Source organism: Arenicella chitinivorans (genome assembly GCF_014651515.1).
GTDB lineage: Bacteria > Pseudomonadota > Gammaproteobacteria > Arenicellales > Arenicellaceae > Arenicella > Arenicella chitinivorans.
In genome coordinates this window covers 749,726-807,396 of sequence record NZ_BMXA01000001.1, presented here as the reverse complement: position 1 = coordinate 807,396, position 57,671 = coordinate 749,726, and the positions used below count along the sequence as shown (strand labels likewise).

The following is a 57,671-nucleotide window of genomic DNA, read 5'->3' as shown; positions in this document are numbered from 1 at the left end:
GTTTCCACCAAACTAATTGCACGATTTTTGTTAGCGAGAATTTCCTCATCACTGGGTGCGGGAACTTGAGCATGTGACGGTGTGTATCCACAAGCAAAAATCGTCAACAAACCAAGTGTGGCCGCAAAAGTGTGTATTTTATTCATGGATGGTAAGTCTTTATTATCATTTAGTTATCACAAGTTTAAGGATGGGCCTAACCACAGTGCAATAAGCAATATAGACTAAGCTCCATTCGCACTACTTGTACTCCCGGTGCTTACTGAGTAATGTAACATTGCTATTGGCTTTCAACACATCACGCAACATCGTCAGAATTCTGTTTTCAAACACCGCCACATCACAATCAGATTGCACCGCAGTAAATGCATTGTCTTGAATCGTGCGCCAAAGCGCTGACTCGGAATGCAATCTGACACAATTCTCGGCAAATCTGCACGGATCACCAACCTCAGAACTCAGGGTCTCGCGCTCATTTTGCCACCCTAGTTGCGACGTCAACAAATCCGTTACCACCGTAGGTAAACCATTGGCCGCCGCTTCCTGGACCTTCAACGGTATACCGGCGGCATAGCGTGTTGGCGCAATGAATACGGCTGCTGCGTCGTAAAATTGATACAAGTCATCGACCACACCATGAAACACAATGTTGGGATCTTCGACGCACTCCAAAACATCGGCTTGATTCGAGCCGACGACATGCAGCGTAATATTCGGAAGCTGCTTTTTCACTAATGGCCATACCAAATCGTAAAACCACAATAGCGAGTCCACATTGGGCGATTCACTCCGATCAAGATTACCGACAAAAAGCAGGCCGCTTCGAACTTCAAAACTCGACTTTGAGCGTCTGATCTTCACACCGTACCCGCAATCAATGACCGGCACTGGCCTAGCGATGTTTGATGCAATGATATCTCTATCGCGTCTCGACACTGCCACCAACGCGTCCGCCGACGCCGCTAGAACTAACTCATTTTTAACCATCTCGTCATAGGTTAACTCAAGCTCGGAATTACCTAGACCAAGATTTCTAAGCGCATGCTCACGATCTGCGTAAATTGCTTCCGCATCATAGACCACTTTTTTAATGCCACCCGCAGCAGCCATAACCGGATGCACAAACTCCATATTATGCGGGCGACTGACCCAAACTAAGTCATAGTAACCTTTATGCATGTCCCAAAACTGCATAAACTCAGGCCGCCCAACACTTGGAATCACTTCTATTCGTCGATCGATATCACTGTATAAACTTGTTACTGATTCCTCATTGGGAAAGTTCAGCGGCAGAATTGAGACTCGATATCCGGCACCAGCAAGGCAGTTCACAATAAAGTTTGATCGTGGAAAACCAGAACCAAAATACATATGCGGTACGCGGTCATCTATGTAGAGAATTTTTTTGGCTGGCCACGCACTGGCAAACCGTGCATTGTCGACATCGCCCGACTCCGCAGGTTTGTGGCCTGCAAGCTGGGTACGGTGTTTGACTAGAAATTTTTTCTGATTGCGATTCGAAAGTTCAATCGCGTAGCCTGACCCTTCAGAGCCACCGAATTCGTAGTGCCTGACGACTACCTGAGGGTCGTATAACACCTTTAATCCATTCTCATTCAGGGTTAGGCAGTAGTCCGTATCCTCATAGTAGGCTGGTGCAAACTGATCGTCGAATCCACCAAACTGCTTTAACAGGTTGGTCTTGGTCTGTAAGAACGCCCCAGAGCAGTAGTCGACTTCTCGCTCGAACAAAAACTTGAACGAATTCGGATCTTCGCCCCGACCATATCCAAAACAAGTTCCATTCGACCAACATGTTGAACCAGCCTCCTGCAACAACCCATCCAATGCTACGATTCTAGCGCCAACCGCGCCGACGTTATCGCATCTTTGAAGTGCTCGATAAGCTCTCTCCACTGCCCCTTGTGAAACAAACGCATCATTATTCAGGAACAGCGTCTGCTCAGCTTTAACCAGCTCCAGCGCTTGATTACAGGCGCGCAGAAAGCCAACATTCTTCTGATTGACAATAATGTCAGCACCAACAACTCGCTCCAGAAGCATTGCTGTTTGATCGCTTGAATCGTTGTCAATGATGATCAGCTGTAGGCTAAGACTGTCATTATTCGCCAGCAACGCTTCCAAGCACGGCAAGGTCAGTTCCGCACGATTGTAAAGCACCAGAATCACAGACAGATCAGGGCGGTCTACAAACGAGAAATCCAACTCTGCTTGGCTCTGTAGAAACGCGTCAAGCCGCGCCTGCGCTGATTTTACGAAAGCATCTTTCGAGGTTGCTACCCCTGTACCGAATATGACACTGTCAGCGTCTATTATCGGGGCTGACTGAGCTTTAGCATCCTCGAGCAAACCGTCAACAACCGGGGGCAGATAGTCTTTCGCAAGACTCTCACCCCAATGACGATAGTCACTTTGAATGCGCGCCAACACTTCTTTACTTTCGCAGCTTTCTTGCCGACCAACCAATTTATTGAGCAACTCGACAATACGATCCCCCATTTTCCATCTAGTTGTTTGCCAGACCTGTTCTAATACGTGATCGAACCGACGTCCAAATTCAAGCGCCTGCTCAGTAAACATTCCTTTCCAATCGGCCAGGTCACTACGCAATGTATCAATCGAGTAGAAATGTTCTTCGAGCTTGTGATAATGACCTTCGATTTCAGAAATTTTTTCTTCGATATCTCGGCGTTGTTTGACTGCGTGGAGAAAACTCCTTGATGCACGCTGATAGCGCCTTTCGGCCCAAATCGCTTTTTGTGTGCTTGCCGAGTCCAATACGGCAAGATTTGTTTCCAACAGGTTAATGCGCTCCATCAGAGCTTGGTTCTGTTGCGCGTCGAACGTCGCTCTCTCGAGCGCTTCTTTAACTTGTGTATCCGATTCGCCCTGATCAACTTTCAAAGTCGCTTCAAACAAACTGAACACTCTGGCGCTCACACTCGTAGGACGCTGATCTGGAGCAGACTTATGCCGTAAGCAGTCAACCGAAGAAATAGCTGTCAGATAGATTTCGAGCTTATCTTTAAACGCTTGGTGCTTGGAATACAGGTCAACGAGTTTTTGGCGAAGCTGTCCCAGCTCAGTTGCACTAAGCACGGTCGGCTCTTGAAACACCTCGAGCAGTGCGTAGACGGAGTCGGCGACCGTCAACGCAGGTTGCATCGCAGGTTTAGAGAAATGACGCAGTCCAGGGTCATAGCATTGCGTACTGAACTTGGCCAATGCGTCCGGCACACCAGATTCAGGCAACTGCAGATACTGACTCATTGCCGTTACCACGCTCTCTTGCAGAGTATGGAGGGATTCGTGATTTATCAGTAAAACCTCATCGACTGGAGCATCTAAACAAGCGGATATCGAATCCAACCACAGCGTATCCGAATGCGAATGAGTAAACCCATTGCGTTTATTGATCGACTGGAAAACCTCAATAGGAGCACGCACTATCTGTACCATTCGAATTTCATAGCCAAGGTCACGTAGGACTGACTTCCAAAATGGTAATAAATTGGCTATTCGTGGATCTTTTAGGGAGATAAAATCCGCATGATTGAAGTCATCAACAATAATAGTTTTAGCGCGTTCGGAAAAAAGCCCCAGAACAAAGTCGAGGTGTTCGTCCCAAGGCTCCAGCAGTGGGATATCCCATCGTGCGCCAAGCGTATGTAGAATCTGATCATTCAGCTGGACGACGAGCTCATTTTCCCAAAATCCTTTAGGATTCTCAGGCTTGGCCGCCATCATCGTCTTACCTTGTGTGGCACCCAATTCCGCAACCATGCCCGAGAGCACACTCGTTCCCGAACGATGCATACCGACCACCAAACAGGCCAGCCGCTTTTCACGCGGCATTAACATACACCTACCATGCCTCGGTTAGCGACAGTCACCTTTGAATTAGCGGTGCAGTCCGCTGTCGAAAAAAAACGACCAAGAGCCACGTTAACTCTTGCATTAACAATGTTGATATTCACGCTCAAAATTGATTCTTATTCTTTGGTTTGCAACAGCTCTCTTACCCCACTACGGATGCCATCGTGCCCATATAATCCATTATTCATACCCCGAGCGCAGATGAAACATACCGAGTGTTACCCAAAGCAGCAGCTGCTACCCCACTCTTATTTAAGTGTTAGCATAGAGTCTTTCTAACAAATTAGCCAGCTTGACGTTTATCTGGACACCACGGGAACTAAATACGTGATAGAGCAATTGCTGTTGAACAATTGGCGAGATGGGGCAAAATTAATTCGCTTGCAAGCCAGACAACTTGCCTGCGCTGTCATTGCGCTTCTACTGATTAGTTCGCTGACCGCTTGTGGGCAACAACCGATATCAAACAAACAAGCGTTTATCCAAAAAAAGGGCACCTACCCAATTCGCACGCGACACCTAGATACGGCGGGCGCGCCACTGTATACCAATGACCTAATCCATGAAAACTCGGCCTATTTACTGCAACACGCGCACAATCCTGTCGACTGGCACGCGTGGACACCAAAGGCATTCGAGCAAGCTAAACAGGAAGACAAACCTATTCTCCTGTCGATCGGCTATTCCACTTGTCATTGGTGTCACGTAATGGAACGAGAAAGCTTTGAAGATTTAACCATTGCTAAGTATATAAATCAGCATTTCATTGCGATAAAGGTCGATCGAGAGGAACACCCGGATATCGATGAAACCTATTTAACTGCGGTCCAAATGCTGTCGGGCAAAGTCGGCTGGCCATTAACCGCGGTGCTCACTCCGGATGCCGAACCCTTCTTTGGTGGTACGTATTTTCCGCCTCAGCAGTTTTTAAATTTGTTGGAAAAAATAAGCAGCACTTGGACCGAACGGCGACCGGCCATTCTGGAACAGGCTAGCCGATTAAAAACAGAAATGAACAAGCTCAGTGCGGTGGCCAAGACTGCGCATTCGATAGATCACGAAACCTTGACGAGCGCGCGTGACCGAATTAGCAGCAAACTGTTTGCCGCCCCTCGCTATAACGAGCCTGGATTTCCGCGCGAACCGGAAATGCTGTTCCTGATGCAACAAAGTATTCGTCACGCAGACGCTGAATTAATGCAACGCCTAAGCCAGCGCTTAGAAACGCTCGCAGACAGCGGCTTACATGATCACGTTGGCGGCGGCTTTCATCGCTACAGCGTTGACGCTGAGTGGCGCATACCTCACTTTGAAAAAATGTTGTATAACCAAGCACAGTTGGCGCAAGTCTATGCGCAAGCATATCAGTTCACACGAAACCCACGTTTTAAACAGGTTGCAAAACGCACTTTTGATTTTATGCTATCGCAACGTGACGGTAACGCAGGTGGCTTTTATTCAGCCCTGGATGCTGAGAGTGATGGTGACGAAGGTAAATTCTACGTCTGGCCATATACCGAGCTCAAATCGAAGTTGACGGAGGCTGAATTAGGCACGGCTGAAACCCTGCTGGGCGTGACGCCACAGGGTAATTTTGAGGGTAAAAACGTTCTCTGGCGCCATTCGGAGATTGAACGCAGCACCGACCTGTCAGCATCACAAGTGTTGCACAAATTACGGATATTGCGTCAAGAGAGACGCACTCCCCCCGCTGTAGACCGCAAGACAATCACTGCTTGGAATGGACTGGCCATCTCCGCCTTAATAAGTGGCTTTGAGGCAATCAATCAGCCCCACTATCAACGAACTGCCGAACAAATCGCTGAATCGCTGTGGGACACCGCGTACTCCGCAGACGCCGGGCTGGCTCGCATTCACAGTCCCAAACAACGCATCGACGCGACGCTGGATGACTACACCAACCTCGTTCGTGCTTATCTGGACATTTTTGACACCACCACCGAGGCAAAGTGGTTACGGCGAGCCGAAACGCTGACGCAGCGAATGCTAAAAGACTTCCGTGACGAAAAAACCGGTGCATTCTTGATCAGCAATAAACATTTGCAACGCGGCCTTGTCGTACCAATCATTACCGCAAGAGACGACGCGATGTATTCGGGAAACTCTGTTGCAGCACAGAATCTAGCGCGTCTTTTCCATCGAACTGGCGACATCCAATATCGAGATCACGCCCGCGCTGTGATTGCGCATTTTTCATCACAAATACACGCTGCTCCCGAGTCTGCCAGCGGACTATTAATGGCGGCGAGCATGTTAATCGAAGGAGAGGCTTTGCAACCTCATTATGCTGCTCGCGGAAAAGTCCGCGTCTCTTCCAGCCTTAATGAGAACCGCCTATCTGTCGTAATTTCAATCCAAGCTGGTTGGCATATCAATGCCGACAACGTCTTAAACGAATACCTTATTCCCACCAGTTTGAGTACCAAGGACAACAGTTGCACTACGATAGACTCGATAAACTTCCCATCGGCGAAGCAGGTTGAACTCGGATTTCAAAAAGACCCACTGCTGGTTTTCGATGGCGACATCACAATAAATGCAAAACTACGCCAAAGTTCACCCGAATGCGCAGTTGCTAAGCTTGAGCTTAGAATCCAGGCCTGTTCAGATCAAGTATGCTTGTCACCAGCAACAATTGAGTTGCGCACGCCAACCAATCAACTATCCGTCAATGAAGCATTCAACCCGACGAACAACAATACTTTGCACTCTAAACGATAACTTAGACAATGCGCACGTGCTGCGCAGTTAAAATATAGTCAATCCGACCCGCAGAACTTGGTCGTTTCAATCGCTTTCCATCCTTAACCCATTAAATAAAAAGCGATATTCCATGAATATATTGGGTTAATAACCCATTGGCACGTGACTTGATTGTTACAAACTTATAATATTGGACAGCGTACAGATTTCTTGATAAGCGGTTATTGGGTTTCCGCGAGTTCAGGCGAACGTTATTTCTCTAGCTGCCTGCACTGTGCGATTTAGCTAAGTTGTCCGATCTTTATTCTGTGAGCGGTTTCCAGCACAACGGCGTGCTGTGGTGTGGTGACATTGATTAACGTCATCGCGAATTCTGACGCATCCCCTCACAATATCAGCGACACGGCGAACTGTTCTATACGCATTGATGAGAAGCAAACAGGTGCATTTACTGATGCCTAGGGTGCAACTCGAATGCGCGCATAGAACCGTGACCCGCTTATTAGAAGCACCATCATTTCTAGTACCAGGAAGCGACAATGAAAATTACCTCAATCTTAAGCTCAGTGTTAACGGTCGTACTGATCCAGTCCGCAGCGGCTCAAGACGGTGCCACACCTGAACAAATTCTGAAACATCAAGGGCACTACTATCGTTTAGCGGAAGGTGGTCAGTGGCAAGAAGCCAAGACGCACGCTCAGCAAGCTTACACACTGGGTCAAAGCGTATACAGTGCTAATAGCGCCGAACAGGCAACATTGGCTGAGCAGTTAGGCCATGCACTTGTGCAATTAGGTGATGTCAATGGCATCACGCCACTCAATGAAGCCCTCAGCATCTATACCCAGACCTTTGGCTCAGACTCTGAGAAGCTGATCACGGTATTAATGGATATCGGCACAGCTCAGGCGTTGATGGGTAAGTTCGAACAAGCCGAAGACGATTTCAATCGCTCTTTTGACTTGGCAAAAGATGTGTTTGGACGGGATTCAACCATGTTGGCCAAGCTCAACATGCAAGCTGGTAGTGCATTCGCTGGACAAAGCCAATTCCAAACCGCGTCGGAATACTTCACCGACGCGTATAAAATCTACGACGGCATGTACGGTCCCTTCTCTGGCAAAACGGGACAGGCGGCTTTTCAACTAGCCGAAATGGACCGCATGACCGGCAACGCACGCGGCATGGCGGCCAACCTTAAAAAGACTGTGGCCACATTTAATGACCCGACGACGCCGTCGAATGAATTTGAGCGCACTGTACACCGCAAACTAATTGAAGCCTATCACGCTATTGGCAAGCCAAAACGCGCAACCCAGCATGTAATCGCACTTGCATCAGCCGCACCGGCCACGCAGGGCGGTGAACCTGAACTTGTAGTCCGACCTCTACTGGCGATGGACGCGAACGATCGCAATACGCTACCTGAAGGCTACGTGCGCGTATCATATGATATTGACTCCGAAGGGTTTGTGCGCAATGCGAAACTGCTCGATTACGAGGGCGGACGTAAGTTGGTTGATTCCGCGATGAAAGCCTTAGACGGATATCGTTATATCCCAGCCAGTCAAAATGGGCAACCGGTCGGCACCAGTGGTCTTGAAACCATGATTACCTTCAAGAATGACGGCTGATCTAACCCTCAAAACTATTAATAAAGCGCTCGACCAAGAGCGCTTTTTTTTGCCTGCGTATCACGTTTAATCGTCATTTTGTTTCGCACGCCACTTTGACCAGGGGTCGGTTTTCTTCCCCGATGACGATGCCACCGAGTCAGGTTGTGGCACGGTTGCACCGACCACCTGTTTACGAGTGTGTCGAGCTCGCATTCCGTCCTTTGGGGTCGGTTGCCACCCCGTATTAGGGTCGTCGAAAAATTCTGGATCATCGAGCGTCAACGCCGCGGGCGGCCTATCATTTTGCGAGATATCAACTTCACGTTCGCGCGGCGGCAACGCGTGTTGAATTTCGCTCGGGAGTGGGAACTGTCGAAAACGATACAAATAAAATGCTTCAAGTCGATGACGAGCCCAATCAGTCTTACGCAGAAATGTAACACTTGATGCAACACTGGGATTACTTTTGAAGCAGTTAATGTTGATCTGCGCAGCCAGAATATCCCAACCGTAACAATCCACCAAGGTTTGTACTAGGTCGGGCAATTTGATGCCATTTAATGGATGATTTATGAGGTGTTGCTGCATGTCGCAAAGCGTACCACGGCCCATGCACCCGTGCATCGAATTTAGCGGCAATGTCTTGCTATACTGAACGTAAAATCACTCAACCTTGCCCAGCGTCTCCCCCTATGTTACGACACTCTCTACGCTTTGTATTCGCATGCAGTATCTTATTCTCGTGGCACAGCCAAGCGGCGTCAGACAATCTAAACGCCATTTTGCACGACCATTGGTCCGAAGCAAACCAAGAGCAAATTTTCTTTCGCAAGGACCCAGACACATTTCGAATGAACGGCAAACTGCCTGACGTCTCACCAGCGGGTCGCTCGCGGCGGGCTGTCTTCAATCAATCTATACTTAACCGGCTATCAGCACTGAATACCGACAGCATGAATGATGCCGACCTGGTCACCTTCAAGTTGTTCAAATATGAGCGCGAAACTGAAGCCGCGAGTTACAAGCAGTTCGACCATCTTTTTCCGTTAAACAAATACGCCGGTTTTCATTCCTACTTTGCTGGTGCTCCCGCCAACATGTCGTTTCTGACCCTTGCTGACTACGAGAACTATCTAGTGAGTCTGGCTGATTTTCCTCGTTTCAATCAAGCGCATATCACGAACCTCCGTGCCGCAATTGATAAAGGGTATACGCATTATTGTGAGAGCGTTACAAATTACGAAAAAACGATCAGCAAGCACATTGTGTTGGATGTTAACCAAAGCGTTTTCCACGCGCCAATCGCGCGCATGCCAAATACCATTTCAGCGAACGACCAGGCCCGTATCACGAAGTCTGCTCGCCAGCTAATACGTGATGTCATCATTCCCGAATACCAGCGCTTCTTTACATTTTTCACCACCGAGTATATGCCGAACTGTCGCCAAGACGTCGGCATTACTGCGCTCGAAGACGGCAAAGACTATTACCAATATTTGATTGAGTACTACACGACTACGCAACTGAGCGCCGATCAGATACATCAAATGGGACTGGACGAAGTCGCTCGCATCAAAGCTGAGATGAACACCATCATCAATCAGCTTGAGTTCAAGGGTAATTTCACTGAGTTCGTTAGCTACCTACGCACCGAACCCGCGTTTTACACGGACTCAGAACAAGACCTATTGGAGAAGGCGAGCTACATAACACGCAAGGCTGCGGCACAACTGCCGAAATGGTTCGGTTTATTGCCACGCAGTACGTTCGATATCAAACCAAGTCCAGACGGCGGCGCCTATTATGTGGCGCCGGACGGCAGCGGTACCACCTCCGGCACCTATTTTATCGACACCCAGGACTTGAAATCACAACCCCTTTACAACCTGGAAGCGCTGACCCTTCACGAAGCTGAGCCGGGGCATCACTTTCAAAGCTCGATCGCCATGGAACTCGATGTGCCGGAATTTCGCAAAACCCTGTATCACTCAGCTTACGGTGAGGGTTGGGGCCTCTATTCAGAACGGTTAGGAAAGGAAATGGGGTTTTACCAAGACCCATATAGTGACTTTGGTCGCTTAACCTATGAAATGTGGCGAGCTTGTCGACTCGTTGTCGACACCGGGATGCACGCACAGGGCTGGTCACGTGAAAAAGCGATCGACTACCTGGCCGCGCATACCGCTCTAAGTATGGCGGACGTCGTCGCACAGATTGACCGCTACATCACGTGGCCGGCACAGGCACTGTCGTACAAAATAGGCGAACTTAAGATTCGCGAGCTACGACAGAGAGCAGAAATAGCCTTGGGGGTTAACTTTGACGTGCGCGCATTTCACGATCAAATTCTGCGCAATGGTAGCTTGCCGTTAGCAACCTTGGAAGAACTTTTCGACCGGTGGCTGGCGCAACAGCAAGCAGAAGTACACCAAGAAAAGTAACGGCCATCACTTTGTGTTGATGCTGCGCCAGTAGTATCGTACTGCAACCAAAATATCACCTCTGGAGAAACGTAATGAGAAGCGAAGGAAAATCCGCAATTCCGACCAACCAAATTCCGCAACAAGCGTTTGATTGGTACGACGAATACGCACATGGCGATATTGACAGACGCACATTTCTCCAGCGACTTGGGACCTTGGCAATTGCAGGTCTAACGGTAAACACTCTGGCCGCAGCGCTGCTGCCGGATTACGCATTGGCTGAACAGGTCTCGTTTAATGACCCTTCAATTCAGGCCACGTATCAAACATTTCCCTCGCCACAGGGCCATGGCGAAGGCCGCGGCTACTTAGTGACCCCAAGAGACATAAAACACCCAGTGCCTGTGGTTTTGGTGGTCCATGAAAACCGTGGATTAAACCCTTACATAGAAGATGTGGCCCGCCGCTTAGCCAAGCTGGGCTTTATCGCTTTCGCACCAGACGCCTTATACCCACTCGGTGGTTACCCAGGTAACGATGATCAAGGGCGCGCAATGCAACGTTCTTTGTCGCGTGACAAAATCGAGCAGGACTTTATCGCGGCCGCGCAGTTCCTACGCACCCATGCCAATGGCAATGGAAAGTTAGGCGTAGTCGGCTTTTGCTTTGGCGGCTATATCAGTAATTACCTCGCCGCTGCAGCGCCGACTTTAGTCGACGCTGCAGCCCCCTATTACGGCACACCTGCCGACGCATCATTGGTGAGCAATGTAAAAGCACCACTTCTGCTCACCTTTGCAGAAAAGGATGACCGCGTTAACGCCAGCTGGCCTGCCTATGAGCAAGTCTTGCGACAAAACAAGGTCAACTACACTGCGCATACTTATGCGGATACAAATCACGGCTTTCACAATGATTCCACCAGCCGATATGACGCTGATGCAGCGGAGCTCGCATGGTCACGTACGATTGACTTCTTCAATATGCAGCTCAATTAAACTGCAAATTTCAACAAATATAATGCGCTATGAAATGCACATAAAGCTAAATAAGCCTATCTTATGATCCATTTTATGCATATTAAAATAGTTTAAAATGAGCCATCAAAAGCCCGTGCATAGACAGTTGCATCCGCCTCATGTACGTAACGCATAGAACGACCGAGCAAACCGACGTAATCCGCTCTGTAGTGCACTTTAAGAGTCGTATTGCCACTCACCAATGAACTGATATCAAGAACAAAGTCGAAGTCGACCTTTTTTAGGTTCAAATTCACGGTTAACTCCCCGGTAAGTGGGTTACCTAAAATCACACTTCCTACCCCAGACAAACTGGAAACATAGATTGTGTTGTTATACAAAATGGTGCCCGCAATGTCGTCTTCTACCAGGATATAGACCGGCAAAGAACCACCGCCCAAAAATGCCGCTAGCAACGATGTGTTATCAGTCATTTCAAAACTGGACGAAATGGTAAGTTCATCCGCATCTTGGACCTCCACACCAAACGAAGTTGACGCTGGAATCGACTGGGCTTGCGCGTGTATTGGCACAAAAAGCAGCCCAAGCACCAAGTAAACAGACACCAGCAAGTTAAATTTAAGTAGGTTGGAAATTTGTGAGTACATAATACTTCTCCGAAAAAAATGTGGTTCCCGTCCCCGTGTGTCATCAACCACGATTAAACCAACCACCAGAAAGTGATGGCGGTATATTTTTGGTTTGAATCAACGCGAGAGTTTCCACACATGTTCTCGACACAGATTAACTCCGCACCAGACCACGAGTACAACACTGACCCGATAACCCAAACCCACCTAACTCAGCTTACATCCCCTATTTTACCGATCACATGATCGGTCAAACGACCCTTGATCTAAACCGTGTTGTTTCTTGCCCAACTGCATTTTTGTTACGTTATCACCTGCGCACCGCACCAACTTTGGTCACTCTGGCAGTATCATATCTTGGTCAAAGAGAATCAAAAGTTCACCTTCAACGCCGGATCACCTAAAAGATGTAAACCCAACTGGATATCCGGATAATCGGCGTAAGCTGCTAGAGCCTGCTTCGCTTCTAGCATCGCTTCACCGAGTGTTTTGCCCCGCACATACACACGTTTATTTAACTCGACACCCAAGGAACGGTCTCCAATCGAGCTTGTCAGTGTCGATGCGCCTAACACGCTGGCTGCCCCGTTTTCGCCATGTAATAACAAAGCATCGGAAATCGTGTTGCCGCGAGTGTCGACAAAATACGCATTCCAACAACCCCATTGCGTCACTACAGCCGGCTTGCCGAAATTCGTCAGACTAGCGACCTCCGCAGCGCGCAACATAGGTGGCGATGTATAGGCCCAGCTTTGCTGTGATGAGTGCCCCACGTAAGACACCACCGACATGCCGGCATTCAATAAACCAATCAACCGATCATGCGCCTGTTGATGTCCATCCTGGTCGGGGTAAATCTGAAAATCATCACGTACGCCATCCGACCAATTATCCGGTATCGCTTTAATCATGGCTTGGGCGTCTTTGTAGAACGACACCCCATTACCTAAATCGTCTTTGTCCGCCACAATCGCCGTTCTTCCTACATAACCCTCACGCGCCTCATACGCCTTGATTTTAGCCACCACATTAGCGAGTTCTGCCGGCGTTCTAGCCGGTATTCGTGCCACAACCAACTCTGGCACGCCGTTATTGTCTAGGTCGCCATACGCTACGTCCGACGGCGTCTGGGTAATCGTTAATGCACCGCCTGGCGTACTGACGTACCGCGTCGGAATCAAGCTCACCGATTGACTAGTATGCTGTTTGTAGTCAAGCGTATCATTGCCAACTAAGACCACCATCTTCGTTCCCATGTTGGCGGCCGCGTGACGAACATACGCCTGAATTCCCTCTGGTCCAAACTGGTGGTGACCGTACTGCGCAAACACCGCCTCTACATCAACTACTTTGACTAGATAATCCTGCGAGCGCAGCGCGACCAGCTCATCCATCGCCTCACCAAGCAAACTCGGATGCGCGATGATTAGATACTCCGCCATTCCGCTACTAATGTCGGTAAAGTCTTCGATCGCATGAATCTCTGCGGCATGATAGCCGGACTCACCGATCACCATGTAGTCTGCGGCAACTGCGCCAGTACTGAACACCACTCGGTCAGCGGTTGATTCGATAGAGCGGTCATGCAGTTTCTCAACGCGACCATTACCAAGTCGCCGGTATACACTCGCCTTAGACCCAGCGAAATTTCGAACCTCGAGCTGTTGGGCGTCAACATAACCATTCAGGTAGGCACCGCCCCCCGCATCGGCTTCGCGCCGATACCGCACTTCGAATTCGTTCAGAGTGATGCGGTCAAATGGCACGCCTTCGATCGAGCGATAGTTGTACTTGATGGTATTCGAACCCGCGTTAATCGGTACATTTTGCGCTTCCAAAGTCGTGGATGCATTCCCATCAAACTGCTGATCACCAACCAGCACACCGTTGACTAAAACTTCAAAGTGATGATCGTTACCCTCAATATCAAAGTCCACCAAGCCGTACATTTCGACCTTTAGTTCAGCGCTATTACCTGCACCAGCGGCCAAGTCAGCCACGTCAAATTGATAACTTGGTGTGGCATATAGACTGAACGTCTGACCGAAGTGAAAGGGATCAGTGATCGACGGCGCAGAAAAATCGTAGGTGTTGTCTTGCTCTACGTGCAAGGTGTACCAATAGCTGGTCGCAACCGGCAGCCGTGGATTCACGCGAGTACGAAATTGCGGGATATTAATTCGATTCGCTCGTTCTTGATTGGTTAGTACGTGCAACACATACACCTGCTCCTTGCGGTACAAGCTGTCGGCTTTCTCAGCGTAAAACTCAAGGTACGATCCTGGCCCAAATAGCCGTCCTCGCCCGCCGCCTTGCCCGACTGTTCCTAAAGGAACCCATTCGCCATTTAAACTCAAACCCAGACGCTGGTGTCGCAAGCCAGTTAGATCAACCCCCTCGGCGACCAATTGCTCGTACGTGACGCGATGCATGCCGCTGGTATGTGTTGTCAATGTCAATAACTCGACTGCGGACGCTGTCGCAACACCCACGATGCACGTCAGCAGGCCAGCACAATTGAAAATTAGTTTGCGTATCATTTTATCTTGCCCCCTGCTCAATTATTGGTTTACCGCGTCATACGCGGGTTCGGAATCAAGGTCACCAAAATACTCATCTCCTTGCTGTTTCAACAGCTTGAGCTTGCGCAATAAGTGCGACCGCGCAGCCTGTTTGTTCTTCGGCGTTGGTGAGATCGAAGACCAGTCGAACTCCGGTGGTTTTACCATCCTCGCACCGTAATCCCGATCGGCACTAAATGGTCCGTGTGCAGTCACCTCTTCGGCATTCGACACATCCACCAGCGACAGCCAGCGCGCGGTGGTCTTTACTCTTTGCCGATACTGACGCGTCTGCATGGCATCACCACTCGGGCCGACAATCAGTTTTGGCGTGAGCAAACGCCAGCCATCACCTTCACGTGCATAAATCTGGAATCCGGCATGTCCAACTTCATTGCTGGTTTCCCAAATCACATCCACCCAGTCGCCGTTGCGCTCCGCGTGCAGATAGTTAATCGTGACGGGTGTGGTGGCAAAATCTTGCTGATAGGCAAAATTAATCCCAGCTTGGATCACGCCACCCGAGAGTGCGTAGTTCGGCGATGCGTTGTCACACACTGCGGCGGTTGGTGAGTCGCACACACGATCTTCTGGCTGCACCTGATTCGCCAGATCCGGGTCACCAGTTTGGCCGAAGCCATCAACCACTGACCCAGAAGTCACAACCTCGACACGGTAACTCCCATCCGGCAAGTTAGTAAAACTGTAGTCGCCATTACTGTCAGTCGTAGTGTCGGCAAATTTAACCAATGCGCCGTTCTGCTCCACGTAGAGAATGACTGTGACGCCACCGGCGGGCGAATCGGCATTGCCACCAGGGGTACCATCCAACTCAGTCGCCTCAAGTGTGCCGTTGTCATCTGGCTCAACCAGCGAAATATCTTCAATCACGATCGTGCCGCTCACCTCATTGTTGCCTGTCACACCAAAGTCAGCGGTCAAGTTGGGCGAACTGGTGGTGAGTGCGTATGTCCAAGGTTTGGCCACGCCATTCCCAGAGCCGCCTGTCACCAGCGTGCCATCATCCACCTCATCGTAACCCGCGGCGTCAACCACCACGACAATGTACTGCCCCGTTGGCAAGCTGGTGCAGTAGTATTCCCCGTTGCCATCGGTCTGCACGGTACGAATCAAATTATCCACACCCGGTGCCGGCGCATTGGTGACCAGCGATGGATTGTTGGCAGTCTCACTCAAATCAGCATCCAACCAACATTGAACTGTCACTCCCGAGATTCCTGGCTCTGAATCATCTTTACTGCCATCACCATTGACGTCAAACCAGAACAAATTACCGATCGAACCAAGGCGTACATCCGAGATATAACCGGCGTCGACACCACTTATATCCGCACCACCCGCGATAGATATCGGGGTTGGAATAAGCTCTAACGCATTGAGTTGGCTCGTCACACGGTTAACATCGGTAATCACCACGGTGTAGTCATCATCCGGCAGGCCGGTGAATGAATACGCTCCCAGCGCATCGGTGACTGTTGTCGCGACCACATTACCCAGACTGTCGACCAAGTTAAGTGTCACCCCTTGCAACTCTCCATCCGTCCCAGATGCGTAGCTGCCGTTGGCGTCCGCATCGGAATAGATCGTGCCAGACACGCTTCCCAGATTCGTCCCAATTTCGGGATTGAAGCCAAAGTTGAGATTATCGATCGCATTGTCTGCATCACTGGCCAGATCGATCGGAAAGTAATTGTAGGTTCCTAATGGCATATTGGTCGGCTGCGACTCATTGAGGTCGCCACCCGCTGCCGTATCAATATCAGCCTGTGCATAACCAACGATCATGCCATCGATCAGATCAAGCCCGGCAATATCCGAAATCATCCAGTTTCCATCCTCGTCCGTGGTCGTGGTCAAGATGACATCACCTTGCGGGTTAGCCTCGGTTGCTGTTGAGGTGTCATAGACATTAACAGTAACGCCACTCAAGGGAGCCTCGCCGGCATCGTAGATGCCATCATTATCCACATCAACCCAGAGAAAGCCGGATAATAGGCCACGATCCGTTGCCGGCTCGTAACCGATATCAACTTCCGTAACGTGTTCGCCCTCGGACAAGGCAACCGCCGCTGGGTCGACCGTCAATTGCAGACCGGTCGGCACATCAGCCGGGTTGGCATCGACTGTGTAGGCACCTGCGACCAACTCAGCAAACACATACTCGCCTTGCGAGTCGGTCGTAGTTTGTGCAACAAACTCGGGGTCGGTTGGGTCACAAGGCGGGGAACTGATCGGAGAATCACATAAATAGACGTCCACACCGGACAAATTCAACTCAGACTCCTCGGCAAGTCCATTGGTCGCACCAGACGCGTCTGCGGCGTCAACAAAAAGCTCACCGCTAATCGACCCAGTGGTGGAGTCATTGATGTACCCAAAATCCAAGTCGGTCACATCAGCTCCCGCCAGCGTCACTGGCAGCGGGTTGAGGCCACTTGTCATATCGTAGCCCGATACCAAGCCCACATCATCAGTTACGGCAACCTGGTATCGTCCATCAGGCAAACCGCCAAAACTATAATCGCCATTGGAATCGGTGGTCGTCGTTGCCAACTTCACGGCGGGGAGCAGCCCGTCATCGTTGGCTAAATCCGCGCCTGATACGAGGCCATTCCCATCAATATCAAGCAGACCTCCGACTACGTTCACGCCATTGACTGCGCCCACATCCAAGACGTCAATAGCGCCGTCGCCATTGATATCGAGTTGGCCATCTATGACGGCATACCCGAGATAAGCCCCGTCGTCATTGGCATCCACCACACCGTCATTATTGAGGTCCAGTGTGCCATCAATCACATCCACAGGCACGCTGGACAAGCTGACCGACACAGCGGCAAACCCACTTTCACCAATGTCTTCAACCCCGTCTTTGTCAGTGTCTAAGAACACCGTACCAGACACGTCATTCAAGGCCGCGTTAAAGTAACCGAAATCCAGCTCAGTAGCGCTGTCACCAATGCCCAAACTGACAGCATGTGTGCTGTTCAAGCTGGCATCTGGATCTTCAGTTTGCACACCTGCCGGTGCGGCTACCACCACTTGATAGTCCCCTGGTGGTAACCCGTCGAACTCATAGCTGCCATCAGCCTGCGTAAACACTGTGCCAACGGTGGTTTCGAAACTACCATTCCCGTCGACATCCTGCAGCAAGGTGACTGAAATGCCACCCAGCCCAGGTTCCCCAAAACTCTGATCGCCGTCGTTACCGGCATCGCTGTAAACCACCCCTGAGAGGCTACCACCATCGTTGAAGCCAAAACTGGTTTGCGTGTCACTCGCACCGCCGCTGACGCTAACTGGGTCTGACAAAGCTGCGGCTGCATCGGCGGTGGTTGGGTCTAGCCCGATTAGAACCCCGTTGACGTCATTCAGGCCGACTAAGTATGTGCCATCATTCAATCCGGTAAAACTGAATTCACCGTTCAAATCTGACGCTAGGGTTGTTAACACATCCGGCTGCCCGTCTCCATTTACGTCATCGGGAATGCCATTATTATCACCGTCGGCATATAAAACCACCTGTACTCCAGAAATGCCAGGCTCACCCACGTCGCGCACGCCATCGCCATTAATATCTGACCAGATGGCATCACTAATCGTGTTCAGCGCAGCGTTGTCAAAGCCGAAGTCAATGTCGGTAACAGCACTGCCGGTGGCGGTTAGGCTCACCGGCGCACTGATGTATGCACCCTGGCTTTGCGCACCAACAGTCGGCGAGAACCCAGTCAAAGCAGGATCTAGGTCACTGATCTGTACGGTGTAATCGTCGCCATAAGCAACATTGGTAAACAAGTAACTCCCATCGGCTTGAGTGGTGACGGTATCGACCAGCACACCCACAGCGTCATAAAGCCGAACCGTGACTCCACCCAGTCCCGCTTCCCCAGCATCTTGGATGCCATCACCGTCGGCATCTGCCCACACAAAGTTACCAATCGCACCCGTACCCACGGCAGTAACGTAACCGAAATCGACATTACTCACCGTGCTATTGCCAGTCACGGTCACTGCACGCGGATCCGTCCCTAGCGGTCCGGCTGTATTGGTCAACCCGGCCGGCAACGTCGGGTCATCGACGGCCACCGTATACTCCCCAGCGGCGACTCCTTCAAACAGGTAGCCACCTACCGAATTCGTCACCGTCGTGGCAACCACGACTCCAAGGTCATTGACTAGATTGACGATCACACCGCTGATTTCAGCTTCTTCAAGATCGTTAATCCCGTCGCGGTCCTGATCCAACCACACCGTGCCGCTGACATTTGAGGCTTGCGAGTCAACAAAATCATTGTTCGCATCCACCTCATCCAAACTCACCGAAACTGGAATCTGATTATTATTAGTGTTGCTGTTCGCCGCAGTATCGGAATCAACTGACTGACTATCGCTCACGGACTGGTAATCTGCCGGATCAACTTCCACCAGAACATAGTCACCCAGCGGAACGTCGGTAAAACTGTAGGCACCGCTGCCATCGGTCAGCGCACTAAACGCGAGGGTTCCGTCACTTGGATCACCGTCTCCGTTGGGGTCGGTGTAAAGCAAAATTTGTACGCCAGACAGCGGTGCGTCACCGAGTCCGTCGAAATCCGTATCCGCCAACACACTGCCAGAAATATCACCGTTGGCCAGCCTATCCGTCACTGAGCCTTGCACCGGCGTTACAATCTCAACCGACGTCGCGGAAGCGATATTTTCGAATTCTTGGATTCCCGCAGCAACCGGATCGTCAATCACCACGTCAAACGTGATGGTCATGCTCTCACCCGGCTCTAAATCCACGTTGTCTCCTGCCGTAACTAGGTTCGGTGGTGCGCCAGCCACATCCGTAATTGATCCCCTTGCCTCGTACTCTATCGTGAAACTCATCGTGCTAACCGAATTGGACGTACCGCCAATTGCAACAGTATCCTGCCACGCAAATGTATAGTTCCCTATAGCCGTTCCAGTCTCCGCATTCGGGCCATCAGACTCATTCCAATTTCCAGGGCCATTGCCACCGTATGTACCTGTCCCGAAAGCGAAATTCGATCCGTTTGGCAGGCTCACGTCTAAACGAATGTCGCTGAGCCAGTCGTTTGTCGACCCAGTTGATGCGTAGCTGAACGCGGTAATTTGTGCGCCTGCTGGCAAATCCGGTGTCGTGTCGTACACTTGATTCAGTGTCGTAGTAAACACTTGAAACGGAATAAAGTTGTGCGTAAAACTGCCAGGGATAAAGCCGGGATACGTTTTTTCCGCTGAGGCAGCCACATAGGTCACGCCCGCCGGTAAGACGTCGCTCACCACCACATCGTTCGCGGTTCCACTGCCGGTGTTGTTCACAGCGATTGTGTAGGTCAAGGTATCACCTGGGTTGACTGGCGTGCCTGCCGCGCTCGAGGTCTTGGTTACCGTCAATGCTGGCTCATCAACCGCGCAAAAGATAAAACCACTCATGCGGATTGCATGGCCGTCGCTCTCTCCGTGTGGTGCCGGTTCGCCAGCGCCGGACTCAGCCGCGGCATCATCTGGCCCATTAAAGTAACTAACAGTGAAGGTATCGATTAAGCTTGCCGCACCGAGTGTAATCTGACCCACCGGATCAGTTGGCGCAACACCGCCGGCAGTTCCCGAGACGTAGTTCGCAGTGGCGGTTTGACCCGCTACCGTAACATTACTTCCAACCCCGGATATCGAAACGGGCACGTTTGATCCCGCCAATGTCGCGTCTACGATGACGGAGTCTTGAAAAGACGACACCGGCACCGTGTTGTTGGTGGCGTTATAACCCACATCATCGATATCAGCGATTTCCATGCTGGCGACATACCCCGGCTCTGAGAACGAAAACTCAATTCCGACCACATCGGACGATTGCGCCGAAGCCATACCAATGGTTAAAAAGTTGGCCCCATAAATCCCGTTGGTCTCAGTATTGATATTCAAACCAGCGGGATCATTATCGCAAGTGCCACCCACTGACGTCACATTTGGAGGACAGACAAAATTAGAATCAAAGTTACGATCATTCGGGTCAACCAAGGTCGCCGTAACAATGACCGACTGGGGATCACCCGCGCCATCGGTATAATTCACCGTGTAATTTTGACTGACACCGTCGGTATTGTTGGTGGCGAGCCATTCATTGCCAGTACCTGGGCTGCTCGACCAAGTAAAGCTGGCTGGCGAGCTGTTGGCAGGACAAGTTTGTGCATTGGCTAGGTTTACCGACACTCCAATCAAGCCAACTACGATACCAAGCCTAACCAGGCCATGCATCAGAAAAGAAAGTGCGCTAGCACAGTGTGTGAAACCGCCACAAAGTCGACTGTCTCTCATTTATTCCCCCCAAAGGATTTATGTTCGACCACCATCAAACAGCATCCAGACACAGCTGGATGATGACAATAAGGGAAATTGAGTAATCAGTAGAGACGCCAACTGGCGTGTCGCGCACAACTTGCGCAATTGACCACAAATCAGAATCAGGCGCGAAGCGCACCAACCCACTAACGATGTGGCTCGGCCAACTCAATCGTTCTCAAGACTTTATGGTCGAAAGAAAACTTAAGAGTTTCCGGCCTGATGATCCCCCCACAGAATCAATCCCCCATTTGTTCTAAACACGTTACCTAATTGTAACCGAGGTAGCAAGATAAATTTGGCAGAGTCACTGCGCTATTTGCCGCGTCAGCGACTCAGTCTAGGCGGCTTATACTACTCAAACTCTAGATTAGAATCATTTAATGTGCAATATTACGTATACAATAATATATAATGATATTTAGATACAAATTAATGTACATTATATTTATATGGAATCAGTTAAGGTACTTTCTCAGATGCTCGGCGAGCGGCTCAAACAGGCTCGCTTAAATCAAGACGTCACTCAGGCACAGCTTGCCGATCTGGCCGGGGTATCTCGGAGATCGGTGCTGAATGCAGAAAAAGGTAAAACCCAGCTTGAGACCTTTGTTGCCCTACTTGTTGCACTCGGTCTAAGCGACAATCTGCAACAAATGATTCCATCCACGAACATCTCACCGCTACAACTTGCTAAGTTGCAAGGTAAGCACAGACAACGTGCTTCCGGCAAACAGAACCCAGACGATACCGGCTCATCCTCATGGTAACGGAAGCCATTAGAGTCAGCCTGGATGGCGTCGATATAGGCGCAGTTAGCTATGATTCGGACACCGGCGTTGGTGCTTTCGAGTACACGCCCGAGGCGATTCGCCGGGGCGTGGAGTTATCGCCTATTAAGATGCCGCTTGCGCGCAGAATTTACAGCTTCCCGAATCTACGCGATGCCCCATTTTATGGACTGCCGGGCCTGATTGCCGATTCACTGCCGGACGATTTTGGTAATGCGGTACTCAATGCCTGGGTTGCCAGCCAAGGACGACAGCCTAGCAGCATCACACCGTTGCAACGCCTGCAGTTCACCGGCAGACGTGGCATGGGCGCCCTTGAGTACCTCCCTGCCACCCGGCTCAAGGGCCTAAACACGTCTCAGCAAGTGGAAATCGACACCTTGGTGAGTATCGCTCAAGATATCTTAGATTCACGCAGCGAGTTCGAAGTGAACCTAAGCGTCAGCGGCCAGGAAGACCGAGAAGCCATGTTGGCTTTACTCTCGGTCGGTATGAGTGCCGGTGGTGCTCGACCTAAAGCGGTATTGGCATTTAATTCAGACTTCACTCAAGTGCGCTCGGGTCAAACCGACATACCTTCTGGGTTTACACATTACCTAATGAAGTTCGACGGCGTCAGTGAGCACCGCATTGATCGAGAAACCTTTGGCGACCCCATGGGGTACGGTGCGATGGAGTTTGTTTATGCGCTCATGGCAAAACACTGTGACATCGACATGATGCCTTGTCGATTGTTGGCCGAAGGTAACCGCCGACATTTTATCACCGCTCGATTTGATCGCTCGGGTAACACCAAACGGCACGTGCAGACCTTAAATGGCATGGATCACGTAAATTACAAAAAGCCAGGCAGTTACTCGTATGCAGAATTATTCGCGTTGGCTCGCAAGCTGAGACTGTCTGCCAACGACGCCATGCAGTTATTTCGCCGCATGGTCTTCAACGTGGTTGCTCGCAACCATGATGATCATGCCAAAAACTTCGCGTTCATCTTAAGTCAAGATGGTCACTGGCAATTGGCACCCGCCTATGACATAGCATACAGCTACAAGGCAGGCAGCAAATGGGTGAACAGCCACTGGATGACGATCAACGGTAAACGCGATCAGTTTGATCGCCAGGATTTCTACGCGTTTGCAGAACTGAGCTCGCTATTTACCCGCCGCACCATCGACCACATGCTTGACCAAACCATAGAACAACTCAGCCATTGGTCAACATTAGCTAAAGAACACGACGTACCAAAAACACTCATCGCAGAAGTGGCCGCGAATCTAAGACTGGACCTCTAAGACTGGTTCCACGAAAACCAATGACCCTCCAATTGCCGCCACTTTGAATGCGGCTTTTTACAACATGAGGGGCGTCGCACTTTTTGGTCGGGGCAACCATTTATTGTATTCTACTAGGGCTTAAGGACAAATCGAACTTGCCCACAAATTTATAGTGCCCAGTCAGGAATCAACATGCCGCGAAAAATAGACAACACAATAGTGCCCAGAAACCCGGTTGCACGTGCCGCATCGAAACGACGCGCCGGTGTGCACGAGCGCAGCCGCACCTCTGAACGGCAAGCTCAACGCAACCAAGTGACCGCAATGCGCGACGATTGGCGCGATGACCTAGAATTCGAGGCGTCACTCAAGTCCGATAACGTTGAAACCGACGACGAGTCGTAGCCACACACCACCACGCCGGATTACGCACACTTCAAGACTGCTCTGAAATCGGCCGCGCTTGCAAAAAAATCTAAGTAATCACTTGACTCGTGACATGATACTGTATATTTATACAGCTCTTTAACACACAACGAGGAACACGCAATGATTGGCTATGTCACTCTCGGCACAAACGATTTTCCCCGCGCAGTAAAATACTACGACGAATTGTTCGGCTCACTTGGAATCAAACGCTTTATGGAGGAAGAAAATTATTTTGTCGCTTGGGCACCTTCCCCAGAACAACCTTCGGTCGCCGTATCCGTGCCATTTAATCAAGAGCCCGCCACGGTCGGCAATGGCACTATGGTGGCCCTATTAATGGAGTCGCCACAACAAGTGGATGCCTTTTATGCGAAGGCCATCGAACTCGGCGGCACGGACGAGGGGAAACCCGGTTTCAGACCAGCCGATGCAACCAGCGGATTTTACGCAGGTTATTTCCGAGATTTGGATGGGAATAAATTAAACGCTTTTTGTTTAGCTTAACGACTGAATACGACCTAAGCTGAACCCCTTGTTTGGCAGACAGCTTAGGTGGACTTCCGAGGCCGTCATGCCGTGGAAGAGGATCACGAGCGTTGCTGGCTAATCCAGGATGGCTGTGCTTAACTTACTGTTTTCAGACCATCTAAGTTGCTAGCAAGTTCACCAGCCCACCCATGATCAACTGTCTAAATTGCGCGACCCAATATGAAGGCAATTATTGTCCAGAGTGTGGTCAGGCCGCTGCGACAAATCGAATAACCGTCAAGCGTTCATTTCAGCCGGAATTCCTGTCTGGCGTTTTTAATTTCAATCGTGGCTTTTTAGCAGCCTGCATCTCACTTCTCTATCGTCCTGGTCATCTCGCCATGGACTATTTATGTGGTCAGCGTAAGCGTTATTTTAACTTCATCGGTTTGTTACTGGTTTTACTCGCGGTTGAGGCCTTGATTTGGAGCTTATCCGCCAACTCCCCGGTGACGTTTATTTCACATGCCTTTGAATCGTCACTGCGCCAGAACCCTGGCTTCACAGGGTTCGACGGCAGCAAAGTAGAAACCGTTCTGTATAACCAGCGTTTGTTGTATTTGTTTGGCGTGCCAATGGCGGCAATCTTGCCTTGGCTGCTCGCCAGGCAACTTAAACTAAACTTCGCTGAACATATGGTTGTGGCCACATTCATGTTGGCCTTAAGTACCCTGTACGCAATACTGCTCATTGACTGGGTCGGCTTGTTGCCATTGGCGTTTGAGCACTACGTAATGCTCTACTCGTTCTCTGTCTTGCCAGTGCTTTTAATGAATTTACTCATGTACTGGCAACTGCTCGGCTATGGTAGCTACAACCCCTTGGTGCGGGCGATCTTGGCTTGCGTGTGCGCGATCTGGGTCAATATCACCGTAACCTTGTTTATGGGCTTGACCTTGTGGCTGGTGATCAGACCTACCGCATAGCCAACCGGCTGACTCAATTTCGCGACAGCCAAGTAACCGAGGTCACCAGGATAAACAGCTGCACATATCGCTTTAACCACTCACTGATATGCCCGGCCAATTGCGGTTCAATTTGTAGCACAGCGGTCAACGATCCCAACCAGGTTTGCACATTGGTGTCTTTGATCGATGTGCTTGGCACTTGGCACAGTGCGAGCAGACCGTTTGCCAACACGACAGCGTCCTGCCACAGCCCGCTTAGTTGCGTCTCGAGGCATGCCTCGGCATTACAAGCCACGGCCAATGCCATCACAACCGCGGGGACGCAGAAGCCAATCACGAGGACAGAACTAAGGACCTTGGAAGTATATTGCCTGAACATAATCTAAACCAACTCAACGGATTCAGGTTTTCGCAGGAAGGCCGCTGCCAAGACCATTAGACTGGCTGGAAACACGATTATCACAACGAAATGGAATATCACTGACAGTTCAAAGACACCCTGCACCAAAGTCAGTACCGCGAAGACTCGCCATATGAGCGGTAATTCAGTACTACTGCGTAATAGGATGATTGCCAGCAAAATGTCGAGTATGCCGGCCACGATCAAGCTCCCTACGCCGATGGCGATTGCCAGTGTCACCAGTGTCGGTTCAACCACACGAAAACTGTGATCTGACGCGATCGAAGTCCAAATGTCGAAGAAAATTGTGCTCAGAAAAATAATATTCACTGCAATCATTAGGTAGATCAGGATGTCTACCTTTTTGAAATTTAACTGATCGTTCAAAATTCGCCTGAGGCTTAGATAGACATAAATCGTAAGCAAAGCTAACACCACAAATATGGCATCGCTCAGGCTTAGGGTTTGGATGTTGTGGCTCACTGACTGACTGAGCCCATCGATACCTGATAGAAACTCACTCAGCCAGTAGACGGGAAATAAAAACGCGAGCAATGCGGCTGCGATGCCGGGCCACAAATAGTCGTAATCTTGCATTGGTTTACTCCAGTTAATTTGATTCATTCAACAGTTTCGGATGTGTCGACATACTCTAAGATATCTCCTGGCTGACAATTAAGTTCCCGACACAATGCAGCGAGTGTGGAAAACCTCACCGCTTTAACTTTGCCGGTTTTCAGAAGCGACAAATTGGTGGTCGAAATGCCGATTCGCCGCGAAAGCTCTTTAAGCGAAATTTTCTTCTTCGCCATCTCTACGTCTAAATTGATCCGAATATCCATGTTACTACGATAACGCCTTATTTTACCTATTTCAATATTTATTTTATGTTTATCATAAATTTTTTAATCTTAATGGTAAATCACAAAAACCACGCACCGGTACTCCAACTCTCGATGAAATCCCTCTTATCATCTTGTCATTTTCTAGGGAGGAATCATCAGCATTGCTACTTCTACCGGACGATTCCGCGCCGTAGAATTGTTTCCTTCGTCGATTAACTACCAAGACATTCAAGTTGAAAAACACGCTATGATTAAAATAATTATCTGTATTTCGCTGATCGCACTACTCTCTGCCTGCAGCAGAGAATCGACAGCACCGAATAACCAAAACCACCTCGACGCTGTAGCCAGCAACAATACAAAATTCAGTACATTTTTATCTGAAGCGCAGATTTGCCAGATATTGGAGGCAGAGAAGATTGCTGCTTATACCGCAGGTCAGGGCGAGCCAGAGAAAGCGGCGTCCTCATACAGAGAAACCTATACCTGTACGTACACTTGGCCACGCCCAGATGCCGAGGAACGCCAACAGAAGGTGCTCGAAGCCACCATGGCATCGATGCGCGGTGAAGGCGAAAGGCTTTCGATGCGTGAACGAATGACGGATTACCAAATCACAATCAGTGCCAGACAAAGCAAGCGCAATGCAAACACCTTTGTTCCGCAGGTTTTAACGGAGGCGCAGATACAAGCACAAATTGAGACGGCAAAGAAACGCGCCGCTGAGCGTTTGACTGACGAACAAAAGGCAGTTGCCGGAAGCGCAGCCGACGACATGGTGGAACGCTTGATTCGTAAAAACAACGAAAACCAACGTGTAAAAGGTATTGGGGACGCGGCTTACTGGTCGAACCTGTCCAGCGGCTCCTTGCAGGTTTTGGCCGGCGATATCGAGCTGAGTATAAGCCCGATGCTCGCAGATTCTAAACAAGCTGATATGGAAAATGCCAAACAGATCGCTGTAACAATCCTAAAATAGCGATCCATGAGCGGCACCCTGCGATTATGACGCGCCGCCGCTCAAACGCTAATGTAGATGGTCATATATTCTTTTGGCTTATCTACGACATAACGCTAAGGCGTTGAATGCGTGCAAGAAACTTGACCTAGATCAAGCCAGCCAAGCTCACTTCGCATTACTGTTTTTCCTGACAACGACGTTAACCAGACCTTTCAGAGGAAACACATTATGAAGCGATCAATTCTAGTTGCCGCCCTACTCTCAGCCTTACCCATGGTACCGGCCAACGCCTATAAAGCCGGCGACCTAATTCTGCGCGCGGGCGCTGCGAACGCTAACCCGGATGCCTCTAGCAGTGAAGTGCGCGTGGCGGGCGCCAATGTCTCAGGTTCCAGCGTCGACGTCGACGATAACACGCAACTTGGGCTTACTGGAACTTATATGTTCAGCGACGTGCTCGGTATTGGGTTGCTCGCAGCGACCCCATTTAAACACGACGTCTCAGCAAAAGGGATCGGCATCAACAAGGTCGCCACCGTGGAACACTTGCCACCAACATTAACACTACAGTATTTTCCACGCGCTGGTGACGCCGCGGTACAACCCTATTTTGGGCTAGGCGTAAATTACACGAGGTTCTTTTCTGAACAAACATCAGACGAACTAAACGCTGCGCTAGGCGACAGTGACATCAGCTTGGATGATTCATTTGGTCTGGCATTGGAAGCCGGTGTTGACGTGGCGTTTAATCAAAATTGGATTCTGAATGCCGCTGTCTGGCGTTTGGATTTGGATACCGACGCCACGATTAACTCCCCTGCCGGACAAGTGACCGTGGACGTTACAGTAGACCCTTGGGTTTACATGCTGGGACTCGGTTACAAGTTCTAGTTTAAATCCGAATCATGAGGAGCATGCCCTGCTCCTCATGTTATGAACTAAAACCACTCTAAAAAGGTGATTGCCATCCGTCAGACAATCGACTACTTCCCTGCTGCAGCGATCAATTCGATCCATGATGTAGCCTTATAAATTCCGCATACGACCCGTGTTCGGGCGAGTCATGTACGAACTGTCTCAAACAGCGGAGATGAAAGTCGATGTCAATACGGTTGGTTCTGCTATGAACGTACTGCCAAAACTTACCAGTAGTATCGCCGCTAACGATACTTACATGTCCTTTCATTTTGATGAACGCGCGAAATGCGGTGAGTGGCGCTAGGTCATTTTGTGACCGCGCGTTTATTACCACACATCCTGACGGTGTCAACCACGCTTCACTCATCAACACCATCGGGAATTAATCCGCTGCCAGCTAGTTTCACGCCGGCGCGTTCAACGACTTTTAAGCGTATTGAGTAGGCGTTGCGCAGACTCAGAAGCCTGGCCCTGCACACCTCGCTTAGCACGTCGTTTCTCTGCCTCTACATCCGCAAGCCGTTCAGACAGGTCGCGGATTTTTATTGTTGTTGTATCGTCCGTCGTTTTGTAAGTCGCAGACAACCGCGTGATCGTCGTCGGTGTATCGATGCCGGTCGACAGAGTCAGCGTAGAAGGCACGTAGTAATAATGCGAAGCGGCGATCGGTGAAGCGGTCCGATCAAATACATACATACTTCCGAGGTCACTGGACGGTAAGCCCCAAGGGTCCAACACAAACCAGGTTTTGTCGCCGCTCAAATACACACCATCAGCCGCATTCAGAATGTAGGAGAATGCGCTGGTAAGCGCCATCTGACCCGCAATAATCGCCCCGTCGGGGTCATTCACTACCTGCGTCTTATTGAAACGTGCAAAATCTTCAAACGAGTACCCAGATGAGTTGCGTTTCAAGCGCCAGCGGCCACCCAACTTCTTAACGGCGGTCACGGCCGCTGGCTCGGTTGGTTGAACCGGACCACGAGGTACCGCGTTCATACTCGCAATAACGGGCACAATCGATAGGAGCAGGTCATCACTGTCGGACGTCGACGGCGGAACTGGGTCGGGGTCTGGTCCGGGCTCCGGCATCGACAGAAATGGCGTGTTCTCAGCAAAGTACTCGTGAGAGTCGGCATTTTGAATCGCCTGAGCCGGATTGGTATCGGCTAAATTTCTCGCGCCGGCCTGGCCGTAGACGTGATCGTCTGTGTCGGCCACCACCACAAAGTGACTGAGTTCATGCACTATGGTGCCAGCTTTCGAGTCTGTGCCAGTTTGCGGTGCCGTCCAGAACGCATTACACAAATAGATGTCATATGGCTGGGTTGGATACACATAGGCAAAATAAGGTTCGCTGCATGAGCAGTCAAAATTTAAGGTCTGGTTCGCAGTAGCAAAATAGATCGCATTAAAGTTAGCTTGCACCTGAGTCCAGCGACTGGACGTATAGCTACCAAACCACTCCGCATATCTGGCTGCCGAACCACGCGCAGCGATTGGTGTGGATTCCAGATCGTCACGAGCCACTTTTGCGATACTCTCGGCTGCATCCAGAGCGCTGGAAATCTGGCTTTGCTCAGAAGCCGTGCATGATGAGTAAGTTGGTGTTTGCTTGAAAAGCGGGCGTGGGCTGTTGATGGTCAGCGACACCGAGGCCTTAAAACTTCGCTGTGATTGACCACGATGACGTTCGCTCAATTGAATTTCATACGAACCGACATCGGAGAAATCATAGGCCTGACTTAGGTCGACTATCGCGGAGCGTGTTTCTGACGGTGCCAAGGTAATGTAGTCTGCCGCGTTTGGTATACCGCGCTTATAAACCCGCCCACGATACATCAAGCCCCGCCCCTCGAAACGTGCATCGAGTAAGTCGTCATTCAGTCTTCCTTCTAGTGCGGTGCCCCAAACCAACATCGAGACCGGAGTCTGGGTGGTATTTGTGTAATTAAACCGCAGTAACACCTCCGTGTTGTCCGATTCATGGCCTTTCACTTGAGCAATACTCACGTCAATACCCGCTGGCAATTCGGCGTACACACTGGACTGTACAATTACACCCATCGCCACGGCGATGCACGCCTGAACAAATAATTTTCGCACTATTAACCCCTAAACTACGACAACAACGATCATCCTCGTGTCATCTATTTCGAATGAACTTTTACCATCCCTGCAACACGCTGACGACGACCCGCACGAAGGCTCACAACCCCACGATAAAGCCTTGGTATTAGAGGACCGTGGATCGGGAGAAACTAGAGGTTAACATAACGCTGGTGGCACGACCAACTGTCGGTATTAGATGAACGCCCAGACTAAAAGGGCTGCCTTGCATGCGTTAAACACTCGGAATAATCAACGGCGGACAGGCTGTGCCGGATGCCTGGGATTTCGAGTCGCTCACGGTCTGACCATGGTAAGTATGCGGTACCGACGTGTAAAATCTAAGTTGATAAGTCCCGGTAAGGCCTGAACTGGACCCCCAGTCCCGCCCAATAGCCAATTTGTAGCGACCGGCTGTTGGCAGCGTCAAATGAATGAGCTGATATGGCACGTTTTGCCCAGTACATTCACGGTCTGCCGTACTCCCTGTCAATAAATTCGTACCACTCAATGACTGACCCGGCGCAAAGATCGCGGTTAGTACGACCGAGCTGCCGCCAATACTTCGCAGGTCAAGCATCGCGTTCGCTGGCTTATCAATCGTAAACTCGTATACATCCTGACAAGTTTCGGTGATTGCGCAGTTCCAAGCACCAGAAACTCCGATAAAGCTGTTACGCTGATCGGACTCCATTAATGGCACAACCACTACCTTGGTTTGGCCATGCACAACACCACCAAAACACAGCAACATCAAAACGACCAAGGTCAAAAAACGTATCTGCATAGCGTACTCCTGCAATAACAATTGTTGACTCGCAGTAATACTTACACAGGCCTTCTCTCATTCGTATCACTCAATTTAGGGAAATTTCGGTTATCAATAACCGCTCTGAAACCAAAGCCGAATTACTTATCGGGCAAGGTGCTCCCTGATTCCAGAGTTTCCACGACCTTAGTTTTAATACCGAAGTCTTCGGCCAGCCCCATCAAAAAACTGAAGTCTGAGCTAACAGACTGACCTGCCTGGTCCTTGGCCGCTAAAGCGGCAGACTTATGACAACCCACACAGCTGCCAGCCCCATTGACCTGAACGCAAGTACCTTTGTCGTACTCACATGTCCCGGTTTGCACATACGTTTCCATGGTGGTGTTGGAGAGAAAATCCGGTACCGCTGAGCGCTGTACAAACGGTGGTGCGGTTTGCTCAATATCGGCGCCCCACTGCGTTCCAATTAAAGTGTAATTTGCAAACACTGAATTCACCGATTTGAGACGCTTAGCCCATTGCGAATCAATAATTGCGGTCAGTGAGTACGATTTGGCACACTGCACCACTTGCGTACCGTACTTAGGTGTACCACCAGAGTTGGCGTTCAAGTAGTTACCCGCATACGGTTGGCTTGGACGCCATACGTATTTGCCTTTGGTCCGCGTCGCAGGCGGTTTATTGTTAACACATGCCTTGCAGTCAGGGTTGTACAGAGAGTAACTCTTGTCCGTCGCAGGGACTGCCAGGGGACAATTCGAATCAGGGTATTTTCCATAACTCGCAAACTCGATTGGATCAGCAGGGTCAGACGAAAGTGGCGCGTTGTCTCGATGCTCAAAGGTAGCCCAGATCCACTGATCTTTCAGATCACCACGCACGGGGTTCTTTTGCATGATATGCATACCGACTAAACCAAGCGACACCTGCGCACAGATTGGCTTTTGGTTGGAAACCATCTCCGATGAGACTTCCAGTAAGGCCTCCATCGAAAGGTATTTACTTTTTTGGTCTTTCGGCGTGAGAATTCGCCACGCAGTCTTCATTTCAATCGCGCCGACCTTGCCATTTGATTTCTCTGTCGTTGAATCGACGGCAACTAAATCTTCACCCTCTGGAAACGAAAAGTCTAAGCTATTTGCCTGCAAAGACTTTATATAGCGCTGCTGCCCATCCACCGACTTTAGCGTGTAAACATAGCTTTGATTACCATTTGTTTCGACTCTTGGCTTAGTGATAAACCACTCTTCCACCGGGTTTAGTCGCCGCTCATATATAACCCAGTTTCCATACCGGTCAATCAGCGGCTGGTTGCTGGATGCTTCCAGAATACCGTCAAGACGGCTATCAGGTTGGCCACCAGTCTTACTCATAATACTGAAACGCGGCAAACTCTGGGGATTGGCGCACACGGGCGGCTCAGCCCCAAAGACATCTTGCGGCCGTTTCCAAGTTTGCCAAACACGCTGGCCAACCCCATTCAAAGCAATCGCTGGTGGCGCACTGCTATCAAGCGACCAGTTAGCGGCGACAAACATTTGCCAGGCCATATTATCGAAGGGACTCTGTGAATCACGATCGAAATCGGAAACTACCGCAGGCAAACCATGATACCCAACGCCGGGTGTTACTGCCGGGTCTTGCCCAATCATCGATGGCATGATCGAACACAGTGTCGACCCGCCATCCGCACAGAACCGGGCTTGTGGTGTGTAAGTCGAAGACTGAGCAACTAACGGTGGCGACATCACGGTAGTTAGTATTGAGACTGCAATAACCCTCAGCAACCCAAGCTTGGAGCCAAAAAAAGTCAATTCACACATTACATCCTCCATATATTTTTCATTGGCAGCGAACCCTGAATGTCCGCCAACGCGTATTCAACACTCAGATTACTCCGATACTCCAAACGGCAACATGGACAATAGTCGGTTTTTAAATATGGCTAGTCGGGGCATGTAATTCAGCCAGATCGACAGTCAGTTGTGACTGAACCGCCCGGCTGGATCCCTGTACTGGCCCTATTGCCATTCGGCGAGCTGACTTAGCTTTAAGGTTTTCATTCGCTGTAGAATAAGCTGCTGAGCCTCGTCTAGAACGGCACCTAACTCCCGATTAATTGATTTTTCAATGGCACAGTCCGTATGTTCGTCGGTGAGTCCTAATGTAAACAGAGAACCGTCGCCAAAGACTTGATGAATATCCAACATCGTGATGTTCTCTAGCGAATGCGCCAACACCCAACCACCGCCTCGCCCTGGAATGGTGGTAATAAACCCGGCTTTGCTTAGACTTGCCATGAGCCGACGGACCACCGCCGGATTAGTCGCCAACATAGCGCCTATTTGTGATGAAGATAACGGTTCATTGCTGGCACCCATGTGAATGAGTACATGCAGAACACGAGACAAGCGGCTATCTTTTCGCATTAGAGTGATTTATGAAACTTTATTAGTTACATATATTGAATTTATCTGAACTATAAATGTAACATATGTCGTTACTACTTAAAGGCGCCGAACACCGGAGCGTCTTTTTTTTCACTCCGCAAACTCGTGAGGTAATAATGCAACCAGATGACGTCGTTGCGCTGTTTGACCAACAGGCAGAAAACTATGATACCCAATGGACGAACCTGTTCCCCATTACAAACGGGCTCTATTTTTTATTGAACTCGGTGTTCAAACCCCTACCCGCTGACGCGACACTGTTATGCGTAGGCGCCGGCACAGGAAGAGAGATCTGCTACTTGGCAAACCAGTTCCCGCAATGGCGGTTCACCCTAGTTGAGCCGTCTCACAATATGCTAAGTGTCTGCCAAGCGACATTAAAAAAACTCGGCCTAGAATCAAGGTGTGAATACCACTGCGGATATATTGAAACATTAGCACGCACCACCCAATACGATGCGGCTACCAGCATCCTTGTCTCACACTTCATCACGGACCAACAGGTTCGGACAAATTATTTCCGACACATCGCATCTCACCTGACCCCCAATGGCGTATTAGTCAACGCCGACTTATGCGCTGATCAATCTTCGGCGTTATACAACCAGGAACTGACCCTGTGGTTTAATACGGTAGCGCGCTCGGGCAACCCCGAACTGAGCTTTGAAAAATTAAAGCTGATGTATGCAAATGACGTCGCCTTGCTACCCAGTCGGGTCGTTAGCTCGATCATTAATAAAGCGGGCTTCAATACGCCAATCAAGTTCTTTCAATCCGGTCTGATTCATGCTTTCTGTGCCGACCAAATGGCGGGAAACACACACCATCATTAATGTTTACTAAACGTTTATCACAGACAATAAAGTCGGTTCCGGTGCGGGAAGTCTCGCTGGTCTGGTAAATTTTCGCGCTAAATGTTCCTTATACGTGACGCGGTCACCCGGCGGGCACGGTGTACACTACCCTTCGTCCCGGATACCCTAGGATCAACAAGCTTCCCAACACAAGCAACTTAGCCGTGCGCGCAAAGTTCAAGTTAGGGGATGACAGGCACACTAGTCCACCTTAACACTTTGCCTACTGAAAAGGCAGTGTGGGTCTTGATACCAGTCACTGAAAATTGAATTACGCCAACTATTACAGGGTCCTGCTGGATCAAAAATCTAGCCAACACAAACACGCTCGTCCGTACAATGAACCATTAACAAACTAGCAGAATCAAAAAAGGCAACGGTCATAGCGACTCAAACGTAGTGGCTGGTGCTTGAGGTACTCCTCCCTCGCCCAACGTAGACCAACTCCCACCGCAGTGCTCTGTACCAACTGAGTGCTGGAACAACTATTGCTTTCTATAACTCTAGTGATCCGGTATTTGATTTGGGCATCGGGACGACCTGAGGAGCTACGAATGTATAACCGTTTGCAACCGACATCAAGGGTTACAATAGTGAAAGTATCATCAGTAGAAAAGGAGCTGTTACCACGTGCTATTAGAATCAGGGTATCCGAAAAAGTATGCTTTACTTTAATTACTGTGTTCGAAAGATATTGAGTGAACTTGCTTGCTTAGAAGCACAAGCATGACAAAGGTTGACGTTTTACGTTACTGGCCAACCAACCAATATTGTAAGGTCTTGAATTATGTGTTCGAGCAAAACCCAAGTAGCTAGATATATTCTCCTTAAGGCGCGGTACTATCCAACAGCGATACTTTTCGTGTTTTGCTTAAGGCCCTTGCAATATCATGCACCTTCTCAGCTGGCACTGCGAGATAATCAGTTGTGGATAGCTCATTTACTTCCTTGGGTCTGATCTTATCAACTTCACACAACTCGGCGTTCCCAATAATTTGCAAAATTCTGTAACCAAATGAACGAATCAGGGCCTCCAATTCAAGAATTCGTTTTGTACGAAACAGTTTCGTCTCATCATCCAAAGCTTGCTTGCTCACTGCAATAAAATGATGCAACACTTCAAACAAAATTATTGGTCTAAGTCTTCGAATACTGTGTTCGAGACCAGCAACCACTTCCAACTCAGCCCCCTCAACATCAATCTTGATAAGCCCCAGTTTGTCGATCTCCAGCGATTCAACAATTTCATCTCCTTTCACAACGACAATTGACGTTTCAAAGTTATAAAATTCTTCGGGCCGGAAGCCATCGATCATAGATGCGACCGGTGATGATAACTGCCCAACTAGCTTGGGGTCAAGAGACTTTATTGTACAGACCGTATTTGACAAGCCCAACGCAACTGGATAAACCTTAAAGTTATTCAGCTTATTTTGATTTAAGAAATACTGTACGCCATATAAAGCACCAACTTGAGGCTCGAACCCGTGATAATCGATATCGGTTGATATTTCGAGTAGCTTCAATAAAGTTTGACCACGGTTAACACCCACGTCAAATACTGCCCCAGTAGTCACGCTCAACACGGCAGGGATCACATCTCTCAAATATTGTTCATGGTTAGTATTCGTTGCCATTGTACTAGGCAACATGTTGGACCAATGATAAGAGCGTCCACCTAGTTCTAGCAATTTGCCATCCGAAGCCTGTACCGACTTAAGTCTAGCCAGGGTGCTACTAAGTCTTTTTATGATTCTATTTAACATTCCACAATCACATAAGTAGGTTAAATGCCTATTAAAACGCCGGCAGTCTTATAACTCGATATTCACAGCTTTGCCGTTAACAGGGATAACGAACCGCAACCCCTGTTCAGATAAATGGCCTGAAGTGATAACCCCCTCGAAGGCGCCAATATCACACGCTCCACCGAGCCTTGATTCCCCACGTTGATCAATGATTACCGGGGTACCTGTGCCACAATGAGTCGCATTACCTGTATCAATTGCCAAACTTCCTTTCAATAACCCATGAGTTTTGGCACACTCGCTTGATCCAGACACGCCAACAGAGCTCTGACATGCATTGTCTTCGAGTGCCCCAAAGAGCTCCGAACTGAATGCAGCAAACTCACCATCTACGGCAGCATTAAAGTCCTCATTGACTAGGACAAACTGATCCGCACTCGGCCCGCTAACTGACTCTTCATAGGGTTTAGATGCGCTTCCAATGATGTTTGACCCCAAGCTGGTAAACCCGCTATAACCAGACATATACACTTCTGCACCTGTATTTTGTGCAACATTTCCTGACAGTATTGTGTTTGCCATCTGCACGCTGCCCAGACTCCCGATTCGTAGCCCACCGCCTTGATTAGCTGCATTTTTGCTGATCGTGCTACTAGCAAGGAACACACTACCATCAGTGACGTCGAGCCCACTACCACCGGAGTTACCAGAGATTGTGGTGTTCACAATTGAAAGACTAACTGGTGCTGCGGGGTAAAGGCCACCAGTACTAGCAGAGGAACGCCCTACCCCGATGATGCCTCCCATCCCATTATTTGAGACCTCACTGTTCCGCAAGGAAATTGTAGTTGCACTACTCGCGAAGACGCCCGATCCGCCATTGTCGGTTACGATTAAATTCGTCAAATCTAGGTTACAATAGTTGGAAAAGACTCCGCCCCCTACGTTAGTGTTAATCTTAGAATTGGTAACGGTAGCACTGCAAAAAACCACAGGATTTGACGGCGTGGCCTCAAGCTCACTGATACCTCTTAACACAATACCCTCACCAGTATTCTGCGAGACTTCCGAATCTATAAGTGTCAATTGCGCATTTTCCGACACTGAAATTCCGACAGAGTCATTTGATGAGACGGTCGACTCACTTAACCAAGCCGAAGAGGTATCATCAACAAGAAGCCCCCCAGTTGGATCTAAATTCACCAAGCCTTGACCAGCCGCACTGTTCTGCGATATCTCGACGTTGAGCAATGTTACCGCGCTCCCACCTTCAATCGCGATACCGCCGCCACTGACGCCCGCTTGACTTGCAGTCACGTTGGCATTTGTCAAACTCAGACTCCCGCCTCCGGATACCAATACAGCTCCGCCTCGAGTAGCAGTGCTTCCACGAGTAAGTGATATATCCGAAATACTAAGAATACTGCCAGATACATCGAAGATTCGTGTTTCCTCATCACCGTCAACAGCGATCGCGTCAACACCTAAGCCATTAATCGCGACATTCTTTCCAGCTACGATACTGAGAGGACCTTTGGAATCATCCAATACAATATTCGTGATTCCCATCGTATGAAAAACCACGGGATCAAAGACGACACTATCTGCTACGCCAAAACCGTCTGCCATATTCGCGCAGCCATTCTCTAAGGTCTCTAAGTTCAAAGATATGATGGCTTCTCTAAGCGTGCAGCCTGCTGTATCAGTGTCAGACTGACTTGTAACAGTGATTGTTGCGGCATGGCCCGGTGCAGAAATCATGTTTGCTAGTGCTAGTGAAACACATGTTTTCAAGAGACGAAATTTTCTAGTCATTATAGATTCAAGTATTCCTTTCTGAAGTGATTATTTGGGTAACTTATCTCCGCTCATTGTGACGACGGCATTGCCTTCTAAGTTGTGACTGAGACCAGCACGCCTTTGGAGAGAAGCTTCATACACGACCGATCAATACCATAAATTTTCAAGATGACGTATAAATCAAGCTAACCATGCTGTTTCACCAATAATAACTCGGCCCTTCAAATATTCAAAGCGCTTAAAAATGATAGCTGGTTTGCTCGGTACTTTTCAGTATCACAATTTCCTTATTGGTCTATGTAGCGAACCGACTTCCAATAAGGTGCATGCATTTTTTCGCGCCACTGTTTCAATACATAGCCGTCAGAGGCGATTCGAGCGTCGCCCCACTCCAACACACGATGTTGGGCCTGCGAGTCCCAGTTCACATTGATCATCGATACGGCTTTGATTTCCGGTGTGGATTCAATCAAGTCGAAGAAGGGTTTGTACCAGTAGTCCCAGTAAGATTTTCCTTGTGCGGCTTTTTGCGTCACGGTGTATCGAATTGCACTCGCTTCAGCAATCATGACCGGCTTTTGCTTTGCTTTGGCTATCTCGATGATACGCTGGCGATTTGGTCCTGCGTGGTATCCGTCATCTGAGACCTGAAAGTAGCTGATGGCAAGCCAGTCGACGAACCGATCACCGGGATACCACGCCATCACATCCCGCTCCTGATAGGTCGGCAGCATTGCGAACGAATGCCAGACTAGTTCAATATTGCTAGCCCGTCGCGCCTGCTTGGCGATTTTTCGGTAAGCCGCAACGAACTCGTTTGGTTGATAGCGATTGTGTGGCCCATCAAACTCATACCCTATACGCAGAAATATTCGTTGACCGCTTTGTGCGAGCCGATCCACGAGCTGTTCAACCTGCACATCGAACTCACCCTGGTTAACCTTCGCCAACTCTTCGGGGGACATCCATAATGCGACCTGGACCATCAGTGGTTTGTAGACCGACTGCAAGTACCAAAAGTCCTGATGATTGTCACCCGGTGCATTGGCATGTGGTCGTTCGAAACCATTACCATGCAGTGACGTATAAAACGCCGCCCCGACCGGACGCGGACACGCGTTACCTTGTTCGCAAACATGCGTCAGGTAGTCGGCGAATTCTTCGCGGCTTTGACCAGCGAAGAACAGCACACTCTGATCTTCTCTTGCCGTCACCAATTCACCCAACAACAAGTTCAAAAATAAAACGGTTAGTAAGACGCGATGTCGCATACTTTCTCCTAAAACAGCCTCAGCGCGAGCTGCTTTATCGACTTTTTGACACTGCCAATTCGGCTCACATGCGGATTGATCACCATAGGCCGTTGAACACAGGCCAGAGATGAGAGATACAACAACCAGAGCGTGTAGACCGTGAGTGAGATCATCAAACCAAAGTCAGTTCGCCACAGAACATCGTCATTCATGAAACCGAGATAGCGTGCCAAAAAGCCGGTCAGAGTCAGCACAGCGATACCAATCAACGGAAGCATTAAATTCCAATACACAACCGTGTCGGTGGCCTCCTTGGACTTTAGCGTAACCGAAAACTCTTGGTTAAACGGATTCAACAACGTGGCAAAGACGCCCTTACATAACTGGAATATACCCACTATGCGACCGACTTCAGAAACAATGGGAATTGTTTTGCCGTAGCTCAACCAATAAAAACCGAGTGTCACCAATAAGATCCTAGGCGCTAACACGACCAGTAAATGCCCAAAATCCGTGTAGAACGGGGCAATACCAAGCCACCAATACACCGCTGGCGAGAGCAACAACATCAACGTCCACAAACTGCCGATGTGATACAGCACCGGGTCCAGAAAAAACAGCCGATCTACGATCGAGAGTGATCGGTTGCGCAACACACCATGTGGTGACAATAAACATTGCATCGTACCCCTACACCAGCGCGCGCGCTGTTTTACGAACGCGACGATGTCCTGGGTCGCGAGACCATGACTCAGTGGTTCGTTGAGGTAACGCACTTTATAGCCTTCAGCAATCAACTGATACGAAGTCGCGAGGTCTTCTGACACCGTCTCGGTAGAAAATCCACCAATCTTGTCCAATGCGCTGCGCAGGACAACAAAACTGGTTCCATAGCAAAACGCATTGTCCCAGCGGTCTCGGCCCGGCTGCATGACGTCTGAAAAAGTACACTGCGCTTCAGTCCAGGCGAATTCACCACCTAGATTATGTTGTATGGCGTCTGAGTTGCGGTAAATTTGCGGGGTTTGAATCAATGCCATTTTTGGCTCATTGAGCATCCCGACGGTACGCCAGAGAAAATTGGCGTGTAATTGAAAATCAGAGTCGACCACACACACAACCTCACCTGAAATCAACTTTAGAGCGTGGTTTAAATTACCCGCCTTGAAATTGATACGCTGCTCGCGTCGGATATAACCAACACCTTGCTCACTCGCCATATCGCGCAGCCAATCACGGTTTCCATCGTCTAGCACCCAGACCTTAAAGTTTGGGTACTGCACTGATTTGGCCGCCCGAATCGTGTCTATCAACATCTCAGGCGGCTCATTGAAGGTTGGAATCAAGATATCCACGTCAGGCAGTTCCTTCTGGCCGCGCAAAATCTCTTCCCAACGATCAGCCTCAGCGCTACGATTCGTTGGCGCGACTAAAACGAAAAAATGCCAATTGAGCAGAATGGCCGAGAGCGCCTCGAACAAGTAAAAGGTATGCATCCAAATGCTCTCTAACGAGAAGTCGAATGTCGGCAAAGTCTGTGTGTAGCGCCAGTTCAAGTAGCGCACATTGACTACCACAAACAGGATGGCGATTAACAGCCTCACCATACGGTGTTGACGATGGGCTGATTTGTACAGAATGACCAAACCGAGAACCAAGAGCAAGTTGGCTAACACACCGGGATACAATTGTGCCATGGCAGCGATCTCCTCCTGATTACCTAAGCGTTGGTCCTGAGCGCAATACTCAGGGCCACCATGATTTTTTCCGCGATCGACGGCTCAGAGCTGGTAATAATCACTTTGCCTAACCGCCCGATGTCACTAAGCAGAATATCGCCGTCAGTAATCGCGATCGTGAGTTTGATACTGAAATTACCCGGAGAGACCGACGCTATGGCGGAGTCTTCGCCGTCGGCACCGCCATCCTCCAATGCCATGATCGATTTCACGGTGCCGTTGTACAGCTTGTTACCCTTGTTGAGATAGATTACCGCGTGGTCGCCGACCGCGACTGCATCCAAAAAATGGCGCGCAAGATAGGCTTCCACGAACACACTACCGGGATGCGCCACCGACAATATCGGTGCATTACGCGCCACAGGTTGCCCGGTAATCACGTTCAGTTTCCAGACCAGACCATCAATCGGGGCCGACTGTGAGTGCGCAGCGCCGGCAGCCAATGTGGCTTGTAATTGTGTAATTTTGCGCTGGGCGGCATTCAATTCCGCCTGCAGCACAGACTTACGAAGCGTTAGCGATTGCTGCATTGGATCCAGTATCTCCGATCCACTCCAGGTATTGCTGGCGGCCTGGTTTTGCGCCTTAATCTGGGCTCGTGATATTTTCGCGCGTTCAAGAGCGGCTTCAGTCTCATTCACCAACGTGCGCGCTTCCATATTGGCTGTTTTAGTAGCCTGAAATTCCGCCAGTGTAATCACCTTACTGTCAAGCAGGCTCGCGTGTTGGCGCTCATTTTGAACCGCTAAGGCAGCCATGCTTTTCGCATCACTCAAACGCTGTTTCGCCAATGCGATCTCCGCATCAATTTGGACAAGTTCTCGCCGGCGCATCTCGGTATTCGCTGCACCCTGATCGTTGAGCGCCTCACTGACCGCCATCAACTCTTCTTCGGTTTGCTTGACATCCGAGCTGAGCGCGTTAATTTCATCCAGAATGAGCGCTTGATCCTGTTTGATCTCCACCGCCACTTCACCAGCCTCGATGGATTGGCGCTCAGTGATGAATAAGTTGCTGACGACACCTGATGACGATGCCGTTAGCTGATAAGTTTTCGCATTGACCACGGCGTGCGCGCTGGAAGGAAATACCGGCGGCAAAAACAGTGCCCAGAGAGACACTGTGATTAGGAGGATCGAAATAACGATTCGAATTTTTTGCATGTTTAGATCTCTGCAGCTGATCTAGACGAGTCGGCACACACGCAGAGCGGCATGCCGACAAGAGACTAGTTTTAACCGATTTAGGTAGTCACGAGAGTCAGGTAACTCGCAAGACTTAATTGAAATATCCGTCAATCTCCGGCACGGCTTGATCTAACAGGGTGGCAGCCAGACTGTGCATGCGGACGTACTGATCTAGTAAATCGTACTTTGCTGAGATCACGGCACGACGGCTGTCTTCTAATTGCAGCTGTGCGCCAATATAGTCCATCAAGCCTTCTTTGCCCGCTTGATAAGCGCTGTCGCTCGCGCTGTTGAGCTCTTCTCGGTAACGCATGACCTCTTGCTCTAACTCAAGTCGACGCTTAGCCTGTTCAAAGGCACTCACTTGCAGTTCCAAGCCGCCTTCAGCAGTCGCCAGCATCTTATTTAAACGTGCTTGCTTGGCGTTTCTGAGGGCGTTAATTTCACTGATTTTATGGCGTGATTGACCGCCGCGAAATAATTTCCATTCGAGCTGAATGCCAACTTCGTAGTCTTCGATTTGATTGGGACCCCCAAACACCGTTTCGGCAGCATCATCGTATTCATACTGTGCCACCAAGCTTACTTTCGGTAAACGCTTCGCACGCTCTGTTGACTCCCGCGCATTCAGCAACTCGATGTCGGTACGCAAACTAATGACATCGGCATCCATCATGGCGCCGCCAGTAACAGGCTCAGAGGGTGCAGCCAAACCGGCAAAGTTCGATCGACTATCGATCACTGGGACTGCTTCCGCTCCTCCAACTAAACGGGAATCCAGATACGAGCGGCTGCGGGCTGTGGTTGAATTATAGAATTCTCGATTCTTTTGGGTATTCAACAGCATCGCATTGATCGAGTTCAATTCACGTACTGTGATCAGGTTTGCCTCTAGCTTTTTAGTAGCTCGCTGCTTTTCTTGCGCCAGTAGTGAAACGGAACGTCCGTAAGACTCACGCAGCTCTTTCCCTTTGGCAATTGCCAGATAGGCCGTCAAAAACGTTTCGGCGATTTCGGATTTTTCCAGTGCCAAGGCATCTTGACTGAATTTGGTGTAGGCTTTGGCCTCGGCGATTTGGCCATAAATCTCTTTATCAAAAATTGGTTGTGAGATCGATGCAGTAAAACGCGAGTTGTCAAAGGTGTTTTCGCCATCGCGGATCAAGCTTGACTCCACTGCGCGCACAGATTCGTGGCGCCGGGCTTCAATGCCCTTGAGTTTGACCGCTGGGAATAAATCCGCACGGGCTGCCTTCACTCGCGCCTCCATGGCTTGGTGCTGATAAGTCTGAGCCGAATTTTCGAGCTCACGCGCCAGCTCAGATGCAATAGCAGACTCCAATGGCCCCGCGCTGGCAGATGAAATTACGGCAAAAGAAGAAACGAGCGCGATGGCGCCGTGTCGAACGAACGAGCATGTTGTACCCATAAATTTTTCCCCACGAAAAATTATTTATCAGTGGCTTTGTGGCCACTGCTTTAATTAGAAAACCAAAACCCGATGACCTCAACGCCATGGAGCACACCCAACCCAGACGGTCTTACCCTGACTGGCCCAACACTTTACCCACCAATCGTATAACTTGAATTTAGACAAGCACCGCGATCTGAGTCGCGTTATGAGCTTGGTAGATCTAAGTCACACGAACAATCTGTTCCACTTCCGGTTGAAACCTCACGCACATCACACAGCTGAGCACCTTCGCTAGCGGCCTCAAATTCACATGCCGCCTGACAAGTCGCCGCGTCGCTGGGATTGCCGGAAAGTGGGCCACCCACCGTACTGTCTGTTGCACAAATTGCCGCGCTAGTTTGCGCATGTGCTGGCAGCAAGATCGACGACACTATCGGCGTGGACCAGACTGACCCTAAGCCGACGCCTTTCAAAAGTGAGCGTCTTGACGTGGATGCGTCTAAGTCCCGTTGTTTTTCATTGTGCATGGAATAATCAACCCTGTATTCAATACGCTGAGCGCATCAATTCAAACTATATTTTGGAACCCAACCGAAAATAGTTAACGGAATCACTATAGAAAGTTGTTACAGGCAGAGATAGGGACTTTGGTCTAAGCTTTCGAGAATATTTGCAATGAAGCAAGCGAAAGGGTCGCAACTTAGTTCATAATCTCGCTTACTCTCATGATTTAATACTGCTCGGTTAGAGGCCTGAATTGTTCGAATGGATCACCACCACCGAAGGGTGGATTGCGCTTATTTCTTTGGTATCGCTGGAGATTGTGCTTGGCATCGACAATCTTATCTTCATCTCGATACTGGTAGGACGTCTGCCCGAATCACAGCGGGACCGCGCACGTTTGCTCGGTTTGAGTCTGGCACTGGTCATGCGATTAATGCTGTTGATTGGTCTGTTTTGGATCATGAAGTTAACCGCGCCCATAATTTCCATTTTAGGCGAGGCGATTTCAGGTCGCGACATTATTCTTATCGGAGGTGGTCTATTTTTGTTGGCCAAGTCGACACTGGAAATTCACCATAGCCTGGAGATTAATCACCCAACCGCGACTGCCAAACCAGCAGCAGCCTTCGGCATTATCCTGACACAAATCGCCATTGTTGATGTTGTATTTTCACTTGATTCGGTCATCACCGCGATCGGCATGGTCCAACACATCTCAATCATGGTGTTGGCGGTACTGACGTCCATCGTGGTAATGATGCTAGCAGCCAAAACCATTGGTGAATTTGTCGAACGCAACCCAACCATCAAAATCTTAGCACTGGCATTTCTGATACTGATTGGCGTTGCGTTAATCGCGCAGGGGCTAGATCTGCACATACCCAAAGGGTACATCTACTTCGCGATGGCGTTTTCCTTAAGCGTAGAATTGATCAACATTCGAGCACGCCGTAATAAAGAGGTCGAAACGATGCAACTAAGTCGCTACTTGGAGGGCGAACCCAAAAAGCACTAAACCGTGCCGATCAACGACGTGCTGATCTGAGTGAAGCGCACGCATTAGTTTGATGTGTGCGCTTGACTTAGACGGTTTATATCTCGATGCCAGCTTCCACATTGCTCACCTTACGGCGAGCCAGCGCCAAGTTTGCACGCGTTTTATCTAGTACCAGATAGATGAACAACCCTTTGTGTTTCGCGGTTGGACGAATCACATGAAACTGATCTTGCAGGGTAATCAGAATGTCGTCTATCTCGCCACTGATACCCAACTCTTTCATAGTGCGCATTTTCGCTTTAACGACTTGGGTAATCCCCGCAGCCGCAAGCTCAAGATCCACAGTTGATCCCGTCGCACCAAGCGTCATTCCCGACGTGTAATCCGCGATACAACAGCCGATCGCGCCATCGACATTCATCAGTTCTTGTAAGCTTTGATCAATATTTCCAGCCATTTTAATACCCACTTTCCACAACCCAGTCACCGACCAATCTCCGGTAGCGACTCACACAAACATTAATATAACGTCTCGTTAAATGACGGTTTGTCCACACACACATGGCCTGATCGTCAAGGACCGAGAGCTTACGGCACCGCTCAACAAACCCGCATCAATTAAATCTCAAATAATCATCAAACTGCCTCGCGCGCTACACGTAGACTGCACGGAGAAATACTTGACGCTGGGGTCCATTCTTTCTACGCTACTTTGCCCAATATCGCCTCAACGCCCCTTGGTTGCGGCAAAATATAGTGATTTCAGGTCGAACGAATTTGGTATGAGGCAATGGTAAAATTTAATGGACGCATCCGGTTGTTGGTGATAGAAGATCACACTGCGCTGTCTCAGAACCTGAGCGAATTTTTCGGCGAAAAACGCTACATCATTGACTTTGCTGCCGATGGGCTGACTGCGCTGCACCTACTGGCGACCAATCATTATGATGTAGTAGCCTTAGACCTGGGGCTGCCTGGGATTGGCGGAATAGAAATCTGCCGCCGGATTCGGGAAGACCTCAAATCGACCGTACCAGTCATCATCATGACGGCCAAAGGTGAAATGCGAAGCAAAGAAGAAGGCTTCAAGGTCGGTGCCGATGATTATCTGGTCAAGCCATTTCAGCTCAGAGAATTGCAATTGCGTATTGAAGCATTACATCGGCGCTCGACGGGTGCAGAAACCACGGAAATTCGTGCGGACAGTGTCCAACTCAACCTCGGCACATTAGAAGTGAGCATTGATGGGAAAAATCCCACCGCATTGTCTGGCATGGGCGCTCAAATCTTCGAGATCATAGTTCGGGCACACCCCAACTTCGTACCGTATAAGGAACTGAGTGAAAAACTTTGGGCCGAACGCGAAGTGGACGTGAACGTACTCCGAACCCACGTCTACTCACTACGAAAACGCTTACAACAACATTTTGGTGTCAATTTGATTAAGACCCTACACGGCCGTGGATATCGCTTGCACCCACCGCTGCCGAATGACTAAACCGTCGATTTCCAAAAAATTCTTCGCCACTGTTTTCCTGGTTAACATTGTCCTGGTGCTGGTGATGACGACACTGGTTGTCACCCTCACAAAACGTCTGGAAGAAGACTTTCTACGACAAGATTTTGTCGAAGAACGAAACTTTATCCTGTCCGAGCACCAGCTCGATGCACCATTATTCCATCGCACCAAAAATATTATCATCGAATACCTGCCAAACCAGACACCACACCTCGAACCCCAAACGCAGCTGTTCCAAAACTTGGAAGTTGGCCAACATATTCAGTTTGGCGTCGATGAGCACCGCTATATCGTCAATATTGAAGCGTTGGACAATGGCCGGTTTTTTCATGCCCGAGACGTCTCGCAAATATTTAAACGCGAATCGCGATTTTTCAAAATCGTGATCGGCATCGCCCTGCTGACCATTCTGATCAGTTTCTTTTTGGCGTATTCGAGCAGCCGTCGAATCGTGGCTCCATTGCGTGCCCTTACCCGTGATATCCGACGTACTCAAATCAGCAAAGAGTTTCAACTAAGCAACAAAGAGTTTGAGGACCGTGAACTCGACGAGATTGCCACGGTCTTTAACGAGTTCTTACACGAAATGTCACAATACCTGGAGCGCGAGAGAGCATTGGTCGGCATGGCCAGTCATGAGTTAAAAACACCCGTATCGGTCGTTCTAGGTGCGCTTGAGGTTTTGGAGAGCCAACACACCGTTTCGTCATCAAGTCAGCACGTCTTGAGGCGAATCGAATCGGCAGCTCTCGAAATGAGCGACAACATTGATGTCTTGCTCAAACTCTCACGTCGCGATGGTGGACTGAGCCCGCAGCAAACTCATATCGGCAGCATAGCAACAGGGGTACTGGATGACCTGAAATCACAGTATGACATTGATTCTCGAGTGGACCAAAACACGACGGATGACGACAGCTGGGTCGATGCAGACCCGGTACTGGTCAAGATGTTGCTGCGTAATCTGATCCAGAATGCGCTGCAGCACACCGGCGGAAAGATTCAGCTCACCCTGACTGACAAACACTTTGAAGTCATCGACCAAGGCAGCGACGGAAGTGATACGCGCCCGGTATTCCCGGATACAAACTCGGGCAAGTCGGTGGTTACCTCGAACAGTGGACTAGGCCTGTATATTGTCACCATGATCTGTGACCGGCTCGGCTGGTCGGTGAACGTACGAGGTAATGATCAGGGCGGCTCGTCGGTATGCGTGAGCACTGGGGCTGTGGATGGGACTGGAGCTGTGGTTGAGACTGGGACTGAAGCAAAATCAGACCGAACCTAAATTAACAAACTCACCGTATCAGCGGTAACAGTAAACTCAGTATCTCAGTCTGCCCCATATTCTAAGATTTGGCACTTCGTTCGGCGCGGTCGAACGAATCATCCGATTAATTCACTTTCGCACTACCCGTAGCCGTCAAAATTGGCGGGGGTAATACGATAGTCTGGGCTATCAAACAGTCCAACATTCAACCGATAATCAACCAACACCGCACCGACGCCATTCACCACACACGCGGGCGCAGCTAGTTTGCTGAGAACACTTTTCGCGCGCCGCTAGCATGCAGTTTGAAAACCGACTACGTTCACGTCACCAGTCAAAACCAACACCGGCGCGAGATTGATGTCGATGAACTCGAACAAGAGCCACCAACAAACAAGTACGTGGTCAAATTACAACAGCGGCACGATTGATCTCGCTTGTCGTTTCTGATCTAACTCAAGCAGGTCCTTCATAATTGACGTATGACCTTGTCCGGCCAACACCAATACACGCTCGCCGGGCTGCGCAATTTTTTGCACGTTGGCATACATACGAAAGTTGCGATGCCACCAGCTGGCAGCAGAATCGGCGCCGTAAAAGCCCTCGCCCATCGCGCCGACTTCATTGGTCAACAAATAGAAACTCTTATTCTGCAAATCTCGTTGCGTGGAGTTCATTTCACGCAGCATCTCGCCCAGTGTCAGCGTGGCGCTCAATGCATTAAATTCAGCCACCAAGTCTTGTACGGTGGATTCAAACTCCGCTTGCAGTGCGGGGTTCGACTCTGGCATCACCTTATGTAAAGCCTCTGCTTTCCACTGCACCTCTCGTTCATCAAAACATGTGACCTGAGCTAAACCCACCTGCTTCGCCACTCGGTAACCAACCTGATCAATTTCGTTGACTGCGAGCGCATAGTCACCTTTCAGATATGCCGCATACTCCTTATCAACCTTTGCTTGTGACGCCAGTGCACACTCTAACAAGACGGCCGTTGGCTTGAATTCATTAGCGATGCGTTTGGTCATAGCTTGCAGATAGACCTGATTGTCATGCGTTAGCACATTGACTTCATCGTGTTTCACGACATCCAGACCAGGGTTACTAAAGTGAAAAGTACCAAACATCATCACTTGTGCAGCGTCTGATTCGGCTGCGGCGGTATTCAGGGATAAACTCAGCAGGATCATCAAGTTTGCAGCAATGTTTTTCATTATCATTCTCGTGTATGGGTGGTTAGTGATGCTAGTTTGATGCGAGTCCAACCTATTCGGATTCAGTTTTTTTAATCGACTTGATGATCACCAATCTACCACCACTTGACCGTCAGTACCCTTTTGCAAGATCATCACCACTACGCATCCGACTAGAGCTATCTCGTGGTCTTTTCTTCCTCCATATTCCTATTTGTTTTCCTACCGTTATTTTTCACCGCGTATGCGACACTGCCTTTTAGGAATGTCACTATTTTATGTTTTAGTCTGTTCTTTTATGCTTGGGGCGAAGGTTTGTATGTGGCGCTTCTCCTAGTCAGCATAGTTTGCAATTACTGGATTAGCAAACGCATTGATCACGGCCCACGAAAGCGACTTGCACTCGCGATCGGTGTCGGCCTAAATTTAATTTTTTTGTTCTATTTCAAATACTTCGGCTTTGTGACGACTGAGATACTCGGACTCACTATCAATCGCCAACAACTCCCCGTTCTGCCACTGGGCATATCGTTCTTCACGTTTCAGGCAATCTCATATCTCGTAGATGTTTATCGGCACGACGCCAAACCAGCCAACTCAGTATTGGACCTCGGTCTTTATATTTCCATGTTCCCCCAGCTAATCGCCGGCCCCATCGTGCGCTACGCCAGTATTTCGCAGGCGATCCGTAATCGTGTAATCGAGTTCAATGATATTCAAGCTGGATTTAGTTTGTTTATTATTGGTCTGAGTCAAAAATTAATTTTAGCCGATAAAATGGCATTGGTTGCCGACGACGTGTTCTCCATGTCGAATGCATCTATCTCAACTACCGCGGCCTGGTCTGGTGTGTCTGCGTATACACTGCAAATATACTTTGATTTTTCGGCTTATTCATTGATGGCAATCGGCCTCGGCAGGATTATTGGCTTTCACTTACCGCGAAACTTCGATTATCCGTACCAGAGCACATCACTCAGTGAGTTTTGGCGTCGATGGCACATTTCTTTGTCCACCTGGTTTCGGGACTATCTCTATATACCGCTGGGAGGCAATCAACGAGGTAAATTTCGAACTTATCTAAATCTAATCATCGTATTCACACTGTGCGGAATTTGGCACGGCGCGGCTTGGAACTTTCTGTTGTGGGGGTATTTCCACGGATCCGTACTCGTGATAGAGCGTATCGGCCTAGCGCGGTTACTGAAACGACTACCGCCCTTCATGTCGTGGCTATACCTGATTTTGGTTGTGATGGTTGGTTGGGTCTTCTTTCGAGCTGAAAACCTGGATCAAGCGATCACGTTTCTAACCGCTATGGCGGGATTCGATGGACAACAACAACATACATTTGCCATGTTCTTTAGCCCCGAGGCTAGACTCTTGTTCCCTATTGCAGCGATCGCATCATTCCCAGTTTATTCCATTGTTACTCGGCTAGTGAAAGGACCTCCTCCCTGGTTAACCTGCACACTCAGAATCGCAGGCCTAATAAGTCTCGCGCTACTTTGTATGGTTTTGGTTGTGTCAGGGAGCTATAGCCCATTTATCTATTTCAGGTTCTAGATATGACAAAACTTGTACAGGACTATGGTTATCGAGCACGCGTGACCACGCTGCTGCTGGCGATATTGCTCTTTACTCCCGCTATGGCAGGTTTTTACAGCGACCATCAATTACGGTCTGCCATTGAAAATCGAACACTAACAACTTTCCCAGATCTATCAGCTAAAACCATCTGGTCAAACCTGAGGGGCGATACGAGCATACAAAAACAAACCTCGCATTTTGTTGATGATCATATTGGCTTTGCACTGCCATTGAATCAGATGTATCGGCGTTTTTTGTTTTACCGCCTCGGCGAAAGTCCAAATCGACGAGTTTTCCGAACTCAAGATGGTTTTGTATTTTTAAGCTACCATGCCAGCACCAAGTTCAGTGCCATAAATGGTTCATGCCCGGACTACAATGCGGCGCGGCTAAACAGGAGTCAGCAAAACCTTAGAACATTTCTCCAAAGTTTACAGGATAAGAGTGCGCGATTAGCGGTCACTGTTTACCCAAGCAAACCCAATGTTTACCCAGAAGAATTGCATAGCGGCGTGCCAGCCGAAACTCGTCGTCGCTGCGATACGGCCAAAATATTGAGAGAAATAAATGCTGGGCGGCAAACAAGCGAAGAATTCAACGCCATATTCCACTACCCGCTTGACGAGTTCAAGCAGCAACGTGACACTGCGTATTTTTACCCGCCACAAAACTTTCATGCTTTCGGCATGAGCACATCGCTATTTGCCACGTCGCTTTTGAAGAAATTGGAGATTCAGGTACCTGATGATGTCAATGACGGAAAACGGTTAGTCGCGCGAGGTAGTGACCTTAGTATGTTTATTGGGTTTATTGCTGAAGGCCAAGCTTGGCATATCCCCTACGCTGAAAGGGGCATTTCCCTACAGCCAACCGATTGGATAGCACAGGCTCTCGATTCGGACCCATCCATAACAAGAGCTCACACCACTCAATACCTCACTCAAAACCCATTAAGTAACAAACGTGCGCTTGTCATTTCAAATTCATTTGGCACTTATACAGCCCGAGACTTAGCGATTGGATATCGTTCACTGACACAGATCAACATCAATATGTTACCGGACGGTGGGATGTCAAATTTCTTGGCAAGTGACGTTTTTAAAGAAAGGTACGACGATATTATTATCGTATTGCATGATGCAGAAATGGTCGCTAATGGAACGTTAGGCCGACTCCAAATGTAATCAGACTCAAAGAGATATTTCTGAAATTTGACTTGATCTTACCTGACATTTGTGAAATATTTGCTACCGGTAGCATTTATGCATGTGTCCATTATTGTGCGATATATTGGATTTATTGTCATTTAAATAAATCAATTTTGACCTGAACTCACCAACCTCAGTGATCACCTCGCATTTTTTTAAGCACATAATGCTACCGGTAGCATTTAGTCCAAGAAGTACGCCAATAACATCAAATACGAAGCGTACACAACGAAGCTTGCTATCAAAACTTACGACAAAGAGGCCGTGCCAGGAGTATTCAGCGGCTAAATAGAAATCCTACAGGAGGAAAACCATGAGGAGTTTAACTCGTCTGGCTGTCGCCGTATCGACAGCCTGTTTCTTATCGCCTGCGCTGACCCACGCGCAAGCAACCGGCTTCGCGGGCCAAAATGGTGGCACCACGGGTGGTCAAGGGGGGCCGACCGTCCGCGCTACTAGTGGCACACAGATTCATCAGGCACTGTGTTCACGTCCCACCAGTGACTCGCCCATCATCATCGAAGTCGAAGGCACAATTAACCACGGAAACACTTCGAAAGTCAGTGGTTCAAGCTGTAATACTGCCGACGATAAAATTGAAATCAAAGACGTCGACAACGTGACCATCATCGGTGTTGGTAACGGCGCATTGTTTGATCAATTGGGCATCCATCTGCGCAATGCCAACAACATCATTGTGCGAAACGTGGCGGTACGAAATGTTAAAAAATCTGGTTCCCCTACCTCTAATGGCGGCGATGCAATCGGCATGGAAAGTGATGTTTCCAATGTTTGGGTTGATCACGTGACGCTCAGCGCCGATGGCGGCGAGTCGGAGGGCTACGACAGTTTGATCGACATCAAAGCTGATACTCGTTACGTTACCTTGTCCTACAGTTTGTTGCAGGGCTCAGACCGCGGCGGCTTAGTAGGGTCTAGCTCGAGCGATCTCGGCAATGGGCCACTGACATGGCACCACAATATTTTTCGCGACCTAAACTCCCGCGTGCCATTACTACGTGGCGGTTTCGCGCATATTTACAACAACTGGTACGACGGCATCCGGTCAACGGGTATCAACTCACGACGCGGTGGCGAAGCGCTAATTGAGAACAACTATTTCCAAGACGCGCGTAACCCAATCGGGACCTTCTATGATGATGTTTCCGGTACGTGGGATCTGCGCGGAAATGTGTTCGACAACATCAATTGGGACACCTCACCGAGCGACGAAGACCCAGCTGGCCCGAATCCTCAGTCCACAGCCAGCCTGGCAGTGCCTTATGGGGTAAGTTTAGACGATGCGGGCTGCGTACCGGCGTTGCTTGCTCAAATTGCCGGTGCCAATAAGGGAATGCTCACGTCAGACGGCAGCTGCAGTGCACCAGACCCTGACCCTGACCCAGATCCAGATCCGACGCCCGATCCAGATCCGGACCCGAATCCAGGTGACGGTAGCAATGTCGAACTAACCGCAAATGCGGCAAACTTGAATCAAGCCGATATCGAAAACAATCACAGTGGTTTTACCGGCAGTGGATTTATAGATTTCGAAAACAACAGTACAAGTGGGGCCAGCTGGAGCTTTACCAGTAGTCAGTCTGGGAACGCCACGATCAAACTGCGTTTCGCTAATGGCGGCGGCAGTAGCCGTGCAATGAACCTAAGCATCAACGGCAACACGCAGCAAACTATCGATTTTTCAACCACGGGTGCATGGAACAACTGGTCGGAGATCTCGGTACCGGTTTCTGGACTGGTGACGGGCACAAACGAATTGTCTGTCAGTTCAGCCAACCCCAGCGGTGGGCCAAACATCGACAAGATCAACGTTATTTTTGCCGATACAGACCCTGATCCGACGCCGGATCCGGATCCCGACCCAACACCTGATCCAGACCCGAACCCAGGTGATGGCAGTTATGACGACGGTCCCAACCTCAGTATCGGTGCTGGTTCCGACGGCTCGAGTAAAGCGTCAGGTACTAGCTACGGAAACGTGCGCGACGGCAATCTCTCAAGCTACTGGTCTCCAAGTGGGAACACGGGGCGAATTTCCATAAAATGGAGTGGCGGTGAAACGATTAATGCCATCAATATTGTTGAAGCTGCTGGGTTTGAAGGCCGTATTGGCAGCTGGCGTGTGGTGAATGATGATAACGATGGCCAGATCGCCAGTGGAACTGGCGCCGGCGTGATTCGGTTTAACCAAGTTACTTTGGATAAGGTCAACTTTGTGATTGATTCTGCCTCATCCCAACCCGCAATTGCCGAATTTGAGACCTACCTAGCAAGTCAATCTGGTACGCAGAACCCCGATCCTGATCCAGACCCAGATCCCACACCAGACCCGGATCCAGATCCGAACCCTAATCCAGGTGGCGGTGATGACAATGCATTAGACTCAAGTGGTAACCCGACGGCAGCGTGCCTAGACTTAATCAATAACGACAACACCAACTGGGATGAGTCCTCGCTGCGAAACGAGCAACAAATCGTGACGTGTCTGTCCGTCACGCTGGGCAAACCTATTGGTTACGGTGAGCAAGCTCGCGGTGGTTACGATGCAAGCGGCGGCAGTGATCTGGTGGTGATTCGTGCCAACGGCAGTTCATCGCCAGAACAACAGTTAGCCGCAGCGATCGACTCAGATCAGCATAATTGGATCGTGTTCGATAAGGATGACTTTAGTTCGGAGACTGAAATCGCGATGTACCGGCTACAATGCAACAATGGGGCGGTACAAAGCGCCTTGGGCATTTCATCGGCGAGTCAGTGTATTGACTACAAAAACTGGTGTGCGAACAATGGCGTGTCTTCCAGCAATTGCGCCGACGAGTTTTTCAACCAACGTCTCAACGATTCTGATTTACCCATTCGCAACCTGACGATCGGATCGAACACCACACTCGACGGGCGCGGTGCCAACGTCAAACTGATGTTCAACGGATTTAAAATTGGGGCAGACAGCTCTGGCCAGTCAACCCGTTTATCCAACAGTGTGATCGTCACCAATCTAAGCTTTGAAGGCGCCGGACATACCGAAGACCACGGTCTAGACCCGGATATGCTCCGGGTCACCGGCGAATCAAATGATGTCTGGATTCATAAAAATTCCTTTATCAATACCGGTGACGCCGCGTTCGACGTTAAGGTTGGCGCCTACAACACCACTATCTCGTTCAATCGATTGGTGGATGTGTTGCGTGCGTCACTACACGGGTCGTCTGACAGCCGCGTAATCAATCAACAGATTACCACCACACTGCACAACAATATGTTCATCACGACCGACGCCTTTTACAACCGAGGCAGAAGCACATTGCGTCGTGTACCGTTGCTCCGCCGTGGTTCATCGCATCACTTTAATAATGTGTATGTCGATTACTGGAAAGACATCGCCAGCGTTCGTGTTGGTGGCACCCTGCACTGGGAAGACAACCTGTTTGTCGGCTTGAGTGCTGTGCAAAATGAGGACTCCGATTTAGCAGACGCTTTCAGTAAATGGCAGGTGGAACTCTCAGACGGCGTCGTGCGTGATGGTAGTTTCACCGATGACGGCAGCGTTGTGCAGTTTGCCAGCGGCAATTGTCGTTTGAATTCCAGCTATCGCACGGGTTACTCAGGTGACCCCGGTAATGCGCGCAATTTGAGCCTTGATTACAGTGCCACGTCGTCACAAGCCATCGCGAACAATCAAATGGCTCCGAATCAAGACCTATTGGATTACGTGAACGCCACCGCCGGCGTACGTGGCGCGACGCCATATAACTCGCCGATTGCAAAATCACGTTCGCAGGTTCTGGCTCTAAGTCAGCCTAATTGCAAACAATAACCCACCAACCTGTTCTACGGCCAGCAATTGCTGGCCGTAGAATCAGCCATTCCCCTCTGATTCTCTTTAAATAAGCCGAGTTACTAGCGCCACTTCCGAATCATGGCGCTGGCTTTGCAGCGTGACTCTCTGCTACTGTTGTCCATAATTCACCGCACTGTGGGCGTGGTTAGAAACCTGCCCTTCTTCGCCGCGTAACTTGATATTTCTGAATGCGCAGCACACACACGGAGACCGCACGGATATGAAGTCACTGCTCTGCCACATCGCATTACTAGTCTTATTAATCTGTTCGCCTTTCGACGCCGAGGCCACCCCACCGCCAGTCAATCTGAGCGACTTTTTGAAAGAAATCGACGCACTCCGAATACAAGCTCGGATTCCCGGTTTGTCCGTCGCCGTAGTCAAAGATCAGCAGCTGTTAGTCGCCGCCGGCCTTGGCTACACCAACCTTGAGCAAAAAATTCTGGCCGCTGCGGATACCCCGTACGATATCGCCTCGGTGACTAAGCCGATCTCGGGCGTGGCAGCGATGCAACTGGTCGACGCCAAGCAGATCGACTTGGATCGGCCCATAGCGGAATACAGTGATTGGCGCGGATTTTGTGAAGCATTCTCACAGCAGCCGTCCATTTTTGCAAAAGACCTGAGTTGCGAGCCCGCTACTCACACCCTGCGACATTTACTGACGCACACCGCCACCCAGCAGCCCGGCACCAACTTCAGTTACAACCCAGTCCTGTTCTCCTGGGCCTCACGTCCAATTATGGCAGTGGTCGAACAGAGCTTTTCTGAACTAGTGGTTCAAAATGTATTCACACCGACCCAAATGCACCAATCTGCGCGCACACACCGTGAACGCCCATTACCGCAAGCGATGCAGCGGCGCCTGCCTAGCTATTATTCCCTCGATAACGACGGTAACGCGGTCCTCGCTGCTCCGGGATCACCGCAAGGTGATGGGGCTGCCGGTGGTGTGCATTCCACGGTAGTCGATTTGGCAAAATTTGATATCGCGCTGGATCGTGGTGAATTACTCAGTGCGGACGCACGCCAAGTCATGTTCAGTCCAACGCCGCTAAAAAATGGCACACTGGCACCGTATGGCATTGGGTGGTTCATCGAAGACTACCAGGATCACCTGTTGGCCTGGCACTCAGGCTGGTGGGAAAACCGCTCTTCGTCTCTGTACATCAAGGTACTCGACCAAGATGTGAGCCTAATCATGCTCGCGAACAGCGAGGGTATCTGGTGGCATAACGCGTTGGACAAAGCCGAAGTAGCGCGTTCAGCCTTTGCCCAAGTATTTTTTGCCACCTTTCTCAGCACTGAGTAAAATCAGTACGTTGACTGCAAGGCAGGCGTGACTATTCGATGGCGGAAACGCCTGCGTCCGTGCGTTCTACTTGCTGAATCGAGCCATCGTCATTGAAATAAAGATACTCGGCGGCCACGTGACGCTGTTTGCGATGACAGGTAGAATTGAGGTCGAGCCAGCGATGATAAAACAGAATCCACTGTCCCTTGAACTCGACGATTGAATGATGGTTGTTACCGCCTTCGGACTCCATGATGACACCCTCATACGCCCAGGGGCCGGTCGGACTTTTACTGGTGTAGTAGGTTAACTTGCGGTTATTTTCAGGCATGGTGAAGTAGTAAAGCCCTTGCCGCTTGAATACCCAGGGGCCTTCCATCTTGGGTTCATATCCGCCCATATCCATTTTGATGAAATCGCCTTTCACACTGCGCATATCCTCAGCCATCTCAATCACTTGGTAATCCGCACCTTGGCCGTGAAAATAGAGAAACGCACGACCGTCATCATCAATAAAAAGACTGGGGTCATTGGCATAGGGATCCGTCCAGAGCGGCGCACCAATCATGTCTTTGAATGGGCCAGTTGGCGAATCACTCTCGGCCACACCAATTCCCATCCACTTAGTGCTTTTCTCTGGGTGGACGCGATCTTTATAACC

At 49.6% G+C, this 57,671-nt stretch carries 42 protein-coding genes (2 of these 42 running past the window's edge); 19 read left to right on the top strand and 23 right to left on the bottom strand.

Going from position 1 to position 57,671, the window contains the following annotated elements; translation table 11 throughout:
- Both IE055_RS03555 and IE055_RS03550 read right to left on the bottom strand, forming a co-directional pair.
- On the bottom strand, positions 1-146 hold the 5' end (the start) of the coding sequence (locus IE055_RS03555) for a CRTAC1 family protein (RefSeq protein ID WP_189398606.1). The gene continues 2,179 nt to the left of window position 1, outside the view; only the first 146 of its 2,325 coding nucleotides appear in the window; it begins with the start codon at positions 144-146; its stop codon lies off the left edge, out of view.
- A 94-nt stretch (positions 147-240) separates the two neighbouring features.
- Positions 241-3,876, bottom strand: a complete 3,636-nt coding sequence (locus IE055_RS03550; protein ID WP_189398605.1) for a glycosyltransferase — start codon at positions 3,874-3,876, stop codon at positions 241-243.
- Between the two features lie 348 nt (positions 3,877-4,224).
- On the opposite strand from IE055_RS03550, the gene IE055_RS03545 reads away from it, so the two are divergent.
- Together IE055_RS03545 and IE055_RS03540 are read left to right on the top strand one after the other, a co-directional pair.
- Positions 4,225-6,639, top strand: coding sequence for a thioredoxin domain-containing protein (locus tag IE055_RS03545; RefSeq protein ID WP_189398604.1), 2,415 nt, complete (start codon positions 4,225-4,227; stop codon positions 6,637-6,639).
- A 521-nt stretch (positions 6,640-7,160) separates the two neighbouring features.
- Complete coding sequence (locus tag IE055_RS03540) at positions 7,161-8,255, top strand: tetratricopeptide repeat protein (RefSeq protein WP_189398603.1); 1,095 nt, start codon at positions 7,161-7,163, stop codon at positions 8,253-8,255.
- A gap of 66 nt (positions 8,256-8,321) precedes the next feature.
- On the opposite strand, the gene IE055_RS03535 is transcribed toward IE055_RS03540, so the two are convergent.
- Positions 8,322-8,825, bottom strand: coding sequence for a VF530 family protein (locus tag IE055_RS03535; RefSeq protein WP_189398602.1), 504 nt, complete (start codon positions 8,823-8,825; stop codon positions 8,322-8,324).
- Positions 8,826-8,929: 104 nt separating this feature from the next.
- Here IE055_RS03535 and IE055_RS03530 point away from each other — a divergent pair, with 104 nt between their 5' ends.
- Together IE055_RS03530 and IE055_RS03525 are read left to right on the top strand one after the other, a co-directional pair.
- Complete coding sequence (locus tag IE055_RS03530) at positions 8,930-10,678, top strand: DUF885 domain-containing protein (RefSeq protein WP_189398601.1); 1,749 nt, start codon at positions 8,930-8,932, stop codon at positions 10,676-10,678.
- Positions 10,679-10,752: 74 nt separating this feature from the next.
- Entirely contained in the window at positions 10,753-11,658 is a 906-nt protein-coding gene (locus IE055_RS03525; RefSeq protein ID WP_189398600.1) for a dienelactone hydrolase family protein, read from the top strand.
- A 92-nt stretch (positions 11,659-11,750) separates the two neighbouring features.
- On the opposite strand, the gene IE055_RS03520 is transcribed toward IE055_RS03525, so the two are convergent.
- The 3 genes from IE055_RS03520 to IE055_RS03510 form a co-directional block, all read right to left on the bottom strand.
- The gene (locus IE055_RS03520) at positions 11,751-12,287 is read right to left on the bottom strand and encodes a hypothetical protein (RefSeq protein ID WP_189398599.1); all 537 of its coding nucleotides are present in this window, start codon (positions 12,285-12,287) and stop codon (positions 11,751-11,753) included.
- A 353-nt stretch (positions 12,288-12,640) separates the two neighbouring features.
- Complete coding sequence (locus tag IE055_RS03515; protein WP_189398598.1) at positions 12,641-14,809, bottom strand: C25 family cysteine peptidase; 2,169 nt, start codon at positions 14,807-14,809, stop codon at positions 12,641-12,643.
- Between the two features lie 21 nt (positions 14,810-14,830).
- The gene (locus IE055_RS03510; RefSeq protein WP_189398597.1) at positions 14,831-21,175 is read right to left on the bottom strand and encodes an SdrD B-like domain-containing protein; all 6,345 of its coding nucleotides are present in this window, start codon (positions 21,173-21,175) and stop codon (positions 14,831-14,833) included.
- Between the two features lie 476 nt (positions 21,176-21,651).
- Between IE055_RS03510 and IE055_RS03505 the strand changes: the two genes are divergently transcribed.
- The 5 genes from IE055_RS03505 (at position 21,652) to IE055_RS03485 (ending at position 25,147) form a co-directional block, all read left to right on the top strand.
- Positions 21,652-21,969 (top strand): helix-turn-helix transcriptional regulator, encoded by a 318-nt coding sequence (locus tag IE055_RS03505; RefSeq protein WP_189398596.1) that lies wholly within the window; start codon positions 21,652-21,654, stop codon positions 21,967-21,969.
- Positions 21,963-23,282, top strand: coding sequence for a type II toxin-antitoxin system HipA family toxin (locus IE055_RS03500; RefSeq protein WP_189398595.1), 1,320 nt, complete (start codon positions 21,963-21,965; stop codon positions 23,280-23,282). Before IE055_RS03505 ends, IE055_RS03500 begins: the two co-directional genes overlap by 7 nt.
- 174 nt (positions 23,283-23,456) lie before the next feature.
- Positions 23,457-23,669 carry a hypothetical protein gene (locus IE055_RS03495; protein WP_189398594.1) on the top strand — a complete coding sequence of 71 codons (213 nt, stop codon included), beginning with the start codon at positions 23,457-23,459 and terminating at the stop codon, positions 23,667-23,669.
- 144 nt (positions 23,670-23,813) lie between these two features.
- Entirely contained in the window at positions 23,814-24,197 is a 384-nt protein-coding gene (locus IE055_RS03490; RefSeq protein WP_189398593.1) for a VOC family protein, read from the top strand.
- A gap of 173 nt (positions 24,198-24,370) precedes the next feature.
- Positions 24,371-25,147, top strand: a complete 777-nt coding sequence (locus IE055_RS03485; RefSeq protein ID WP_189398592.1) for a DUF3667 domain-containing protein — start codon at positions 24,371-24,373, stop codon at positions 25,145-25,147.
- A gap of 13 nt (positions 25,148-25,160) precedes the next feature.
- Here IE055_RS03485 and IE055_RS03480 read toward each other — a convergent pair whose 3' ends face one another.
- The 3 genes from IE055_RS03480 to IE055_RS03470 are packed head-to-tail and all read right to left on the bottom strand — an operon-like array spanning position 25,161 to position 26,371.
- The gene (locus tag IE055_RS03480) at positions 25,161-25,508 is read right to left on the bottom strand and encodes a hypothetical protein (protein ID WP_189398591.1); all 348 of its coding nucleotides are present in this window, start codon (positions 25,506-25,508) and stop codon (positions 25,161-25,163) included.
- A 3-nt stretch (positions 25,509-25,511) separates the two neighbouring features.
- Positions 25,512-26,126, bottom strand: coding sequence for a hypothetical protein (locus IE055_RS03475; RefSeq protein ID WP_189398590.1), 615 nt, complete (start codon positions 26,124-26,126; stop codon positions 25,512-25,514).
- Between the two features lie 23 nt (positions 26,127-26,149).
- The gene (locus tag IE055_RS03470; RefSeq protein ID WP_189398589.1) at positions 26,150-26,371 is read right to left on the bottom strand and encodes a helix-turn-helix domain-containing protein; all 222 of its coding nucleotides are present in this window, start codon (positions 26,369-26,371) and stop codon (positions 26,150-26,152) included.
- A gap of 250 nt (positions 26,372-26,621) precedes the next feature.
- Here IE055_RS03470 and IE055_RS03465 point away from each other — a divergent pair, with 250 nt between their 5' ends.
- Positions 26,622-27,353, top strand: a complete 732-nt coding sequence (locus tag IE055_RS03465) for a hypothetical protein (protein WP_189398588.1) — start codon at positions 26,622-26,624, stop codon at positions 27,351-27,353.
- 210 nt (positions 27,354-27,563) lie between these two features.
- Entirely contained in the window at positions 27,564-28,226 is a 663-nt protein-coding gene (locus tag IE055_RS03460) for an OmpW/AlkL family protein (protein ID WP_189398587.1), read from the top strand.
- Between the two features lie 444 nt (positions 28,227-28,670).
- Here IE055_RS03460 and IE055_RS03455 read toward each other — a convergent pair whose 3' ends face one another.
- From IE055_RS03455 to IE055_RS03440, 4 genes are all read right to left on the bottom strand, one after another.
- Entirely contained in the window at positions 28,671-30,359 is a 1,689-nt protein-coding gene (locus IE055_RS03455; RefSeq protein WP_189398586.1) for a M35 family metalloendopeptidase, read from the bottom strand.
- 238 nt (positions 30,360-30,597) lie between these two features.
- Positions 30,598-31,149 (bottom strand): hypothetical protein, encoded by a 552-nt coding sequence (locus tag IE055_RS03450; protein ID WP_189398585.1) that lies wholly within the window; start codon positions 31,147-31,149, stop codon positions 30,598-30,600.
- Positions 31,150-31,271: 122 nt separating this feature from the next.
- Positions 31,272-32,954, bottom strand: coding sequence for a hypothetical protein (locus IE055_RS03445; protein WP_229794114.1), 1,683 nt, complete (start codon positions 32,952-32,954; stop codon positions 31,272-31,274).
- Positions 32,955-33,152: 198 nt separating this feature from the next.
- Entirely contained in the window at positions 33,153-33,560 is a 408-nt protein-coding gene (locus tag IE055_RS03440; protein ID WP_189398583.1) for an Rrf2 family transcriptional regulator, read from the bottom strand.
- A 137-nt stretch (positions 33,561-33,697) separates the two neighbouring features.
- Here IE055_RS03440 and IE055_RS03435 point away from each other — a divergent pair, with 137 nt between their 5' ends.
- On the top strand, positions 33,698-34,414 hold the full coding sequence (locus IE055_RS03435; RefSeq protein ID WP_189398582.1) for a class I SAM-dependent methyltransferase: 717 nt from the start codon (positions 33,698-33,700) through the stop codon (positions 34,412-34,414).
- Positions 34,415-35,262: 848 nt separating this feature from the next.
- On the opposite strand, the gene IE055_RS03430 is transcribed toward IE055_RS03435, so the two are convergent.
- From IE055_RS03430 to IE055_RS03400, 7 genes are all read right to left on the bottom strand, one after another.
- Complete coding sequence (locus IE055_RS03430; protein WP_189398581.1) at positions 35,263-36,072, bottom strand: FkbM family methyltransferase; 810 nt, start codon at positions 36,070-36,072, stop codon at positions 35,263-35,265.
- 177 nt (positions 36,073-36,249) lie between these two features.
- Positions 36,250-37,944: a right-handed parallel beta-helix repeat-containing protein gene (locus IE055_RS03425; RefSeq protein WP_189398580.1), complete on the bottom strand. Its 1,695-nt coding sequence runs from the start codon at positions 37,942-37,944 to the stop codon at positions 36,250-36,252.
- Positions 37,945-38,270: 326 nt separating this feature from the next.
- Positions 38,271-39,254, bottom strand: a complete 984-nt coding sequence (locus tag IE055_RS03420; protein WP_189398579.1) for a glycoside hydrolase family 26 protein — start codon at positions 39,252-39,254, stop codon at positions 38,271-38,273.
- A gap of 8 nt (positions 39,255-39,262) precedes the next feature.
- Complete coding sequence (locus tag IE055_RS03415) at positions 39,263-40,933, bottom strand: glycosyltransferase (protein WP_189398578.1); 1,671 nt, start codon at positions 40,931-40,933, stop codon at positions 39,263-39,265.
- Between the two features lie 23 nt (positions 40,934-40,956).
- On the bottom strand, positions 40,957-42,138 hold the full coding sequence (locus IE055_RS03410) for an HlyD family secretion protein (RefSeq protein ID WP_189398577.1): 1,182 nt from the start codon (positions 42,136-42,138) through the stop codon (positions 40,957-40,959).
- 115 nt (positions 42,139-42,253) lie between these two features.
- Positions 42,254-43,591, bottom strand: a complete 1,338-nt coding sequence (locus IE055_RS03405) for a TolC family protein (protein ID WP_189398576.1) — start codon at positions 43,589-43,591, stop codon at positions 42,254-42,256.
- Positions 43,592-43,779: 188 nt separating this feature from the next.
- Positions 43,780-44,103 (bottom strand): hypothetical protein, encoded by a 324-nt coding sequence (locus IE055_RS03400; protein WP_189398575.1) that lies wholly within the window; start codon positions 44,101-44,103, stop codon positions 43,780-43,782.
- A gap of 230 nt (positions 44,104-44,333) precedes the next feature.
- Between IE055_RS03400 and IE055_RS03395 the strand changes: the two genes are divergently transcribed.
- Complete coding sequence (locus IE055_RS03395; RefSeq protein ID WP_189398574.1) at positions 44,334-45,095, top strand: TerC family protein; 762 nt, start codon at positions 44,334-44,336, stop codon at positions 45,093-45,095.
- Between the two features lie 76 nt (positions 45,096-45,171).
- On the opposite strand, the gene IE055_RS03390 is transcribed toward IE055_RS03395, so the two are convergent.
- Positions 45,172-45,534 (bottom strand): hypothetical protein, encoded by a 363-nt coding sequence (locus IE055_RS03390; protein WP_189398573.1) that lies wholly within the window; start codon positions 45,532-45,534, stop codon positions 45,172-45,174.
- A gap of 333 nt (positions 45,535-45,867) precedes the next feature.
- Here IE055_RS03390 and IE055_RS03385 point away from each other — a divergent pair, with 333 nt between their 5' ends.
- A complete protein-coding gene (locus IE055_RS03385; protein ID WP_189398572.1) occupies positions 45,868-46,575 on the top strand; it encodes a response regulator transcription factor in 708 nt (235 codons plus the stop codon).
- Positions 46,576-46,639: 64 nt separating this feature from the next.
- Positions 46,640-47,884 (top strand): sensor histidine kinase, encoded by a 1,245-nt coding sequence (locus IE055_RS03380; protein WP_229794113.1) that lies wholly within the window; start codon positions 46,640-46,642, stop codon positions 47,882-47,884.
- Between the two features lie 392 nt (positions 47,885-48,276).
- Here IE055_RS03380 and IE055_RS03375 read toward each other — a convergent pair whose 3' ends face one another.
- Complete coding sequence (locus IE055_RS03375) at positions 48,277-49,080, bottom strand: DUF5694 domain-containing protein (RefSeq protein WP_189398570.1); 804 nt, start codon at positions 49,078-49,080, stop codon at positions 48,277-48,279.
- A 165-nt stretch (positions 49,081-49,245) separates the two neighbouring features.
- Here IE055_RS03375 and IE055_RS03370 point away from each other — a divergent pair, with 165 nt between their 5' ends.
- The 4 genes from IE055_RS03370 to IE055_RS03355 all read left to right on the top strand — a co-directional run bounded on the left by IE055_RS03370 (position 49,246) and on the right by IE055_RS03355 (position 57,028).
- Positions 49,246-50,625, top strand: a complete 1,380-nt coding sequence (locus IE055_RS03370) for an MBOAT family O-acyltransferase (RefSeq protein ID WP_189398569.1) — start codon at positions 49,246-49,248, stop codon at positions 50,623-50,625.
- 41 nt (positions 50,626-50,666) lie between these two features.
- Positions 50,667-51,833 (top strand): alginate O-acetyltransferase AlgX-related protein, encoded by a 1,167-nt coding sequence (locus tag IE055_RS03365; RefSeq protein WP_189398568.1) that lies wholly within the window; start codon positions 50,667-50,669, stop codon positions 51,831-51,833.
- Positions 51,834-52,170: 337 nt separating this feature from the next.
- Positions 52,171-55,692 carry a pectate lyase family protein gene (locus tag IE055_RS03360; RefSeq protein ID WP_189398567.1) on the top strand — a complete coding sequence of 1,174 codons (3,522 nt, stop codon included), beginning with the start codon at positions 52,171-52,173 and terminating at the stop codon, positions 55,690-55,692.
- Positions 55,693-55,936: 244 nt separating this feature from the next.
- The gene (locus IE055_RS03355; protein WP_189398566.1) at positions 55,937-57,028 is read left to right on the top strand and encodes a serine hydrolase domain-containing protein; all 1,092 of its coding nucleotides are present in this window, start codon (positions 55,937-55,939) and stop codon (positions 57,026-57,028) included.
- Positions 57,029-57,059: 31 nt separating this feature from the next.
- Here the strand turns inward: IE055_RS03355 and IE055_RS03350 are convergent, their stop codons facing one another.
- A protein-coding gene (locus IE055_RS03350; protein WP_189398565.1) for a family 43 glycosylhydrolase crosses the window boundary here: on the bottom strand, positions 57,060-57,671 show its 3' portion. Its footprint extends 357 nt past the window's final position; the window shows 612 of its 969 coding nt (coding positions 358-969); the start codon falls outside the window, past its right edge; it ends in the stop codon at positions 57,060-57,062.

What these genes read in the sequence shown, in the direction of transcription:
- IE055_RS03525 (WP_189398600.1), top strand. Translation starts at nt 10,753, where the DNA reads ATGAGAAGCGAAGGAAAATCCGCAATTCCGACCAACCAAATTCCGCAA.
- IE055_RS03390 (WP_189398573.1), bottom strand. Translation starts at nt 45,534, where the DNA reads ATGGCTGGAAATATTGATCAAAGCTTACAAGAACTGATGAATGTCGAT.
- IE055_RS03535 (WP_189398602.1), bottom strand. Translation starts at nt 8,825, where the DNA reads ATGCAGCAACACCTCATAAATCATCCATTAAATGGCATCAAATTGCCC.
- IE055_RS03515 (WP_189398598.1), bottom strand. Translation starts at nt 14,809, where the DNA reads ATGATACGCAAACTAATTTTCAATTGTGCTGGCCTGCTGACGTGCATC.
- IE055_RS03430 (WP_189398581.1), bottom strand. Translation starts at nt 36,072, where the DNA reads ATGGCAACGAATACTAACCATGAACAATATTTGAGAGATGTGATCCCT.
- IE055_RS03450 (WP_189398585.1), bottom strand. Translation starts at nt 31,149, where the DNA reads ATGCAGATACGTTTTTTGACCTTGGTCGTTTTGATGTTGCTGTGTTTT.
- IE055_RS03510 (WP_189398597.1), bottom strand. Translation starts at nt 21,175, where the DNA reads ATGAGAGACAGTCGACTTTGTGGCGGTTTCACACACTGTGCTAGCGCA.
- IE055_RS03500 (WP_189398595.1), top strand. Translation starts at nt 21,963, where the DNA reads ATGGTAACGGAAGCCATTAGAGTCAGCCTGGATGGCGTCGATATAGGC.
- IE055_RS03415 (WP_189398578.1), bottom strand. Translation starts at nt 40,933, where the DNA reads ATGGCACAATTGTATCCCGGTGTGTTAGCCAACTTGCTCTTGGTTCTC.
- IE055_RS03550 (WP_189398605.1), bottom strand. Translation starts at nt 3,876, where the DNA reads ATGCCGCGTGAAAAGCGGCTGGCCTGTTTGGTGGTCGGTATGCATCGT.
- IE055_RS03495 (WP_189398594.1), top strand. Translation starts at nt 23,457, where the DNA reads ATGCCGCGAAAAATAGACAACACAATAGTGCCCAGAAACCCGGTTGCA.
- IE055_RS03425 (WP_189398580.1), bottom strand. Translation starts at nt 37,944, where the DNA reads ATGATTTCTGCACCGGGCCATGCCGCAACAATCACTGTTACAAGTCAG.
- IE055_RS03475 (WP_189398590.1), bottom strand. Translation starts at nt 26,126, where the DNA reads ATGCAAGATTACGACTATTTGTGGCCCGGCATCGCAGCCGCATTGCTC.
- IE055_RS03400 (WP_189398575.1), bottom strand. Translation starts at nt 44,103, where the DNA reads ATGCACAATGAAAAACAACGGGACTTAGACGCATCCACGTCAAGACGC.
- IE055_RS03465 (WP_189398588.1), top strand. Translation starts at nt 26,622, where the DNA reads ATGATTAAAATAATTATCTGTATTTCGCTGATCGCACTACTCTCTGCC.
- IE055_RS03485 (WP_189398592.1), top strand. Translation starts at nt 24,371, where the DNA reads ATGATCAACTGTCTAAATTGCGCGACCCAATATGAAGGCAATTATTGT.
- IE055_RS03540 (WP_189398603.1), top strand. Translation starts at nt 7,161, where the DNA reads ATGAAAATTACCTCAATCTTAAGCTCAGTGTTAACGGTCGTACTGATC.
- IE055_RS03385 (WP_189398572.1), top strand. Translation starts at nt 45,868, where the DNA reads ATGGTAAAATTTAATGGACGCATCCGGTTGTTGGTGATAGAAGATCAC.
- IE055_RS03435 (WP_189398582.1), top strand. Translation starts at nt 33,698, where the DNA reads ATGCAACCAGATGACGTCGTTGCGCTGTTTGACCAACAGGCAGAAAAC.
- IE055_RS03470 (WP_189398589.1), bottom strand. Translation starts at nt 26,371, where the DNA reads ATGGATATTCGGATCAATTTAGACGTAGAGATGGCGAAGAAGAAAATT.
- IE055_RS03520 (WP_189398599.1), bottom strand. Translation starts at nt 12,287, where the DNA reads ATGTACTCACAAATTTCCAACCTACTTAAATTTAACTTGCTGGTGTCT.
- IE055_RS03440 (WP_189398583.1), bottom strand. Translation starts at nt 33,560, where the DNA reads ATGCGAAAAGATAGCCGCTTGTCTCGTGTTCTGCATGTACTCATTCAC.
- IE055_RS03410 (WP_189398577.1), bottom strand. Translation starts at nt 42,138, where the DNA reads ATGCAAAAAATTCGAATCGTTATTTCGATCCTCCTAATCACAGTGTCT.
- IE055_RS03405 (WP_189398576.1), bottom strand. Translation starts at nt 43,591, where the DNA reads ATGGGTACAACATGCTCGTTCGTTCGACACGGCGCCATCGCGCTCGTT.
- IE055_RS03480 (WP_189398591.1), bottom strand. Translation starts at nt 25,508, where the DNA reads ATGTTCAGGCAATATACTTCCAAGGTCCTTAGTTCTGTCCTCGTGATT.
- IE055_RS03360 (WP_189398567.1), top strand. Translation starts at nt 52,171, where the DNA reads ATGAGGAGTTTAACTCGTCTGGCTGTCGCCGTATCGACAGCCTGTTTC.
- IE055_RS03375 (WP_189398570.1), bottom strand. Translation starts at nt 49,080, where the DNA reads ATGAAAAACATTGCTGCAAACTTGATGATCCTGCTGAGTTTATCCCTG.
- IE055_RS03355 (WP_189398566.1), top strand. Translation starts at nt 55,937, where the DNA reads ATGAAGTCACTGCTCTGCCACATCGCATTACTAGTCTTATTAATCTGT.
- IE055_RS03420 (WP_189398579.1), bottom strand. Translation starts at nt 39,254, where the DNA reads ATGCGACATCGCGTCTTACTAACCGTTTTATTTTTGAACTTGTTGTTG.
- IE055_RS03460 (WP_189398587.1), top strand. Translation starts at nt 27,564, where the DNA reads ATGAAGCGATCAATTCTAGTTGCCGCCCTACTCTCAGCCTTACCCATG.
- IE055_RS03380 (WP_229794113.1), top strand. Translation starts at nt 46,640, where the DNA reads ATGACGACACTGGTTGTCACCCTCACAAAACGTCTGGAAGAAGACTTT.
- IE055_RS03490 (WP_189398593.1), top strand. Translation starts at nt 23,814, where the DNA reads ATGATTGGCTATGTCACTCTCGGCACAAACGATTTTCCCCGCGCAGTA.
- IE055_RS03505 (WP_189398596.1), top strand. Translation starts at nt 21,652, where the DNA reads ATGGAATCAGTTAAGGTACTTTCTCAGATGCTCGGCGAGCGGCTCAAA.
- IE055_RS03530 (WP_189398601.1), top strand. Translation starts at nt 8,930, where the DNA reads ATGTTACGACACTCTCTACGCTTTGTATTCGCATGCAGTATCTTATTC.
- IE055_RS03445 (WP_229794114.1), bottom strand. Translation starts at nt 32,954, where the DNA reads ATGTGTGAATTGACTTTTTTTGGCTCCAAGCTTGGGTTGCTGAGGGTT.